This is a genomic window from Paenibacillus tengchongensis (assembly GCF_008973665.1).
Taxonomy (GTDB): domain Bacteria; phylum Bacillota; class Bacilli; order Paenibacillales; family Paenibacillaceae; genus Paenibacillus_AQ; species Paenibacillus_AQ tengchongensis.
In genome coordinates this window covers 173,015-230,175 of sequence record NZ_WACP01000005.1, presented here as the reverse complement: position 1 = coordinate 230,175, position 57,161 = coordinate 173,015, and the positions used below count along the sequence as shown (strand labels likewise).

The window sequence follows — 57,161 nt, the reverse complement described above, 5'->3', positions numbered from 1 at the left end:
CCAATACCTCGCTGGATCCTGCACCGAAGCTCGGCTGGATGATGGGCGATCTGGAGATCGACCCGTTCAACTCCGACCGGATGATGTACGGAACCGGGGCGACGATCTATGGCTCGGGTAATCTGACCGCCTGGGATAGCGACGGTACAGTCAACATCTCTGTCATGGCCAAGGGTGTGGAGGAGACGGCCGTGCTTGGATTAATCAGCCCGCCGGCAGGCCCGCATCTGATTACGGCGCTCGGCGACGTATCCGGCTTCCGGTATGACGACGTGTCGGCCGTGCCGACGAAGTACCAGACGCAGCCGTTCTGGTCATCCACGCAGGGCATCGATTACGCCGAATTGACACCGGCTTTCGTTGTGCGTGTAGGCACGCCGGACAAGACCAAATACCCGAATATGAAGGGAATTGGCTTCTCTAACGACGGCGGCAGCAACTGGTACATGCCGAATGCCGAGCCGTCCAGCAGTGGAAAGGCAACGGCCGGAGGCGGCCAGGTCGCCGTTTCTGCTAACGGCAATGCCGTGGTCTGGAGTACACCGGATGTCGGCGTATTCTACAGCAAGACTTCCGGCAATTCCTGGACGGCCAGCGCCGGACTTCCCGCCGGGGCCAAGATCGCTTCCGACCGGGTGAATCCGAATAAATTCTATGCTTTTAATAAAGGCGTGTTCTATCTCAGTACTGACGGCGGAGCAACCTTCACCGCGACTGCGGCTTCAGGCATTCCGTCCGCGAATACGCAGGTCAGCTTGAAGGCACTGCCGGGAGTTGAAGGCGATATCTGGTTCGCCGGAGGCAGCACAGAGGAAGGCAAGTATGGCCTGTGGCATTCCGTCAATTCCGGTGCAAGCTTCACCCGTCTCCCGGGTGTGGAGGAAGCCGACCTGATCGGCTTCGGCAAGGCCGCTCCAGGCCAGAGCTATATGGCGCTCTACACCGTGGCGCAGATCGATGGCATCCGCGGTGTCTTCCGCTCCGATGATGCGGGCGTAACCTGGGTGCGGATCAATGACGACGCCCACCAGTACGCCAAGATCAACGTAGCGATCACGGGCGATCCGCGAATCTACGGCCGGGTCTACCTGGGAACCAACGGCCGCGGCACGTTATATGCCGATCCGGTCAACCCGCCAGCCAATAGTGCATCCATCGCGCCGACGACGGCCAGCTTTGACAAGAAGACCGCCAACCAGGCGGATATTGCTGTGACACTGACGCTGAACGGCAATACGCTGACTTCTATCAAGAATGGCAGTGCAACCTTGACGGCAGGAACGGATTATACGGTCAGCGGAAGCACAGTAACGATTAAGAAGGCTTATCTTGCAGCACAGGCCGTAGGAACGGCCACGCTGACCTTTAATTTCAGCGCCGGTGCGGCGCAGCCGCTCACCGTTACAGTGGTGGACACGACGTCTGCGCCAGCGGAATCGGCCATTGCTCCGACTACAGCTTCTTTTGACAAGAAGACCGTGAACCAGGCGGATATTGCGGTGACGATGACCTTAAACGGCAATACGCTGGCCTCCATCAAGAATGGCAGCGCCACTTTGACTGCCGGCACAGACTATACGGTAAGCGGCAATACAGTAACGATCAAGAAGGAATATCTGGCTGCGCAGACCGTGGGCACAACGACTTTGACCTTTAATTTCAGCGCCGGCGCCGCCAAGACGCTCGCTATTGCCGTAGCGGATACGACAACCACCGTTCCGGGCGGTGCACTCAAGGTGCAAATGTACAATGGTACTACAGCCGCAGGCTCCAATTCACTGAGTCCGCGGATCAAGCTGGTCAATACGGGCACAGGCGCCGTTAATCTGGCGGATGTGAAGCTGCGGTATTACTACACCATTGATGGAGAGAAGGCACAGAGCTTCTTCGTTGACTGGTCGCATGTGGGCAGTGCAAATGTGACCGGTACCTTTGTGAAGCTGCCTGCCGCCAAGGAAGGGGCCGATTATTATCTGGAAATCGGGTTCACCTCTGCCGCAGGAACACTGGCTGCGGGGGCAAGCATCGATATCCAGACGCGGATCTCCAAGACGGATTGGAGCAATTATACACAGACCGGAGACTATTCGTTCAACAGCTCGGCCACAACCTTTGCCGATTGGACACACCTGCCGGCTTATATTGCCGGAAGTCTGGCCTGGGGAAGCGAACCCCAGTAAGAGCTGTTTCAGGGCTTAATGGGACGCCCGCATAAGTTATGCAGCAGTAAGCCGTTCGTCTCCCCTTTGCGGAGGAAATGAACGGCTTATTGCTTGTTTCGGGATTTTCAGGCAAGTGGTTGGAGGATTTTTCCTGGCGGCGTTGAATAAAGTATTTGACACCGATGCTTCTGCGAAATTGCAATTCACATATCCTGGGGGTTGGGGCTGGTGAGCGAGCAATGTATAGTATCATATTGGAAGCGATGGACGGGGAGCCGCTGGCCAAAGTGCACCCGCAGCAGCAGGAGCAACTGCTGTGCCAGCAGAGCCAGCATCTGGGGCCGCTGAGTGAGCTCGTAGCTGGACAGGACTGCGGATTCTCCAGCGGTGAAATGGAGCTTCTGCTGCGTGAGCTGGAACGGCTGCTGGGCATTATCTGTGATGTTATCGCCTGCAGACATTTGCGTGACCTGATGCTGCTGGCCTTGTGCTGCAAGGAGATGCAGAATGGCAGACTGATTTTCAATTGGTCCTGACGAAAGAGACCGTGAAGCCCCTAGCCCGGCCTGTGGCCGCCCGGCAGGGGCTTTTACCGTTGATCACGACGATCTCATCGGCTGATGTTTTCTTTGCTTCCGGCTTGGTTTCGCAGCCAGCTTGAGCGACCTTGCGATCTTCGGCGCATCGCCGTTGACCATCCGGGACATCAGCCGGATCGGCAAGGCGTATTTTACATCATCGTAGTCATTGCCCGTCTCGTCAAGAAATTCCTCCGGAAGCTCCCCGGGTGTGGTGTAGGCAAAGATCAGCCCGTCACGCGTAGCAAGCCGGACATAGGGGGAATCATCATAGCTTTCGTTAATCCACCGCTGCAGGGACATGCGGAAGACCAGCAGGCTGAAGACGTCGCCGTAGGTCTTGCCTTTGTATTTGAACAGGAAGAACACACCGTAATCTGCGTCGCCCGCAGACGGACTTCTTTCGATTACGGAGTATTTCTGCCACCAGCCCGGGATGATCATGCTGAATCCGAATTTCGGATCTCGATATACATATGCTTTGGGGGCCGGAAGGCTCCCGTCTGGCGCAAAAACCTTGGGGGAGAGGAACGGCTTAGCTGTGCGGATAATTCCTTTCAACTGCGCACACCTCCGGTGAAATTTGCTTTCAGCATAATGAATTATGATTAGAATATTCAGCATCCGGGTATCAGGTGTGTTACCGCAGACACACGAAAGCCTCCGCCATTGAACAGATCAATGACAGAGGCTTACGCGGCAAGCACTATATCCATACGGGGCCCAGACTCCTTTTTCCTATCTTGTCTCTTTCGCGGTGCAATTGTCCGAGGAGCAGCAGTTCGGCCCAACCGGTTCGTCGCTATGCTCCAGCAGCTCATCCTCCGGCAACGATAATCGGGTACATCGTCTTTAAGCTTTAAGAAGCTTCGGTCTCTATCGTTCCGGGGTCAGCCTGTAGCAGCAGAGCAGGCCGGTTCCAAGATATAGGTTCAAGCTCAGGGGCACAGACGGCGGAAGCCGAATCTATTGCAATGCAGACGCCGCATAGCGGCTTTGATTCAGGGTCCACGCAAAGTACCAGAATCGGCTTCTTACCAAAAGCCTCGCTTTGCGGGGGGCTTCTCCGGATCTGTTGCCAGCCTTGAGTTGATGTCTACAGTATACAGCGGAAGCAGCGGGACGTAAAAAGTCCTGTGGGCGGAAAATGGATAACTATAGCATATTTACCTTATGAAAGCGGAATCATTCTTGTGTTTACTTAAAATTTCGCTATTTAGAGATCGGGGGAAGGTTCATGCGGCCTGTAGGCAAAGCGATCATATGCTATTTCTCGGGGACGGGCAATACAGAGCTGATCGCCAAGGGATACGCGGAGGCTCTGCGCCGGCGTGGCATCGACACCGGACTGTGCCGGATGGAAGATGTTTTGAACGGCAAACGGGACGCGGATTTCAGCGATTATGGCCTGATCGGGATCGGCCATCCGGTGTACGGCTTCGGGGCGCCGCGGCTGGCGGAGACTTTTGCGTTACAGTTGCCTGCTGGCAATGACATGCCGGTATTTGTGTTCAAGACGGCTTCCTCGCCGCATCGCGTCAACTATAGCGCCTCCAATGTCTTAATCTGCCGCTTGTCAAACAACGGTTATCGTGTGTTTCATAACTCTCTGCTGGCTATGCCCTGCAATTTCTATGTAAAATATGATGACCGCTTAAACAAGCAGCTATACCGCTCAGCACTTGGTAAGCTGGAGCTGCTTGCAGATGAAATTGCCGCCGGTAGCGTAAGAGAGCTCAGGGTGCATCCGCTCTTGGAGCATGTGCTCAGAAGGCTGTATGTCTGGGAGGAGCGGGTGGCCGGCAAGACCTTTGCTAAAGGACTGCGTGTCGGAGAGGACTGCACCTTTTGCCTGAAATGTGTCCGCAATTGTCCGGTGGGCAACATTGCCTTGGAAGCGGGGAGCTTTACCTTTGGAGCGGATTGCCTGTTATGTATGCGCTGCGTATATGCCTGTCCGCGCCAAGCGGTAAAGGCAACCCGCCTGCGCGGTTCCGTAGTGAAGCCGTTCACAGGAGGCCTGCGCCTAAGTAAGCTGTTAGAAGACCCGGATAACGATGGCTGTTATGTTACGGGACGCTCCAAAGGGTACTATAAGCATTTTATCCGTTATTTACTGGATACGGAGCAGCAATGCGGGATCAGGAAGGAGTAACCTTATGAATCTGTACATCATACGTACTCTGCTTGGAGAGGAAGCAGCAGGCGAGTTTCTGGAAGAAAACTATGTTTCGCCCGGCATTCCCGGCCCCGGTGATCTGCAGCAGATGCCGCTGGAGAATATCCGCCGGATGCTGGAAGCTGAAGGCCGCTATAGCACGGAAGAAATGGAAGAGGTGCTGGAGATTCTCCATACCTTTGTACACCTTATGCAGGATGGTGATTATATCCTCATTGCCGACAAGGAGTGGGTATATCTTGGCGATCTGGGCGATTATTTCTATGCCGAACATCTGAAGGATGACGGCGGCCTGCGCTGCCACCGGCGCGGCGTAACCTGGCTGCGCAGCCTGCCGCGTGCCGGAGTGAATCCGCAGATTGCAGCACTACTGCAATCTGAAGGCCGGATTGTGCGGTACGAAGGGCAGCTGCCGGCGGCAAAGGCCGAACTGTGGCTTGCCGCCGGCAAAGCTGAGCCGGAGGGACAGCAGGCGCCCAAGGTGGATGCCGGGACGATCGCCGCCGCGCTTGAAGTGCTGAAGGAGGCGCTCCACAGCGGCGATCCGGAGCGCAGGGAACGGGCGGCGGCCGCCATCCTGCACTATGCCAAGTAACCGTGATATTGCATAATAGAGGGGATTTCCCCTCTATTTCTATCAATCTAAGGAGACTGGAAAAGAACCGCCCGGCACGTCCGGCTCACAGGAATTCAACAAATTCGTGGACCGGCTTGCGGTAGCCGCGCGGTCTGATTTTATGCTTGTTGTCTTGGCCGATGGTGATCATCAGCGCGGGTACGAGATGGTCCGGGAGTGCGAGGACTTCGGCGATGGCCGCCGGATCAAAACCGATCATCGGGCAGGTATCCCAGCCTTTATCCTTGGCAATCAGCATGAACTGCATGGCCGACAGGGAAGCATTGCGGATCGCTTCATCGCGCTGGAAAGCCTCCTTGCCTTCATAAGCGTCATTGATCGAAGTGATCGTCTCGTCATATTCCTCCTGGCTCATCGCACCGAGCAGCCGCAGGCCGCTGTAAATATCCGGCGCCTGCTTATAGGCATGCTTGTCACCAAGGACAAGAATGACCGCGGAGGCAGTATGCACCTTATATTGGCCATTGGCGGCCTTCCGGATTTGTTCCTTGAGTGCCGGATCACTGATGACCTTATAATGGGTATGCTGCAGATTGTTGCTGGACGGGGCCAGTCGGGCAAGCGAGAACATTTCCTCCAGCTCTCCCCGCGGAATCGTCACTCCCTCCACGAAATTCATTGCCGATCTTCTGGCCTGCACCAATTCTGTAAAAGCGCTCATTTAAGAACCCTCCAATGATCATATGTATTGGTTAATAAACCATAAATAATTAAAATTAACTAACTTACATTAAGTTACTTGCTCAAGATATCACAGTATCACCTCTTCGTCAATGATGAAAAGCAATCCGGGTCGAAAATAAATAAAAAACAGAGAAAAACGAATAAAATAAGTGATTGTTATCACAAAATAAGGCTAGAAAGCTGAAAAGATTGTGACATTTATAACATGATGAGTGATATAATAATCATATAGGGCAAGAGAGCTACTACAAAAACAGCAGTTAAGTCCAAGAAGAGGAGAGCCTGATATGTCGGAAACAACTACGCAAGCACAGCCTGAACAAGAAGGGGTCAACACCGCTTACTCTAAGGCGGATATGCTGGACCAGCTTCTGAAGCCGGAGGTTCAGGAATCGTTAACCAAGCTTATTGAGCAGTTGCCGCAAATCACCCAGCTTGTAGGCGCACTGACAAAGTCCTATGACTTCGTGCAATCGGTGGCGACTGATGAGGTACTTAAGAATGATACGGTGGGCGCAATCAAGGAGCTGGCCGATCCTGTGGTGGGCTCCGTCAAGAACATGGCGGCCACCGTTATTGAAGCCAAGGACCGGGCGAATGCCAGCACTGAAACAGTCAGCGTGTTCGGTCTGATGAAGATGCTTAAAGATCCGCAAGTACAGAAACTTCTCCGTTTCCTGAACGCGTATCTCCAGGTCAGCGGCGAACGCAGCCGACAACAATAATATCTAACTATTCAACACGCCAGGACGGAGGAAGAAAAGATGTCAAAACATATTGTTATTCTCGGAGCCGGATACGGCGGCTTGCTCAGCGCCGTTACCGCACGTAAATATTTATCCAAGAACGATGCCAGAATTACGGTAGTCAACCAGACTGCGACCCACCAGATTATTACCGAACTTCACCGCCTCGCGGCCGGAAGCATCTCCGAGCAGGCGGTCGCGATGCCGCTCAGCAAGCTGCTGGCCGGTAAGAATATTGATCTGAAGATCGCCAAGGTGACTTCTTTTGTCGTGGCCGATAAGCAAATTAAGCTTTCGAACGGCGAAACGCTGTCCTATGATGCGCTGGTCGTCGGCCTCGGAAGCGTAACGGCTTACTTCGGCATTCCGGGACTGGAAGAGCACAGCATGGTGCTGAAATCGGCGGCGGACGCCAACAAAATTCATGCGCATATCGAGGACCGCATCCGTGAATATGCCAGAACGAAAAATGCTGCAGACGCTGCGATTCTTATCGGCGGCGGCGGCCTGACAGGCGTGGAGCTGGTCGGTGAAATCGCCGACATTCTGCCGAAGCTGACCAAGCGCTACGGTGTTGACCGGAAGGAAATCAAGCTGATGCTGGTCGAAGCAGGACCGAAGATCCTGCCGGTGCTGCCTGACCACCTGATTGAGCGGGCGACAACCAGTCTGGAGCAACGCGGTGTGGAATTCCTGACCGGTCTTGCGGTTACTAATGTAGCCGGCAACACGATCGACCTGAAGGACGGACGGCAGATCGTGGCCAATACCTTTGTCTGGACCGGAGGCGTACAAGGCCATCCGCTGGTCGGAGAATCCGGACTTGAAGTGAACCGCGGCCGCGCCACAGTCAATGAATACCTCCAGTCTACTTCGCATCCAGATGTCTTTGTAGCAGGCGACAGTGCCGTGTTCTTCGGTCCGGACGGACGTCCCTATCCGCCAACGGCGCAGATTGCCTGGCAGATGGGCGAGCAGATCGGCTACAACCTGTATGCCCATCTGAACGGCAAGTCCATGGAAGGCTTCAGCCCGATTAACTCCGGTACCCTGGCCAGTCTCGGCCGTAAGGACGGCGTAGCGATTGTCGGCGGCAATTCAACCCCGCTGAAGGGCCTTCCGGCAACACTGATGAAGGAAGCGAGCAACATCCGCTATCTCTCCCATATTAAAGGCTTGTTCAGCCTGGCGTATTAATCGCCGCATTGAACATGCTGCATCCCCTCTGCCTTTGCTTCGGCAATCCGGCAGGGGGGATTTTTGGTTGACAAAATGACTTAAAAGTCACTATTCGCACGATCGATAAGAAGGTATATAATTAAAAGGTACCAACTGTAAAATACTCAGTGGCATTCCATTGATTACAGGCGGCATGGTGCATAGTTTGTTTAACAGATGTGGAGGAACGCTGAAATGAATAAGCCGAAGCTTTGGACCCGGGATTTCATTGTTGTCATTGTGACTACCTTTTTTACCTTCTTATCGTTCTATCTGCTCATGACCTCAATGACAGTATATACGATTGAACAGTTTAAGGCCTCGCAGGGCCAGGCCGGGCTGGCCTCCACCACTTTTATTCTGGGCGGTCTGATCTCCAGGGTATTGGCGGGAAGATATATGGACCGGATCGGGCGCAAGAAGCTGATGTACAGCACACTCGCCTTATATTTGCTGGCAACGCTGCTGTACTACTCGGTGAACGGCCTGGCCTTTCTGTACATGATCCGGTTTGTTCACGGCATCGCCTTCGGGGCGGCCACCACAGCCCTTACTACAGCGGCGATGGACCTGATCCCGCGCGAGCGCAGAGGAGAAGGGACAAGCTATTTTTCACTGAGCACTACCCTGGCTACGGCTGTCGGGCCGTTCCTCGGTCTATTTATTACACAGCATTATGATTACGATGTAATATTTACCGCATGCTCCGTATTCTCTGTCCTCAGCATTCTGGTTGCCCTGCTTGGCCGGATCCCGGAAGCTGAGGAAGTGCGCCCGGTAAACAGGGGCTTCAAATGGAATGATTTTTTTGAAGTGAAGGCTGTTCCGGTCTCGTCCATTATTTTTCTGCTCGGTATCGCGTATTCGGGGATTTTATCGTATTTGAATTCCTTTGCCATCCATATCGGGCTAACGGAAGCCGCCAGTTTTTTCTTTGTGGTCTACGCGGTGGTCGTGCTGCTCTCGCGGCCGTTCACCGGCCGCCTGCTGGACACTAGGGGAGACAATGTGATTATGTATCCCGCGCTGGTCTTGTTCAGCATCGGTCTCGTTCTGCTTGGCGAAAGCCGCCACGGCTTGATGCTGCTGCTTGCCGGGGTGATTATCGGGCTCGGTTACGGCACCGTAATGTCTTCCGCCCAAGCCATCACCGCCAAGGTGTCTCCGCCGCACCGGATCGGGCTGGCCACTTCAACGTTCTTCTTCTCGGTGGATCTCGGCATTGGCGTCGGCCCGCTGATTGTCGGAATTCTTGTGCCCTATACCGGCTACCGCGGTATGTATTTGACGATGGCAGCCCTGGTGCTTGGGACCGTCGCCATCTATCACAAGGTTCACGGCAGACGCGAGAAGCAGTCTCCGATGGGCAAGGGGCGATATGATTGGATTTAAACCGCGCTATGCGCGGTTTTTTGAATTTAAGATAGACTGCCGGATTTCACAGCATTGCCCCACCCGGAAGCCGCATTTCACACTGTCCGTGCTGTCCTGATTTGGTATAATGTAGTATTGTAACGGGTATTATCTTATTTTGAAACATCGGGAGGGACATCGTATGCCATTCCAAGAGAATGATATCATTCTATTTCAGGGTGACAGCATTACAGACTGCGGCCGAAATTACGCCGATCCGGCTTCACTTGGCTCAGGCTATGCACTGATGGTTGCTGCACAGCTGGGTTTAAGATATCCGGAGAAGAAGCTGACCTTCTATAACCGGGGCATCAACGGCAACCGCGCAGTTGATCTGCAGAACCGCTGGGAGCGGGATTGCCTTGCTTTGCAGCCGGATTGGGTGTCCATTTATATCGGCATCAACGATACCTGGCGCAGGTATGATTCCGGCTATGAGACAGCAGTTGAGCAGTTTGAAGCCTCTTACCGCGATTTGGCGGAGCGCACGCTGCAGTCGCTGGGTGCAAAGCTGATCTTCGTGGAGCCGTTTGTACTGTCGGTACCGGAAGACCGCAAGCATTGGCGCGCTGATTTGGATCCGAAGATTCATGTCGTGCGAAGTCTTGCACGAGAATATGGCGCCGCACTTGTTCCGCTGGATGGATTGTTCGCCCAGGCTTCGGTCAAGGCAGAGCCGGCATTCTGGGCGGGCGACGGTGTCCATCCTTCTGCGGCCGGACATGCCCTGATAGCCAAAGCCTGGCTGAAAGCGGCAGGCGTTTTGATATAATCCATGCTATACAGGAATCTCGGATACATACCTCTGCATTCTGTGCAAGGAACCGATTCGTGTGTTTGCGGCGAGTCGGTTGTTTTTTTTAACGTGGCGAATTTGAAAAGTAGAATATAAGGACAGGAGGCGGGAACATCCGGCGCTTTCTAAGAGTTATACCTATATTGTTGCTGGTGGTAATGCTATCCGGCTGCGGACGATCGCTGGGAACCGTCAATGCCCGCTGGCTGAAGCAGGCTGAGCTGGTCTATCAGATGGAGGAAGGGCAGAAGGACAAGGCACCGTTTGAACGGAAAACCTTTACGGACCCCGCATTCTTGAAATTGCTGGCGGACGCCATGAATTCCAGCCGGGAAATCGGCGGCGAACTGGATTACGGTGTGGAATTCCGCATGATGCTGACCTACGGGGACGGCTATACGGAGAACTATATCCTTAACCTGGGCCAGGAAACGGGATATCAGGGGCTGCTTGTCGCTGAATCGAGCAGCTCCAAAGGGTACAGTATTTCTGTGAAAAAAGCGGACAGGCTGCGGGCATATGTCTACTCCGGCAGCGAAGCCGAAGAGCCGTCATCTGTGACCACTGACGGGCCGTTGACGATATCCCGTACGGACCTTTATCCGCTTACGGGCGAACGGGCATTCCTGAATCTGCAGCTCTGGAGCGGCAGCTACAGCGAGGATTGGACCAACCTGTCGCCGCTGGGCGGCAGACAATGGAGCGGAAAATTCAGACTTACGGTGGCCGGTGATGCAGGCAACACGTTAAGCAGTTATACTCTTGAAGGAGAGTCGGCGAAGGAGGAACTGAGCTTCGGCAGACTGTTCGATATTCAGTTCGGCGATTATAACGGCGATGAGTCCCCCGATTTTACAATCGGCCAGTACGCGTCGGGCAATGGATATGTCTATAAGATATTCACACTCAAGAATAATAAGGTGGAGGAGCTGACTATCCGCCAGCATCCCTGGCTGTTCCTCAGCGGCGGGGAAGAGCCGTACTCTATTAAGCTCAACGAAGTGCCAGGCGGATTCCAGGCAAGCCATTACGATAACTCGCTGGGCGGGACGCTTACGGAATCTTACCGCTGGACCGGAGAGTTATTTGAAAAGGCTGAGCGGTAGCACAACCCGGCAGCATATATATTCATAGCAAAGACTATTAACTTATGAGGATGTGAGGGTATGACAAGTAATAACGCAGAGGATTTGCAAGGGCTGAAGGCAGTCGGCCGTGTGGTGGGCCAAACCATCGCCGAGATGAAGCGTCAGGTTAAGCCGGGAATGACGACCGCCGAACTGGACCAGATCGGGGAGAAGATTCTGAAGGCGCACGGCGCGAAGTCCGCTCCGAAGGTAACGTATAATTTCCCGGGCTATACCTGCATCAGCATCAATGAGGAAGTGGCGCACGGCATTCCGGGCAAGCGGGTGATTCAGCCGGGGGATCTGATTAACATCGATGTGTCCGCCGAGCTGAACGGTTACTTTGGCGACGCAGGCGTATCGTTTCAGCTGCCGCCGTACAATGAAAAGCTCGTGCAGCTGTGCCGCAGCACAGAAGAGACGATGATGAGTGTTATCAACCATCTGCGCTCCGGGATGAAGGTCAGCGAGATCGGCCGGGTCATGGAGCTGGAGGCGGGCCGGCGCGGCTACAAAGTGGTGCGCAATTTGTGCAGCCACGGAATCGGCCGGGCGCTGCATGAACGGCCGTTCGAGATTCTGCCGTTCTATCATCCCCGTTCGACCGAAGTGCTGCAGGAGGGTCAAGTGATTACGGTGGAGCCTTTTCTCTCCACCGGTACCTCCTTTGTGGAACAGCAGGCGGACGGGTGGACGCTCAGCGTGGAGGATAACAGCCGTGTGGCGCAGTATGAGCACACGATCATCGTGACTAGCGGGGAACCGATTATTCTGACCAGTGCGTAAGTCCGTCTGCATATCCGTCGACATATAGGGAGAGAGGAACATTGAAAATCGCGTTGGTGCTTTTTGACGGAGTAACCTTTCTGGATTTTGCCGGCTTTTATGATGTGATTTACCGGCTAGGACAATTTCCCGCTGGACGGGGGCTGGAATGGGAGGTCTGCGGCACTAAAGAACAGGTGACGGATGAAATGGGGCTTACGGTCTGTATTGGCCGGGTGAAGCCGGATTTATCCCGGTATGATCTGGTTTTTGTGCCCGGAGGAATGGGGACCCGTAAGCTCCGCTGCAATGATGATTTCATCTCATGGCTGCGCGGGGCGGAGACTGTCCGCTATATAGTGTCGGTATGCACCGGTTCACTGCTCCTGGGAGCGGCGGGCTTCCTGGCGGGCCATAGTGCGACTACTCATCCGTCGGCTTATGAATTGCTGGAGCCCTATTGCAATGAGGTGGTCCAGACACGGATTGTGCATGACAGGAACGTGATTACGGGCGGCGGAGTGTCCACTTCCATTGATATGGGACTATATATGATCCGGCTGCTTGCCGGAGAAGAGGCGCTGCAAACGGTAAAGCGGCAAATTGATTACCCGTACGAGATTCAGGGTGTCTACGTAAACCGTTGACAAACGGATGAAATGTAACTATCATGGTTGCATTAATATACAGTCTGTACGAAGCAGCATCGAAGGAGAAACGGCCATGAACATCAGCACCCGGTTTGCGGTGGCGATTCATATTTTGACTTTAATCGACAGCAACAAGGACGGCAAAAGCACCTCGGAATGGATTGCCGCCAGCGTCAACACCAATCCGGTCGTCATCCGGCGGCTGACCGGCATGCTTCATAAAGCAGGACTGGTGGACGTCCGGCCCGGCGTGGCGGGAGCCAGACTGACCCGCAGCAGCTCCGATATTACGCTGCTCGACATTTATAGGGCAGTTAACGCGGTCGGGGAAGGCTCGCTGTTTGCGGTGCATGAGCATCCCAATCCGGCTTGTCCGGTCGGACGGAATATTGCGGGGGCCATTGTTCCTGTATTCTCCGCTGCCCAAACGGCGATGGAGGATGTGCTGAAAGGTGTCACCCTGGAGCAGGTTGCAGACACGATTCCGGCCCTTGACCAGGCGCAGGGAGCGGATTTTAGGTAAACTTAAGCTTACATTTATGTAATTTTAAGGTTCATGCTGTATAGTGAAGGTCTCCACCCCCAGTGGATACGTTTTATGGGCTTTGCCGTCCCCTCGGCAGAGCCCTTTGTGTGACCGGTTATCAATATCCGTTTCAGCGAACTTTTAGCTTTGCTTCATCATGTTTTAAGCTTAGGGCGTTATAGTAATTCCATAACCCCCTTACAATAGAATGGGACCCTGCCGGCATCCGGCAGGGTCATTTTTTTGCATATTTGCATTCAGAAGGCAGACCTGGAACCCTTTCTTTACACCATATTCCAGTAAGCGTACACTGGCATTAATAATAAATACATAAGGAGCGGTTAGCTAATGTTAAAAAATAACCCATTCATCGTTTTGGCGGCAAGTCTGATCTTGGGGGCTTCATTCATTGCGGGCTGCCGGATGCTCGGTTCTATGCAGTTGAATACACAGCAGCAGGAACCGGCCCGGCTTACTGCAGACAGCCCTCTGCTCACCTTGACCGAAGCGGCGATCCTGCTGCGCATCACCGAGGATCAGGTGCTAAATATTATGAAGGCTGAGAGCGCGATTCTCAGCAATAACGGCATCTTCACCGGTGAGAGATTGCCGTTTATCAAAGTGGATGACCAATTTCTGATTAACCGCGAATTATTGTTGAGCTGGGTTAATACGGCAACACTCGAAAAGAGGGTTTATATGGACAACAAAATGATTCATAAATAAGTCTGTGTCGCTTACTATTTTGTCATTGACGAACTTATTATTTGTAGCTATACTAAAGTTAGTTAAATTGTAACAGTGATAGTTACAGCTATGCGTAGAACCTGGGGATTATGTCCACACTAAGCGGGATACCGGTTCTATGCCGAACAGTAGAGAATCAGGAGGGATTGAGATGGAGGCCACAGCCATTTTGCACCAGGATACTGGAATCGGGAAGGTGCAGATTCGAGTAAGTGATTTGGAACGTTCGCTGAAATTCTACCAGGAGGTTATAGGATTGCAGCTGCTGCGGCGGCAAGGAAGCGAGGCGGAACTGACCGCGGACGGCGAACATCCGCTGCTGGTCCTGCGCGAGATTCCGCAAGCGAAGACGCTGCGGTCGAATTCGGCAGCCGGTCTGTACCATTTTGCCATTCTGGTTCCTGACCGTCCGAGCCTGGGCCTTGTGCTGCGCAATCTGATCGGGTCCGGCATTGAGATTGGCCAAGGTGATCATCTGGTCAGCGAAGCGCTTTACATTCAGGATCCGGACAATAACGGCATTGAGCTGTACCGTGACCGCCCCCGCGAGGGCTGGGAACATGATGCCCAGGGAAATGTGATCATGACGACCGATCCGGTGGATGTGGAAGGGCTGCTCGCGGCATCGGAAGGCTTGGCCTGGAACGGCCTGCCTGCCGGGACGGTCATCGGGCATGTTCATTTCCATGTCGGCGACCTGGCCGAAGCGGCTGCCTTCTATGTGGACGCCCTCGGCTTCCAGCCGACGACCCGCTTCGGTAATTCCGCCTTGTTCATCTCTGCAGGCGGCTATCATCATCATATGGGACTGAATATTTGGGCGGGACATGGTGCTCCGGCCGCACCTGCCGATGCGCCCGGCATCGATTACTTTACGCTTGTGCTGCCGGACCGGACCGAGCTTGAGGCGGCGGCGGAACGTATCCGGAATGCAGGCTACCGGGTGGAACGGGCGGAAGATAATGTTACCCTGTATGACCCGTGGAATATTGGAATTAAGCTGTCCGTTAAGAAGGATTGAACATACCGGAATAACAGGGAGATTAAGCAGGTGCCGGCAGGAAAACTGCGTTAACTATTCACTTAGGAGGAGATACAATGAGAATTGCAGTTATTGGAGCGGGCGGCAAGGCAGGCAGCGAGATTACAGCGGAGGCGCTGAACCGCGGGCATGAGGTTACGGCGGTCGTCCGCGATGCGGCCAAAGTGCAAGACAGCCGGGCGGCGGTGCTCGTTAAGGATATATTCGCCCTGACTCCGGCAGATCTGCAGGGATTCGACGCCGTGGTCAACGCGTTCGGCGCGCCGTTCGGCCAAGAGCATCTGCATGTGGATGCCGGAAATGTGCTGATTGAAGCGCTGAAGGATGCCCCGGATATCCGGCTGATTGTGGTCGGTGGAGCGGGCAGTCTGTATACCGACGAGAGCCATACGCTGAAGGTAGCGGAAGCGCCCGGTTTTCCAGATTTCGTGAAGCCAACGGCCTTAAATCAGGCCAAGAATCTGGAGATTCTGCAAAGTGCGCAGGGGCTTAACTGGACCTTTATCAGTCCATCCGCGAACTTTGCCGTCGGTGAGCGTAAGGGAGCGTATGCCACGGGCAAGGACCAGTTGCTGTTCAACTCGCAGGGCGAGAGCTACGTCAGTTATGCGGATTATGCCATTGCTGTTGTGGACGAAATAGAGCGCCCGCAGCATATCGGTGAACGCTTCACGGTAGTTTCGGAATCATGAACCGGATTCAACAGAACAAACGGAAGGCAAGCCGGAAATCCGGCCGGGCCTTCCGTTTGCTGTTTATCGCAGGGGCAATGGGCATGCTGTTCAACAATAGAGCGGTGTCTGCATGCAACAGCGGGGATTCGCCGGCTGCTTTGCTACCCTGCAGAGAATTGAGTTATAATTTTATGTAAAATACATTCGGGAGCTGAGAGGATTGGAGACATTTTTGGCCGTGCTGCTTATGCTGGTGTTAATCGCGGTATCCAATATCGTGCACCGGTTCATCCCGTTTGTACCGATTCCGCTGATTCAGATCGGACTTGGAATCATTGCGGCGCTGGTTCCGACGGGAATACATATGGAATTTGAGCCAGAGCTGTTCTTCTTGCTATTTATTGCGCCGCTGCTTTACAATGACGGGAAAAGAACGCCGCGCGACGAGCTCTGGAACTTAAGGGCGCCGATTCTGCTGCTGGCGCTGGGGCTGGTATTCGTGACTGTGCTGGTCGCAGGATATGCCATCCACTGGATGATACCTTCGATTCCGCTTGCCGCCGCTTTTGCACTTGCCGCCATTCTGTCGCCGACCGATGCCGTCGCGGTCAGCTCGCTGGCCGGTCGTGTGCATCTGCCGGGCAGCATCCACCGGATTCTGGAGGGCGAATCGCTGATGAACGATGCCTCCGGTCTGGTTGCCTTCAAGTTCGCTATTGCCGCAATGGTGACGGGAGTGTTCTCGCTGCCGAAGGCGACGCTGAGCTTTATTCTGATTGCCGCGGGAGGGCTTCTGCTGGGAGCTGTGCTGTCCTTTCTTCTGATCCGGTTAAGCGTAGTTATCCGCAGGCTCGGCATGGAAGACGTTACGGTGCATGTACTGCTGCAGATTCTGACGCCCTTTATCATCTATCTCGTCAGCGAAGAGATCGGCGTATCCGGGATTCTGGCTGTCGTGGCCGGAGGGATTGTCTACGCTGTGGAGAAGGACCGCGCGGTATCGCCGCAGTATAAGCTCCAGCTGGTATCGGCCAGCACCTGGTCGGTCTTGCTGTTTATCCTGAATGGGCTTGTATTCCTCATTCTCGGCGTATCGGTGCCTGACGTGGTGGAGGTCATTTATTATGATGAATCGATCAGCAACGGTACGGTCTTCGGTTATGTGCTGGCCATTACGGCATTGCTGATTGCCATCCGCTTCCTGTGGGTGTATGCCTATTCCTTCTTTGAGAGCCGCAGGCGGAAGGAGGAGCGTGCGGCGCTGAAGTCGCAGCTGATCACCTCCATCTCGGGGGTGCGCGGCGCGGTGACCCTGGCCGGGGCGTTCTCAATTCCGCTGTTCCTCGGCGACGGCTCGCCGTTCCCCGAACGCGACCTTATCATCGCTTTGGCGGCCGGGGTAATTCTGATGTCGCTGGTGATCGCCAGCGTCTTTCTGCCGCTCCTGACGGATAAAGCGGAAATGGCGGAGCCGGAATCGCGGAGCCAGGAGCTTGCCGCCCGGTCCGTGGTGATCGATGCAGGTATGAATATGCTGCGCGGACTTGTTGCCGATGCGCCGGGAGGCGGGACGCAGCCGGCGCTGCTGGAATTCACCGATAAGATTGACCGGCTGTGCGCGCCGAAGACGGAGAACGATATCGCCGCAGAACGCTTCCGCAAGCTGGGCGTAGAAGCCCGGCTCAACGGTCTGGAGGCGGAACGCACAGAGCTGCGGCGGCTCCTGGAAGAAGGGCGGATCGAGGCGCCGGTCGCAGTCAAGCTGGAGGAAATGCTGGATCACACCGAGGCGGTGCTCTGCCGGAGATTTGATACGCAGGTGAAGTTCTCGCTGACAGAACTGCAGCGGCTGTTCTCCGGGCTCTTCACCATCCGTTCCGGCGGAGAGCTGAGCAGTGAAGCCGTTCAGGCGGCCGAAAGCGCCCGCAAGGCCAAAATTGCAATGTGCCAGGCTGCTGCCTCTGCGGTTGGTTCCGGGATCAGGGAAGAGAACCGTCTGGCTGCGCAGCGTGTCATCGACAAGTACGAACGCCTGGAAACCCGGCTGCAGCAGGGTGAAGGCTGGAGCAAGGACGGGGTGGTCGACGACCGGAAGCTGGAGATGAAGCTGCAGGCAATCCAGGAGCAGCGGGACAAGGTCCAGCAGATGTACCAGGATGGCATTATTAATATGCGCATCGCCGGAAGGCTGCGCCGGTTCGTAGATCAGCTGGAAACATCGATTTGGGAGGATTAGAATATGGGGGAGACCGGAGCTTTAACACTGTCGTTTGTTGAAATCGGCGAAGAACATCTGCAGGAAACTGTAGACATCTACAACTACTATGTTTTGAACACTACTGTCTCGTTCCATACAGAGCCGCTGGAGCCGGCGGAGATGCGCCTGTCCGTACTTAGCGGGGACCTGCGGTTCAAATCTTATGCCATTATGCAGGAGAGAACGATGCTGGGCTATGTCCTGATCGCCAGACATAAGAATAAACAGGCTTACGATACTTCCGGTGAAATCAGCATCTACCTAAAGCCGGGGAGCGGCGGACACGGCATCGGCGGACAAGCGCTGGATTTCATTGAGCGGCAGGCCACCGGACTGGGCTTTCATACGCTGGTAGCGACTGTCTGCGCGGACAATGAGCCCAGCCGGCGGCTGTTCCTGCGGCACGGGTATGAGCAGAGTGCCCTGTTCAAAGAAATCGGCTGCAAATTCGGCGTCTGGCTCGATATCGTCAGTTATCAAAAAATTCTGGCATAACGCTTCCGGCTCCTGCCAGTGCGGAATGTGAAAAGCCCGGCCGCAGAGAGGATTTATCCTCCGCGGCCGGGCTTTTGTTAGTGTACACGGGTGTTTCCTTCCCGTGTCCGTGTCCTGGATGCTACCGTGCTTTCCGCCGGAACATCTGCCCCAGAACTTCACTGAGCACGAGCCCGGTGGCGATCGCTCCTGACAGCAGGAGGGCCTCCACCGCATATTGAATCGCCTGGTTGTTGTCGTTCTCCACGAAATTGCGCATGGCATCGTAGGCCAGACCGCCCGGAACCAGCGGAATGATACCGCCGACACTGAAAATGATAACCGGCATCTTGAAGGAACGGGCGAAGATTTGGCTGATGACGCCGACGACAACGGTAGCGGCAAAAGTGGAGATCACAATGCCCCACTCGCCCTCAAGTTCCCAATACAGCACCCAGCCGATCATGCCGGCGATGCCGCATTGGAACAGCGCCTGCCGCGGTGCATTGAAGAGAATGCAGAAGGCCGCTGCAGCGAAAAAGCTGATGATGAGTTGCAGTATCATGAAGGGTTGACCTCTTTCACTTGATTATAAAATCGACAGCACAAGCCCGATGCCTGTCCCGATGGCAAAGGCGGTCAGAAAAGCGTCTGCGCCCTTGGACAGGCCGGATACGAGATGCCCGGCCATCAGATCGCGGACGGCGTTCGTGATGAGCAGTCCCGGAACGAGCGGCATGACCGATCCGATAATGATCTTGTCCATCTCGCGGCCGATCCCGAACTTGACGGCCAGAAATGCAGTAAGGCCGATCAGGAACGAAGCGCTGAACTCGGCGAAGAACCGGATCTGTACCAGCCGGTGCAGATAACCTGCGACCGCGAAGCCGAGGCCGGAGACGAAGAGCGCCGGCAAGCCATCCCATAGGCTGCCCTTGAACATCACGGTGAAGCAGGCGCCCGTCACGGCTGCTGCGAGGATCTGCAGCCATGCCGGGTAGGCATGGGCGGCATCGTCCACCCGGCCGAGGCGCTCCCGGGCATCGGCCATGCTGATCTGGCGTTCGCTCAGGCGGCGCGAAATGTCGTTCACCTCCGACACCTTCTGCAAATCGGTAGTCCGCTCGGCGATCCGGAACAGCTTCACCGGCTCGGTCCGGCTGGTCGTGAACATGATAACGGTCGGCGTCACATAGCTGTGCGCCCCCGGAAAACCGAGCGCCGCCGCCATACGTGACATCGTGTCCTCTACCCGGTACGTTTCCGCGCCGCTCTGCAGCATAATTTTGCCGGCCAGCAGGCAGAGATCCGTAATGTCATGCGCGGAAGTGTTGCTGTTGTTGCTTGGGCTATCCAACTTCGATTGATCCTCCCCTGGAATGTCATATATCCGATTGTCGCCGCAAAGCCGGAAAATTGCAAGGCCTGTACCCGCCGATTAGCTTACATTTCCAGCGTAAGACGCACATCATTCATTCAGCGTGAGCAGGCCGGTCGCCACCCCACCCGAAAAGATCGTCAGCAGCGAGTGCAGAAAGGTTTCTTTGGATATCAGCAAACCACCCGTCCCGATAATCACAGCGTCCGTCAGGAATATAATGAGGCCGACATTCAGCGGCACATACCGTTTGATGAGCTTGGCCAGCAGATCCGTTCCTCCCGTACTGGCTTTGAAGCGCAGCATCAGCCCGAGGCCGGTCCCCATGAGAAAACCGCCGATAATGGCACTGGAGACCGAACCCAGCTCGATGTAGTACAAAAAGTAAAATTGCAGGGGAGAGAGCAGCTCGATCAGAGCGGAGGAGGCGATAAGCCCCAGCACACTGCTGTAAAAAAGCCCGCGCTCTTTGTACCAGGCAATCAGGAACACCGGCAGGCTGCAGAGCAGAACGGCAAGCCCGATGCTTGTGCCGGATAAATAATTGATAATAAGGGCGATTCCGATGATTCCGCCGTCAAGGATTTTATAAGGCACCAGTAAAAAATTGGTCGCGGCCGCAATCAGCAGACTGCCTGCCAGAATAATGACCAGCTTCATTAATGAACGCAACATCGCCATCTCTCCACGTAAAAGGCATGTCTTATGTCTATGCGCGTGGGTGGGCGTAAATAGCCGCGAAGCAAAAAATTACCGTTTTCCCGTGACGCAAAGGTAGTTCGCCTTCTACCGTAAATACCGCTTGCGGAACCGCAGCGGAGAAAGCCCGACCTTGTGTGTGAAACGGCGCGAGAAATACGCTATGCTCTCAAAGCCGGTACGTTCAGCCACCGCAGCCACGGGAAGCTCTGTCTTAAGCAGCAGCAGCTTGGCCTGCTCCAGGCGGTAATCCGTCAAATATTCCATCGGCGTCAAGCCGTAGACGCGCTTCATACAGCGGGCCAGGTAGTTGTAGTGAAAATGCAACTCCTCCGCCAGAACAAGGTTCGTGAGCGGGTCTGCGTAATGCTCGCGGATATAGGCTTCAGTCCGCTCGGCGATTTCTGCAGCATGGTTGCTGCTCTCGTCCTGGCGGGCCAGATCCAGCATCTGCAGCATCTCCTCGAAGAGACGCTGCTGCCGCCAGACCGCGCTGGAGCGCAGCTCCCGGCTGAGCTCGGTAAGCTGCCGTGCCTGGCCACTGCCCGCAAGCAGACCAGGCAGCAGGCCATACTGCGGCATGCGGATGGTATAGGGATAGGTATGGAAGCTGCGCAGGTGGCGTTCCCGCTCGGCATACACGGGCCCGCCGGACGATTGTCCCCACTCGCCGACCGTCTGGAAGTGAATCCAGATGAAGGAGGTGGTTGCTTCGCAGGGCTTGACCGGGTAATGATGCCGGTCCGGCAGCAGCAGCAGCGTACTGCCGGCCGAAGCCGCCCAGCTCTGCTCATCCTCGCCGATGAACAGACAGCCCTCTTCAACGAGCAGAAGGTCAAAGATACCGAGCCGGCTGCGGCTCGGATGCTGTTCCCCCGGCTCGTATACCGTCCGTCCGGCCTCCAGAAAGTAAGGGAACGGTGGAACGGCAAAGTGGATATAGGTAGGATTTTGGGCCATAGTCGGCTCCTTTCAGGCAGCGGGATACAGCAATTCAGCCGGTCCTTCAGCAGTGTGAAATAATACAAAAATCGGGTTGCAGAACCATCTGTTTTTTACTTATTGTAGCTTCTATAATTGCAAATAGACAGGGTGAAATCAATACAGTCAGAGAGGATGTATACACAATGAGCATTAAGGGAGCACAAACTTCGGCCGCAGGCGGCAAGCACACGGCCGCTATCCGCGACGAATTCTGGGGGAGCTATATTAAGCTGGTGCAGGATGTAGTCATTCCCTATCAATATGAGGCGCTGCATGACCGGGTACCGGAAGCTGCGCCAAGCTATGCGATTGCCAATTTTGAAATCGCTGCCGGCAGAAAAAAGGGGCAATTCGGCGGTATGGTCTTCCAGGACAGCGACGTCGCCAAATGGCTGGAGGCTGTGGCCTATTCGCTTAAGCTTAAGCCGGATGCCGGCCTGGAGCAGCGGGCGGACGAAGTGATTGACCTGGTCGGGGAAGCGCAGCAGCCGGACGGATATCTGAATACGTATTTCACGATTAAAGAGCCGGGCAAACGCTGGACCAACCTGACCGATTGCCATGAATTGTACTGTGCCGGACATTTTATTGAAGCTGCAGTGGCTTATTACGAGGCAACGGGGAAGGACAAGCTGCTGAACATTATGCGCCGGATGGTCGATTATATTGATACTGTGTTCGGTCCGGAGGAAGGCAAGCTGAAGGGATATGACGGACATCAGGAAATCGAGCTGGCGCTGTTCAAGCTCTATAAGTTGACAGGTGAGGATAGATACTTAAAGCTGGGTGCATTCTTTATCAATCAGCGCGGCCAGAAACCGAATTTCCTGGTGGAAGAATGGAAACAGCGGGGCCAAGTCACCCATTGGACCGGACGGACAGAGCATATGGACCCGGCGTACAACCAGGCGCATGTACCGGTCCGCGAGCAAGAGGTCGCCGTCGGCCATTCGGTGCGCGCTGTCTATATGTATACGGCGATGGCTGACCTGGCGGCATTAACCGGGGATACAGCCTTACAAGAGGCCTGCGAGCGTCTGTGGAACAACATGACGGAGAAGCAGATGTATATTACAGGAGGGATCGGCTCCACCCACCATGGCGAAGCCTTCACCTTCGACTATGATCTCCCGAACGATACGGTCTATGCGGAGACCTGCGCATCGATCGGTCTGATTTTCTTCGCCCGGCGGATGCTGGAGCTGGCGCCTGAAGGGAGGTATGCCGATGTAATGGAGCGGGCGCTATTTAACAATGTGCTTGGTTCTATGGCTCAGGACGGCAAGCATTATTTCTACGTCAACCCGCTGGAAGTCTGGCCGCAGGCCTGCACTCATGATCCGGGCAAACATCATGTGAAGGCAGAGCGCCAGGGCTGGTTCGGCTGCGCCTGTTGTCCGCCGAATGTGGCTCGCCTGTTAACCTCGCTGGACGAGTATATCTATACCATCCATGGGGATACGCTCTATACCAACCTCTATATTGGCAGTGAGCTGCAAGCAACGCTGAGCGGGACGGATGTAGCCATCGAGCAGCACAGCAGCTTCCCTTGGGCAGGCAAAGTAACCCTACGGGTGAATCCGGAGCGGGCTGCGGAATTCGGCGTTGCCCTGCGCGTTCCTTCCTGGAGCGACGGTATACAGCTGCTGGTTAACGGGCAGCCGCTAAGGGATGAAGTGAGTGCCGGGCAGGGCTATCTGGTCATCCGCAGAACCTGGCAGCCCGGCGATGTGGTCGAAGTAGTCATCCCGATGCAGGCTCAGCGCATCTATGCACACCCGAATCTGCGCGAGGATGCGCAGAAGACAGCGATTCAGCGCGGTCCGCTGGTCTATTGCCTGGAGGAGGCAGACAACGGGGCGCCGCTGAGCTCCATTAGTCTGGCAGAGAACGGCGGTTTCACAGACCGCTTCGATGAAGGCCTGCTGGGAGGTACCGTAGTCCTGGAGGGCTCCGGCCTCTGCACTGATCCTCACAGCTGGGAAGGCGGGCTATACAGCCGCAAGAAGCCGCAGGCGCAGCCTGTTAAGATTACGGCCATTCCATACTACCTGTGGGGCAACCGCGGCGCCGGTGAAATGGCCGTTTGGGTGAAGGAAGGCCGGGCTTAATCCCAAGTAGAGTGTGAATATAAGAAAAGCAACCCGGAAGAACCGCCGCAGCGGACTTCCGGGTTGCTTTTTATTCAAGCGGATTAACCGAGTTCAACGACAACCTGATGCACGCCGCCGTCGCCTACCGGAGCGATGACATTGCCTTCTACGGCAGCGCCGTCGAGGGTCAGGCTGGCCACACCCTTGGAGACATGGTTCGGGTTCTTGATCTGGATGACATAAATGTCGCCGCGGAAGACGCGGGTGATCTCGAAGCCGTCCCATGCGGCAGGGATACAAGGATCAACCTTGAGGCCGCGGAAATCTGCCTGGATCCCCAGGATGGCTTGCGTAATGGCTACATAGTTCCAAGCCGCAGTGCCGGTCAGCCAGGAGTTCTTCGCTTCACCGTGACGTACGGCGTCTTTACCGGCGATCATCTGGGAGTAGACGTAAGGCTCCATGCGGTGCACTTCGCTGATGTCCTCCAGGTAAGCCGGAGCGATCTTCGAGTAGACTTCAAAGGCTCTGTCGCCATGGCCCAGAACGGTTTCGGCGATCATGATCCATGGGTTGTTGTGGCAGAAAATGCCGGCATTCTCTTTGTAACCCGGAGGGTACGTTGAGATTTCGCCCAGGTTCAGGTAGTACTTGGAGTAGGCAGGCTGCTGCAATACGATACCGTAATCCGTATCCAGATGCTCCTGAACAGAAGTCAGCGCCTTGGCGGCTTCTCCGCCTTCTACACCGATGCCGGCCATAACGCAGATGCCCTGCGGTTCGATGAAGATTTTGCCTTCTTCGTTTTCGTTACTGCCGATCTTGTCGCCATAGTGGTCGTAAGCACGCAGGAACCAGTCTCCGTCGAAGCCATGGGTCAGTGTAATTTCACGCATGTTGTCGATCTTCGCAACAGCGTCTGCAGCTACATCATCCAGCCCGCGCATGCGGCAGATTTCGGCATAGTCCGGTCCAACGAAGACGAACAAACCAGCGATGAACACGGATTCTGCTGTGCCACCTGCGATATTCTCAGTCGTCTGGAATGATTCACCCGGCACGGTGGAGAAGCAGTTCAGGTTGAGGCAGTCATTCCAGTCCGCGCGGCCGATCAGCGGCAGGCCGTGAGGTCCCAGATTGTTGGTGACATGCTCAAAGGAACGCTTCAGATGCTCGAACAGGGTTGCAGTATTGTCCGGATTGCTGTCGAACGGAACCTGCTCGTCAAGGATCGAAGTGTCTCCGGTTTCCTTAATGTAAGCAGCGGTACCAAGGATCAGCCAGAGCGGATCATCATTGAAGCCTGTGCCGACTTCGTTGTTGCCTTTTTTGGTGAGCGGCTGGTACTGGTGATATGCGCTGCCGTCTTCGAACTGGGTAGCGGCAATATCGAGAATACGCTCTCTGGCACGCTCAGGAATCTGGTGTACGAAACCGAGAAGGTCTTGGTTGGAATCGCGGAAGCCCATACCGCGGCCGATTCCGGATTCGAAGTAAGAAGCGGAACGGGACATGTTGAACGTAACCATACACTGATACGGGTTCCAGATGTTAACCATCCGGTTCAGCTTGTCGTCACCGCTCTGGATCTGGTATTTGGACAGCAGGTTATCCCAGTGTGCAGCCAGGACAGCCAGTGCAGCGTCAACTTGCTCGTCAGTTGCGAACTGTTCGATAACAGCCAGTGCCGGCTTTTTGTTGATGACGTTCAGGGCTTCCCATTTCTCTTCTTCCGGATTCTCGATATAGCCGAGAACGAAGATGAAGCTCTGTTCTTCGCCCGGTTCCAGTGTAATGTTCAGGGCATGGGAACCGATTGGCGACCAGCCGCTGGCCACAGAGTTACTTGCTTCGCCGGAAGCGACGACCTGCGGGTTATCCAGACCGTTGTACATACCTACGAAGGATTCGCGGTCGGTATCGAAGCCGTCAAGCGGCTTGTTTACAGAGTAGAAAGCGTAGTGGTTTCTGCGCTCGCGGTATTCTGTTTTGTGATAGATAACGGACTCCTTCACTTCAACCTCGCCGATGCTGAGATTGCGCTGGAAGTTGGTCATATCATCTTGTGCGTTCCACAGACAGAACTCGGCAAAAGAGAACAGCTTCACGGATTTCTTCACGTCTCCGGTGTTCTTGACCACCAGGCGGTGTACTTCGGCGTTGTGGCCCATAGGAACAAATGCCAGCTGGTTCACAGAGATTCCGTTCCGTTCACCGGTAATGGAAGTGTAGCCGAGGCCATGACGGCATTCATAGAAATCGAGATCACGCTTAACCGGCATCCAGCCCGGAGTCCAGAAATCGCCGTTGTCATACAGATAGTAGTAGCGTCCGCCTGTGTCCAGCGGAATATTGTTATACCGGTAACGGGTCAATCTTCTCATCCGGGCGTCCCGGTAGAAGGTATAACCGCCGGCAGTATTGGAAATAAGGCCGAAAAATTGCTCGTTGCCAAGGTAGTTGATCCACGGATAAGGTGTTTTTGGCGTGTTGATAACGTACTCTTTGCGAACGTCGTCAAAATGTCCGAATTTCATAAGAGAAAAGTCTCCTTTCAATTGTGAACGCGCGTTTATAGTGTTTAGCAAAATTCCCCCGGGGCCTGGGGGATTGCTTATTCGGGCTTGCTGTCCTGCGGCCTCGGCGGCCGGCAGGAATCCCGCTCAATAAGCCGGGCCGGAAAACTGATGGTGCTGAAGGTCGGCTGGCGTGAGTCGCACAGCTCGATCACTTTCTCCACGGCGGCCTTGGACATTTCGTAAATCGGCAGGCGTACGGAAGTCAGCTTCGGGTGAATGCGCGAGGCGAGCTGCACATCGTCGAAACCGGCGATGGAGATATCCTCCGGTACCGACACCCCATGCTCGGAGAACGCTTCCATGGCCGAAATAGCCATGTCGTCGTTGGCCGAGAAGAAGGCGGTCGGCAGTCGTTCGCCGGAAGAGAGCAGCCGTTTGACCTCTTCGTAAGCCGCTTCCTTAAGGAATTCGCCCTTCAGGATATAGCGTTCGTTCAGAGGCAAATGGTGCCGCTTCAGCGTATCTTCATATGCCGTATAGCGTTCCCTGCCGGAGTAAGTGTTCATCCGTCCGCAGATCATCCCGATCTCTTGGTGCCCCAAGCCAATCAGATACTCGATGGCCTCGACCGTACCGTCATAGTCCTTCGAGTTGACAATGGCCAGATGGTTGCGGTCCAGATGCTCGGCCATAATCTCTGCGATGTCATAATCGATCAGCACCAGCGGCGCATCGAGACCGACCATTTCGCGGACGATGTCGATATCCTTCTGGGTGCCGACAATAATGCCGCCGTCGATGCGTTTCTGCAGGAAGGCCTGCTTCACCTTCGGGAAATCGTCGGGAGAATAAACGGTATGAATCAGCACATAACAGCCGCGGGCGTTGGCCGTATCTACGACGGCGTCGACGAACGGGGCGAAGTAATTGTTCTGATAGATCCGAGTCGCATTCTCCTTCTCGTTCATGCTGACCGCAAACAGGCCGATGGTATCGGTCTTCTTGCCGGCCAGCGCCCGGGCGAAGCTGTTGGGCTCGTACTGGTGCTGTTCAATCACTTTAAGCACCTTCGTACGGGTCTCTTCCGGAACGTTCGGATAGTTATTGATCACACGGGATACCGTGCTGCGGGACACCCCGGCCAGTCTGGCGATATCTTCGCTGCGCATAAGGGCCCCCTTTCATAAACGCGCGTTTATGAGCCTATTGTAAAATAAAAATTCTCAGAAAGCAATTAGAATTTGGCTGAGAGACCATCTTAGCACCAAGCTGCTGCTAACCTTTGGAACGGACGAAAATAGGCAATGGGCGCGCTGTTTTTTCTCTTTTTACTGTACAAAATGTACGCTACAATGTGAACCAGGTTGTAATATGAAGGGAGAGCTGATTCGTGGGGTATATTGAAACGTTGCGTAAAGCTGTCGGCGATGCTCCGCTCATTCTGGTGAGGCCAAGTGTACTGTTATTCAATGATAAAGGCGAAGTGCTGCTGGTAAAACATTCAGACGGACAGTGGGGAATACCGGGCGGGCTGATGGAGTTGGGCGAATCGGCAGAAGCATGCGTGATCCGCGAGCTGGCCGAGGAAACAGGTATCACGGTCAGGAATCTCAAGCTTTACGGCGTGTATTCCGGCGAGGAGCTGCATGTAAAGCTGCGCAACGGGCACGAATACTATAACGTGGTCATTTGCTACGTTTCCACAGCATTTACCGGAGAGCCGGTCGCGGATGGCCGTGAAGTGCTGGAAGCCGGATTCTTTGGTCCAGAGCATCTGCCTGATCCTATAAATCCGTACATAAAGAGCAAAATGAAAGAATTCAACTTCAAGATAGCGGGGGACTGAACCTATGCTGTTTCAAAATATAGACCAGGACACACGGGATGCTGCGCTGTGCCTTTCAGGCACGCTGATCGTTTCCCGGGGCCGGAAGCATCTGCTGACCGCTCTGCCAGGATACTGCGCGGTGCTCCATAGCAGTGTGCAGGCGGCTATTTATTATAATATAGAAGGAGCGGAATGTGAGGTCGTCTCGCTCGACAGCCGTGCCGAGAATCTGGGTCTTGGCAGCAGCCTGATCCGGCTGGTACTGGAGGAAGCCGCCCGCTGCCATTGCTCCAGAGTGTGGCTTATCACCTCCAATGACAATAGCAGGGCGATCCGTTTCTACCAGAAGCGGGGCTTCGATATGGTGGCTGTCCACCGGAATGCAATTACGGAAGCCCGCGTGCTGAAGCCATCGATTCCGCTGCTCGGGTACGATGGGATACCGGTGAAGCATGAGGTGGAATTTGAATACAGGCTGCAGGGCCAATAGCCTTGCTGCCTGTTTTTTTTAATTTAAATATAAAAGTTTGTATAAGAATTCTCGCGAAGAAAGTGCATTGAAAGATCGGGCAGGCATGGTACTATGTTCATAGCTGATTATTGAGAATGATAATCAATTACAATGATGCATAGGAGTGAAGGCAACATGTTTAAACGGGGTCGTCAATGGATGATAGCAGCAGTACTGCTGCTGGCAATGGCTGCACTGGCAGCCTGCGGGACCGACGGGAATACGGCAAGCGAAGCGGATGCCGCGCAGACAGAGAATGCGGCGCAGCAGACAACGGGCAGCGGTAACGGCGCCGCAGAAGGAACGAATGAAGACCCTCCAGCTGAGGGAGCAATGCGCACTGTTACCGGTGAATTCGGCGAAGTGGAAATTCCTGCCCATCCGCAGCGGATTGCAGGTATCTATGTGGAAGACTATTTGAAGGCGCTTGAAGTGACACCCGTAGTGCAGTGGTATCATCCCAGCTGGGGTAAGCAGGATTATTTGGGCCTCGATGTTCCTGAGTTCGATATATCCGGAAGCATGGAGGCGCTCATTGCTGCGGACCCGGATCTGATTATCGTGGACGGTGGAGTCGATGCGGAGAAATATGAGCAATATGCGAAGGTTGCCCCGACCTACCGTCTGCCCGATAGCGTGCTTCAGGACTCGCGCCAGGTCCTTACGGCGATAGCTGATGCGCTTGGTATTCCTGAGAAGGCTGAATCGGTACTGGCTGATTACGATCAAAAGGTAGAAGAAGGCAAAGCCAAGCTGCAGGAGGCGGTTGGCCAGGAGAAGGTAGCTGTGATCCGGCTCAATGTAGCGGATAAATCCTTTGCACTCTTCGGTGTCAAGAACCGCTATACCGGTGTAATCTATGATCAATTTGGCTTGACCCCTGTGCCTATGGCTGCTGAGATGACTGAATATCAGCAGGTCATTTCGGAGGAGCTGATTCCCGAGCTGGAAGCGGACCGGATCATTATTTTCCCGGACAATGGCGCTTGGGAGACCGCGGAGAACCAGGAAGCGATCCGTATTCTGGATGACCCGCTATGGCAGAGCCTGCCGGCCGTGAAGAACGGGCATGTATACCGGATGGAGCGCTCCCACTGGCAATCCGGGGCAATTACAGCCAACTCGATGAAGCTGGACGATCTACTGGAAGCAATGGCTAAGTGAATATAGCGTTAAAAGGCAAAATGGAAGGCCCATCATATGGTTGATGGGCCTTCCATTTTGTTTTACACTATAACTAATGAAAATGATTCTCAATTGGGAGGCGGGAAGATGATCGAGTCTGCCGGAAACGGCGTTTCTCTTACAGATGCGCCATACTATAGCTTGAAGGAGGTTGAAGCCTTATCATGCCCGCCGGGTGAACGGATTCAATTGGCGGGTTCTGCCGGATTTACGCTGCTCATTCCTATGGAGGGGCAAGGCTGGGCTCAGACGGAACAGGAGCGGTGCGCCCTCGACAGGGGAAACGGCTGGCTGTTCGAGCCGGGGATGAGATACCGTATACAGGGGGGCACCGTTGGGCTTGTACTGTACCGACTCGAATTTACGGCAGTCCGCAGCGACTTTATGCAGAGCGGAGACTGGCCGGATATAGCGCCTCAGGAGGAACTGCTCCGGCCGGGACCGGTCTGCTGCCGTCCGGTCTCGCAGTGCCTGCTGATGCTGGAAGAGGTCGTCCAGAACCGTCAAGGCAGAGAGCCGGTCGAACGGTTTGCCGGCCAAGTCCGTTTTCAGGAGCTGCTGCTCCTGCTGATGCGCGCCAACCCTACCGCTGTGCCGGTCATTGATGAGCGGAAGGCGGTCCAGCATTCTATTCTCTATATGCAGGAGCATTATCCCGAGACGATTAGCGTTGAACTGCTTGCTGAGGTCGCGGGAATCGGACGAACCCGTTATTCTCAGCTGTTCAAAGAAGTTACCGGGCAGAACCCTTTGGAGTTTCTGAACCGTATGCGCATTGAAAGGGCACAGCAGCAGCTGCTGCTGACCGGGGACCGGCTGCATGAGATTGCGCTGTCTGTCGGATACAGCAACGAATACTATTTTAACCGGCGCTTTAAAGGAATGGTCGGTGTCACACCGGGACAATACCGGAGTATTCATCAGACAGGCACCAGGGTCTTTGCGCCCTTCCTGGAGGATTACCTGCTGGCGCTCGGCATCATACCGGTGGCACAGTATTGCCATCCTGACTGGGGGAAGCAGGACTATCTCCAGCTCCGGCAAGTGCCGACCATTGATATTTCGAGTGGCGATTGGCAGGAGCTGGCCCGGTATTCCCCTGAGCTGATTATGCTGGACGACGGGTTCCGGCGCTGGCATCTGGAGGAATGCAGCACTGTAGCCCCTCTGTTCAAGCTTCCGCACTATCAGGAAGATTGGCGGGCCACCCTTCGATCGGCGGCGGCAGTCTTCGGCCGGCCGGAGCGCGTCCGGGAGGTGATTGCGGAGTATGAGCATGAAGCCCGGCTGGCCAAGGGGCAGCTTAGCCGTTCTGTACGGCAGCAGACCGTGGCTTTCCTGCGGATATCCGCCGGCGGCATCGCCCTTTACGGCTGTGAACGGCTTGGATATACGGCCCCGGTGCTGCATCAGGATCTTGGGCTGACTCCGCATCCGCTCGTCCGCAGGCTGACGTCAGGCCAGAAGCGGGTTGCCCTGTCAGCAGAGGAATTATCCCAACTGCATGCCGACCATTTGTTTATTACCTTTGACAGGCTGGAGGGAGAGGGGCGGGAGCTGCTCGAGACCGAGCTCTGGCAAGCTCTGCCCGCCGTCCGGAGCGGCACCGTATATGAGGTGGATTTTATGGCCTGGATGAACTACGGTGTCCTCGCCCACCGGCGGAAGATAAGCGATGTGCTCCAGGTGCTGGCGTAGGTGACGGATATACATAGGACAATATATGTCCCAATCCGGGACTTGTTTTATGCGTTTAACTGTATTTTATGTATACTTGACTAGGCCAAAAGTTGTATAATAATTGCACGTTTACAACAAGAATAATAGCAGGCGGTGTTGTGTGTTGTCGTGGGAACCGGTAGGATTCATGTTTTTTTCTACCATTGAGACCTTCTCAATCTACTATTTAATTATGTGTTTATTCAGATTCAAGTGGCAGAGATATGCCTGGCATGCTCTATTTGTCATTCTGCTTAACAATCTGCAAAGCTATCTGCTCCGCAATGAGCTCGATATGGCCAATGTAGCCCCGCTGATTCTGATCATCATCTTCATCTTATTTTTTGCAGCGGTAGTGAGGATGCCGATATTACTTTCCGTAATCGCTACGATTTCCGGGTATGTCATTTTTGCCGTCATCCAGACGCTTATCCTTTTTGTGGTGTTCGGTTCACTTTCAGCCATCGAAACCAGCGCAGTGAAAGGGTATTTATTGCAGACTCTATCCGGAATTGTTGTGTATTCTGTATTCTGGTATGCTTACCGTAAAGGCAAAGGCTTCACCTTTGACATGGACAAGCTGAGGTTTCGGCTGGAGGATATTGTGCTGGCGGTATTGATAATCGGCTTCCTGCTGGGAATATCCATCCTGCTCTATTTCAAGGATATATGGCTTAATGCCGTATTCTTCCTGGCCATGTCCTCATTTATGCTCTATTATGCGACAAAGAAGGAAAAAGAAGATGCTTGAAGTCCTGGCGGGAAAGCTGGCGTCCAAAATTAAACAGACGGTTCCGGAGCATCCTGCCTCGCAGGCGGTGCTTCAGTTCGCAATCTCTGTACTTTTGAATGCGCTCCTGATTATACTGCTTACGTTAGCTATAACGGTATGGACCGGGAAGACGCCCGAAGCTGTTCAAATTTTGATTTCATTTGCGCTGCTGCGCCAGCTCTCCGGCGGGCTGCACCTAAAGTCCGGTATGGCCTGTGTTTTGTTTACAACGTCTTTATTTACGCTTCTGTCTCTGGTGCACGCGGGCCAGGCTTTAGTGCTGATGATGAATGGGATTAGTCTGCTGCTCGTTTTACTGCTTGCACCGGCGAATATTGAGCGGCAGACACGCATTCCCAAGCGGCATTACCCCAAACTAAAGCTGGCTGCCGCCATACTGGTTGCCCTGAATTTTGTCCTGGGTTCGCCAGTTGTTGCCGCCAGTTTTCTGGCACAATCCATTAGCCTGCTCTTGGTCAGGAAGGAGGGATGAACCGATGTTGAAGCTTATTCACCGTAAGGCTGTCAGCGGACTGGCAACCTTGTTGTCCGGGGTGGCTGTGCTTGTGGTTTCAGCTTCTGCCAGTGTACTCTACGTACATCAGCCGGAAGTTCCAGAGGAATTGCTTAAATAATACTGGAGTTGGTTAACATGAGCAGCATATCTGTCAGTAAAGACCCGGAAGGAACTACAGGGTTATTCACGCTGGATATTGCCGATATCAATTATATGGAGTTTGAAGGGTCCATGTACCGCATCCTTGTACAAACACGGGACGAGCTGTACTATACCGTTGGGACGCTGAAGTATTGGCTGACCGCTTTATCAGGCTCCGGACATAACTTTGTGCTTGCTGACCGCAATACATTAATTCATGTATCGAATATTGTGCAGATCGACAAGACGTTCAATGTTGCCTATTTCGGAGAGAATGCCGCCGGCGTCCAGCCGAAATGCTTTCTGTCGGAGAAGGGCTACAGACAGGTCAGCAAGACCATCAAATCCATTAATACGCCCACCAAGTTCATTGAACTCCCTCTGTGGTAATTCAATATCATTTATCGGGTAATCCTGTCATAACCGGCAGGGTTCTTTTTTTGCCTGATGATGGTAAGGTCTTCTTAACATGCACATAAGGAGCAACTTAACATGTTCAAAGAGAATCTGAAGAAGCTGCTGTTGGCGCTACGGCCGCTCATCTTTATATATACCGCAACCCTTGTTGTCCATGCGGTTACTTTTATTGTACAGGCTATGGAGTCTTTGGTGGTTAACTCGTATGATCTTGGATACGCAGTTGGTTCTTTTCTGGAAAAGGCCTTTTAAGAACCGGCGCCCGGCGTCGCCCAGGCACTAACTGAATTCATGCAGCAGCCCGAATCTGCCAGAGCGGCAAGTTCGGGCTGTTTCGTGTCAGAACGCTTTATTGTTTGGAAAAGGTGATTTTAAAGGAGACCTGGCTAACGCCGCTGGCCGGCTTCAAATCGACAACCAGCGAAGCACCAGGAGCGAGATAATTGTACAGTCCGCCAGAGAGGGTGGAACCGCTGATCGTACCAAGCGAGACGCTAGTCCCATTTGCATATCGCATCGAATAAGTGCCTTGCAGCTTGTTCTTGACCTGATCCGTGCCATTGTCGGTAGGGTTGACGTTGGTAATGCGGAAGATAGCAGTGCTTGTAACACCGGTTGTATTGGTGTACACAAAGGACGAGGAATCCCCGCTGTTCATACCATGCTGCAGAAAGTAATCGAGACGCGGAATCGTGAACGTTTGTGAAGCCGCAGAAGCAGAGGTAGCGATGCCAAAGGTGAACAGCAAGGCGAGAACCATAGCAATACCTTTTTTAATCATCATCCTTACACCTCCTGGATTGTAAGCGGTAACATCCGCTTCGTATCCACTATACTATCTCGTGTATAATGTGTAAATATATTACAATCAGAAAGAGAGAGTAAAGCAGAAGAAGCGAGATAAAGTTCACCTAATTTACTAAATTAGGCGTGAATTGAGTGTGTTAATCCAGAAGAAAGAAGGGTTCTGTATTAATGCAAGTTATTAATCCCGGATAAAGGAGTGTTCCCGTGGGCATTGCACTGGTGCTGGCAGTTTCTATATTATATCCGCTACTGATTACCTGGCTGTTCCGGTTCATTCAGCTCCACAAGCATCTCCGGTTGTACTGGATGCTGGTACCCCTGTGGATGGTTATAAGTGTCATCGGCCCGCTGTTGTATGCCTCTTTTCTAAGTCCGACGATGGAGCTGTCCCTGGAGACTATGCTTGATTACTCGGTCAAAACCGGGTGGTTTGGCTTCCTGGTGATCCCTTCACTGGTGACAAGTCTCGTCTGTACGGTGTACGGTTATATGGAATTAAGCCGGTTGTCTATCGGAATGATGTCCGCTGTGGTTATTCTGGGGCTGGCGGGGTTTCTGGGGTCAGGCAGCCTGATGAACCGGTGGATGTATGAGCCGGCTGCTAAGCGGGAGCCTATTGCAGCTGATGAGATTACCAGAGCAGGAATGTGGATTTACGGCAAAACGGCAGGCGGAGCGGACTGGTATGTTGAGTTAAATAATCAGGAGGCGGAGCAGGTCGTTTCAATGTTCAACTCAGTTCCGGAAAGCAGTATGACAGAGGTGGCCGATGTGGAGCACGAGCTGGCTGCTGAGATTAGCATAGACTTGTTATCAAGTAAGCATTTGTCCATCCAAATGCAAGTTGATCGCAGAAATCTTTATATTGAGATCGAGAACAAACGGAGCCAGCAGAAGTACACTGTGGTTTCTCCGGAGTTCGGGCGGTTCTTGGAGGACAAAATTGGGGCGTCACGGTGAAATGAGGCAGTGAAGTATGAGGTAACGGATAAAGCCAACCCGGGGGTTGGCTTTTGTCAAAATTTGAACTATGCAATGAGGGTGGAAAACGATAGAAACGGATAAGAAGTTATTCAATATTAAATGTTGCTTTTCACAAATACATCATATTGTGTAGAGACTCCATTATAAGATACGTTAATTACAGCCTGACCTGGCTTCATTCCTGTAACAACTGGAGATTTAACATGTATTATGTTATCGGCATTGTAAACTACTGTAACAATACTATTATTAAAGGCATAGTATTCGCCAACGCGCAGAGTTAAAGTTTGCCGTGCCTGTGGAGATATAGAGTCTGTAGTAACAGGTGATGGACTGTAAGATGATGCGGCTAATGCAGAAGAAGCTACAGAAAAAACAGCAAATACAGACAAAGCACAGACAAGGAATTTCTTTTTCATCGATAACATCCTTTCATATGGGATATTCCTATTATATTACATAATATGGAAGGTGTAAACAATTGCAGGGCAGATCAGGGGTGAAATAATGATGATAATAAAACACAAGAATATATTGCGGGGAGATGTCAAATTGTAAGAACAGACGATAAATACACGGCCAATTTATTCGGCCAATTGAATTATGGCAGACAAAAAGTCCGATATACGGATTATGATGCTTTAAGAAATGCACTAATTGAATTAAAGGAGTCAGCAAAAGAACAAAATAGATCAGTTGCTCTTCCCTGGATGATTGGCTGTGGATTGGCTAATGGGGATTGGGATATTGTCCACTTCATTATCAATGATGTTTTTAAGGAGTATGAGGTTAGTTTGTACAAATTGAGATGAGAAGAAATGGATATGTGCAACGTTGGGAGTGATGGTTGGTGAGAACAGGATTGGAACACATCTTTAACAACTTTAAACGCAATGCGGCTGTTATTGATTTTCGAATCTTAATAAAATTTCCTTATATGCGGCGCGCTGCTCAGTGCTCCATGCTCTCGGTAGTACATCAAAACTCTCAAGAGAGGGAACTGCACTGGAATTCTTTTATTACTGGGATAGTGAAGTTTTTAAAGACATGCCAGGATTGCGCGAGAAAATACTTTCTGGGCAGGTAGTTGCGCTTGATATCCATGATTTGGTCCGTGCCTTTAAAAAATCAATATGTAATTTTGAGAATGATACATTGCAAAGCCCTGACTTATATAAGAATGTGTACGATAGAGGTTTAAAGGTGTTCTATGGTCACAAAATATAAAATTCACTTTTAAATGTGGCTTAAAATAATATCCAGTAAAATTGAGAGCTGTGTCGCTGAAAAGCAGCAGTCATAGAATAAAAATGAATTCTTTGACCGCTGCTGTATTTTTTGCTTAAATTATCCTCCATAAGCTACGGCAGTGAACACAATGGGACCCGTTACCACAAATGAGGAATTACGGGTTGGATCAATGTTTTCTACAGCAAGCTGATAATTCTGGACACCAAGCGGCGCACCGTCCACCGTCAAAACATTGAGAACCTGAGTATCAGAAAGTACTTTCAAAAGAAATATTGCGCTGTATATTTCTGTCCCGGCTCTCAAAATTCGAACTTTAATTTGAGGCGAAGCGTTAATTCCTCCAGTTACGACAAATAGTCCAATGCTCCCTTTTATTTCTACTCTATTAGAGTAAGAGGCCGGGTTAGCTGGATCAATGTAAACAGATGTAGTAGCCAGCTCTGCTCCTCCGATAATGGGTAAACCTCCGCCCCCAGGCGGAATGGGGGAAATTACTGTTGAGCCATAATTAATAATTGTCGTCATTTCCTACCACCTTTCCTATTTATAACACATACTATGAGTGTTTTTTAAAAAGAGAGTGGTTTATTTCATTAGTAGATGAGTACAATTTGAATATCCGGCAGATGCGGTCTTTTTTAATGCGAAAGATTTCCGTCCCCAAACTATATTGATCAGAGTTGTAAGTTGGATTTAAAGAAGCGCAGAAAAAAGAAAACCCCCTTATAAAATAAGGGGGTTTTCGGGGTGTTACTGTATAGGACGGATGGGGTTCGAACCCATGACCCCTACCCTGTCAAGATAGTGCTCTCCCGCTGAGCTACCGTCCTGCAACAAAAAATATAATATCACAGAAGTTTAGATCATGGCAAGCACTTTTTTTCATCATCTAGCGGACTGGTTCTTAAGGGAGAAATATCATTTCCATAAACAACCATTACATTTATTCTGGAATCAATCTGCAGGTTGATGGGGGAGTGTAGTATAATGCCGGTGATCTTTAATGAAGAGAATGTATCTTTTAAAGTGAGACAATCGCCAGTTCCCGAGTTTTCCTGGCACACGACAGAGAAGCTGTCGGAGTTGTACGGATCGCAGCATCTGATCTTCCACATCCGTTCGCTGGACCCGGGGAAGTATTCGTATCCTTACCATTTTCACCGTAATGCCGAAGAGATGTTTGTTATCCTATCCGGGAAAGCCTTGCTGCGGACACCGGAGGGGCTCCAGGAGGTGAAGGCGGGCGATACGGTTTTCTTTGAGACGGGGCCGGGCGGAGCGCATCAGTTGTTCAACCATACGGAGCTGCCTTGCACCTACCTGGACTTGCGGACGAACAACGGGCTTGATGTTGCCGAGTATCCCGACTCCGGTAAAATTAACATTTTGCCCTATGAAGAGGTATACCAGGCGGAGGGCAGGGTCGATTATTATTTAGGCGAAACAGAGACGGCAGAGATTTGGAGACGGCTGTTAGAGGAGGAATAAGGGAATGGAAGTGCAAACTTATAAATCCGGCTGACACGCTAACCTACCCTTTGATTTATCCGGTGCTGCTGTCCCGGGTGGCCGGGTTTATGGCGGAGAAGCGGCAAGAAGTCATGACGGGCAAAAAATAAGAGCTTAGAGCGGAGTGCCGCAGGCCCCGAAAGCTATAGGACGGGCTTAGCGGCGCTGTATTTTTCCGGCCCAGGATTTCAGACTCTCCAAGAAAGAAACACCATGACGAATCATCTCCAAGGCACTGTCTGTAGAGGTTTGGCTTGGATAGTAACGCAAGGCCTCTTCGTAAAAATAGACGGCGTGCTGCTTGATCTCCTTGTTCGGCAGTAATTCGATAACCTCCTGTTTCGGCAGGCGCCAGATTTGCAAGGCGTCTGCATGCATCACCGTCACTGCATGATACATAAGCGGTGATATTTCTGTACATAAAAGACGGATGATCCGGGTCAGCCGTTCTCTTCCGTGATCCAGCAGGGTGTTAAGATATTTCGGGACAGCGGCGACGCTGCCGAGTGCTTCATGTGCTTGCCGGTGCAGCTGCTCGTTTGTCGCTTCGGCGACAGGCAGCCTGCCGGCAAGCAGCCGGTACGCGCCGGGGACCGGGCCGACACGAAGCTTGGGCTGAAGCACGCTCAGCGAATCGCATTGAATGTAACCGAACGGTTCAATGCTGATGCCTGCAAGGTCACGCTGCAGGGCCAGAACCATTTCAAGCGGGAGCATGCCGTCCTTGTTGAAGATCTCATCCTGCAGATAAAGCTTGAAATCGATGTCGCTGCAGCCAGGAATGATCCCGCCTTTCAGGGCAGAGCCGTGGACGATCAGCCCCGCAAAATGATCAGCCGCATGCTTAATATAGATCTTCGCGGCTGCTTCGATGATACGGCTGGCTGCCTGCGGTACGGGAAGCAAATCCATGGCTGCGCTCACCTTCCTTTCAATAGTAGCTTTTCAATACAGCATTAGAGATCGTTTATATGATCTGCTCCTGCAGTCTATCCGTCTCTTCTGCAATCTGCTGCGGGTCGATACGCTCAAACAGCCGTTTAGGCTCTCCGACATAGACTCCGGCAGGGACGGAAACGGGATGCCATACCGGTTCGCCAAGGGCAAGGAATGAGCGGATATCCGCACAGGAGAACGGAATAAAGGGATTTAGCAGCTGGGCAAGATTGGCGATGATCTGCACACAGTTATACAAGGTATTGCCGCAAGCCGCGCGGTCTTCCTTGATTTGCAGCCAGGGCTTGCGCTCATCGAAATATTTATTGCTCTTGCGGATATAGTTAAAGACGTAATCCAGCGCCTCTTTGAAGCGCCCGGCTTCAATTCTCCGGCCCGTCTCCGTGTACAGAGCCGTGATGGATTCGCTCCATTCTGCTTCAAGCATACCATCCGGCACGGACTCTTCATAGGCTTTGTGGATGAACACCAGTGTACGGTTCACAAAATTGCCGAATGCGCCCAGCAGCTCCCCGTTATGACTGTGGATGAACTCACGCCAGGAGAAATCGGTGTCCCGTTTCTCAGGTCCGTTGGCAATGAGGAAATAACGGATGGAGTCCGGCTGATAACGGCTGAGAATGTCCGGCAGCCATACCGCCCAGTTGCGGCTGGTGGAGAATTTGCGGCCTTCCAGTGTCATGTATTCACAAGACAGCAGCCGGTCGGGAAGATGCAATCCGCCAGCGCCCAGCAGAATGCCCGGCCAGATCAGACTGTGGAACGGCACATTGTCTTTGCCATGCACATAATAGGCGGTGATTTCATCCGCATGTTCCTGCGGCGCGCCCGGGTCCAGCCAGAAATCCTCCCAGCATCCGCCGGTCAAGGCCGCCCACTCCTTGCTGGCCGATAAATAGCCGCTGACGGCTTCAATCCAGACGTAGATAATTTTGTCTTCAAAGCCCGGAGCCGGCACGGCAACGCCCCAATCCAGGTCACGGGTTGCCGCCCGGTCCTGCAGCCCTTCTTCCAGATAGCGGCGGGTTAACTGCAAGGCATTCTCCCGCCAGCCGTACGCACCATCCACATAATCCGTCAGTCGTTCCTGAAAGCCGGACAACGCGAAATACAGATGCTTCGCCGGGCGCAGCGCCGGCTCTCTGCCGCATAGCTTACAGGTGCGCTCAAGCAGATCGGACGGGTCAAGCAGCGCAGAACAGGCATCGCATTGATCGCCGCGGGCCTGGGCACCGCAGACCGGACAGATTCCTTCCACATAGCGGTCCGGCAGAAAACGGCGGTCCTGTTCGCAATAACACTGCAGTACCGTTCGCTCGTACAGGTGCCCGTTGTCCAGCAACTGCAGGAACAGCTCCCGCACGGCAGAATGATGCTGCGGCTGATCAGTCCGGGTGTACAGATCAAAGGTGAAGCCCAGGCGGGTGAAATTATCCTTGAATTCGCGGTGATAACGTCCGGCGAAGTCGCCGGGCGCAACGCCTTCATTGGCGGCCTGTACGGCGACGGGAGTCCCATGGCAGTCGCTCCCGGATACGTACAGCACCCGGTCCCCCTTGGCCCGGTGATAACGGGCGAGAATGTCGCCAGGCAGGATACTGGCCACCCGCCCCAGATGCAGGGAGCCGTTGGCATAAGGCCAGGCTCCGCCGATAAAAATGTTAGCCATACTTGTTCTCCTCCTCGAAATGGATAAATATTAAGCTGCAAACCAAAAAGGCCCCCGTCCCCTAAGGGACGAGAGCCTTCAGCCCGCGTGTTACCACCCAACTTCATCCATGCCTTGCGGCCTGGACCTCTTCAGGTACGCCGGAGAATCCGGTTATACCCTAGCACGATAACGGGTGCGTTCCGGCGCAGCCTACGGCCCAATAAGGGTTCGGTGCGCGGCTCGGAGACCATATTCCCGTGGATTCTCTTTGCTCCTTCTCAGCTGCCGGAGCTCTCTGTGTAAGATTGGCCAAGGTACTCTTTCTCTTCATAGCATTTCGGGTTATTAGTTACAGGTATCTTACTGGAATAAACAGGAACTAGTCAAGCGGAATTTATGCACTTCCGGAAACAGTTTCAGTGCACATGGTTATCCTCTGCGTAAACCGTCAAAGCTGTTGGAGTATGGACAGAATCAGTTGAAACAGGAGGGATGACGATGCGCAGCAAGTGGGCTGCCGGAATTGCCGGCATGCTGCTGCTGGCCACAGCGGGATGCACGGAGCGGGATATGACGCCGGAAGAAATCGAAGCTTACCGCGTGCGGCCGATGCAGAGCTGGCCTGGCGGTTCGGAGGGGGATTTGGCCCCGGTTATGCGTGACGTATATGACCGCTCCATTCCGGCGGAGGTCTATTCGGCGGAATAGCGCAGGCTCCGGGCGGCTTAGACGCCCTATACAGAGCAGTTTTTTTTCTGTATAATAGGTCAACTATCGCATAGATGGCAGACAGAGAGGAGTCCGGAGACTATGGCCGCAGAAATTGTACATGTAACTTCAGAGGAGCAGCTTGGACAGGCGCTGAAGATCCGCAAGGAAGTATTTGTTGAAGAACAGAAGGTGCCGGCGGAAGAAGAAATCGACGAGTATGACGTTGTAGGCGCCAATGCGCATCATATTCTGATTCTCGATGAAGGGCAGGCTGTCGCCACGGGCAGGCTGATCTATTATAAAGCAGGAACTGCCAAGATGCAGCGGATAGCTGTACTGAAGGCATACCGCAGCAAGGGCTATGGCCGCATTCTGCTGCTGGCGATGGAAGAACTGGCCCGCGAGCTGGGGCTTGCCTCATCGATTCTGGACGCCCAGTGCCAGGCCGAGGACTTCTACGCGAAGCTGGGCTATGATGTCATATCCAGCGAACCTTTCTATGACGCAGGCATCCTGCATGTCCGGATGGAGAAGGCGCTGTCGTAGCCGGTTACATATCCTTTTTACTCGGGGACACACTAACATTTGGCCGTTAGACGGCCAAACCCCGAGTGAAGGAGCGGAACCAGCGATGAACGATGAGCGGGAACGGTTTACAGCCGTGCAGCGCAATGGCGACGGAGACCTTGAACGGTTTCAGACCTCCGGCGGACGCGTGCTGGACTATCAGCAGGCACTGGAGGAGGTTAAGTCGGGTATAATTGCCGGAGTGAACGTTTTTAAAGGCAAAGACGGAGAAATGTATATCCGCAGCGATGCCGACGGTGACCCGAGCAACAATCTCTCACAGCTGCCGACATTTTAATCTTGAATGGCCCAGAGCCGGACAGGCGTACCTTACGCTGTTGTCCGGTTTTTTTTGATACGCTGGCGGCTATTTTTCCTGCTATAACTAACAGGTTGGCCGCAAGGTGAAATTATAGTAGCCTTTTCGTAACCAAAATGAAATTTATGCCGGCAGTCAGCGCAACTTGTTCGGAGATCGGCAGTATATATTAACAGCATGAATTATCTGGAGGGTCAACGGTATGCGGTGGAGAAAAGTTGCTCTGTGTGTAGTAGCATTTTCCCTGATGGGAAGCTCTTTTATGTTCGCGGATGCAGTCAGTCAAAAAATCAGGGTATGGAGCAACGGGAAGGAAATCGCCGACGGCGGGTATGTGATTGATGGTAAGACATATATTCCGGCCCGGGAAGCGGGGGGGATCGTCAGCTGGGACGGTTCCGGCAAAGTGACGATTACGAAGCCCAATGTGCACATGGTTCTATTCAAAGGCGATAATGTTTTTGGCAATGTGAATGTCGGCAAGCTGAAGATTAAGGTGCTGGCCCAAGTAGACAGTCTGAATGATGAGGTTGCAGCTGTGAAGATCGCGATTGCGGATCCATCCGGCAATGTGAAGGACATCCAATCCCAGGAACTCGGCAGCTCCAAGAAGGAGGACTTCTGGTTCTCCACGTCAGAATTTACCTACGATTTCAAGGATACGGGGAAATACCGGGTCGGATTCTATATCAAGGCCACAAAGAATTCGGATTATGTACTTGTGTCAGAGAAGGTAATCACCGCGCTGTAACAAGCTGTCCGCACCAGACGTAAATTGACCTGCCTTGTCTTACGTGTTACCATACCAAATGTAGGATAATTCACTTTAAAGCGAGGTATTTCAATGAGCGATCACAAACATGAGCATGGACATGACCATGATGCATGCGGCTGCGGACATGATCACGACCATGAGCACGAGGAGTTTGTGCTGACCTTGACGAACGAGCAGGGCGAAGATGTAGAAATGGTGCTGGTGGAAACGTTCGATGTAGGCGAGAAATTGTACGCCCTGCTGCTGGAACGGGACAACCCTGAAGCAGACGGCATCATTCTGCGCATGGAAGAAGAAGACGAAGAAATGGTGCTGTACAATATCGAAGATGAAGCTGAATGGAAGGCTGTAGAAGAAGCTTACAACGAGCTGCTTGCCCAGCAGGAATAGATTTCAGTATGGAGCGGCCCCTGCTTTGCTTAGGCGAAGTACGGGGCCGTTTTGTTGTGCAGACTTTCGGGATCAAAAAAAGCCAAGCCGTTTGGACACAAACGCGCTTAGCTTTAGATGAAACGGATGAATCAGTAAATAGGCTCTGCTTCCACTACAACCTTGATAAAATCGATGCTGCGGTCCTCTGGACCTTTCACGGGCAGACCGATCTCCACATGGTCTCTGATATAATCGATGTTATCCTGGGTAATAACTTCTCCGGGGAGCAGAATCGGAATCCCCGGCGGGTAGACGTAGATGAATTCCGCAATGATATAGCCGGCGGACTCACGGAACGGAACCACCTGCGTGTCGGCATAGAATGCGTCGCGCGGAGTAAGGGCCAGCTGCGGAATTTCCGGAACCTGCACCTTCAACTCGTAAATTTCGCCTTTGCTGTAGTGAATGGCCGACAGCACCCGCAGGGCGTTAATCAGCTTATCTACGGATTCGCGGGTATCTCCCGGCGTAATCAGGCAAAGAATGTTATACATATCGCTGAGTTCAACTTCGATGTTATACTTTTGACGCAGCCAGTTCTCGGTTTCGTAGCCGGTAATACCCAGATGCCGGACATGAATGTTCAGCTTGGTCGGGTCCAGGTTAAAGGTGGCCTCGGTGCCGAGAATTTCTTTGCCGAAGCTGTACAGGCCGTCGATGTTGTTGATCGCCTCGCGTGCATAATTGGACAGGGCGATGGTCCGCTCCGCCATTTCATGGCCGTTCAAGGCCAGATTGCGTCTGGAGGTGTCAAGTGACGCCAGCAGAATATATGATGTGGATGTTGTGGTCAGCATACTGAGCATCGTCTGAACCCGCTGCGGGTTAACCAGACCGGTCTTTGCGTTGACATTGAGCACCGAGCTTTGGGTCATGGAGCCGCCCAGCTTGTGAACGCTGGTTGCCGCCATATCCGCGCCGGCCTGCATCGCCGAAACCGGAAGATCCTCGTGAAAATGAATCAATACACCATGTGCCTCGTCCACCAGTACCGGGACTCCGTAGCTATGGGCCAGATCTACAATCGCGCGCAGGTCGGCGCATACGCCGAAATACGTCGGATTGATCACCAGTACACCCTTAGCATCCGGATGGCGCCTCAGCGCCTTCTCCAGCGAGCTGGTGGTAATGCCGTGGTCTATCCCAAGATTCTCGTCCTGTACAGGAGAGACAAATATAGGCTTGGCTCCGGAGAAAATGATCGCCGACATCACCGATTTGTGAATGTTGCGCGGCACGATGATTTTATCTCCTTCCGAGCAGACAGAGAGGATCATAGTCATGATGGCATTGCTCGTGCCCTGTACGCTGAAGAACGTATAGTCGGCACCGAAAGCCTTCGCGGCCAGCTGCTGAGACTCCTTGATGACACCTGTAGGCTGATGGAGATCGTCAAGCGGCGCGATGTTGATCAAATCTATGGATAGAGCGTTATCGCCGATAAACTCACGGAATTCGGCATCGGTTCCTAACCCCTTCTTATGCCCGGGAATGTGAAATTGCACAGGGTTACCTGCGGCATGCTGCTTGAGCGCGGTGAAGAGGGGGGTGCAGTTTTGATCCATTTAATGCTGTCACAACCTTTCGTGAATAGTTATTTTTCAAGCAAGCATCAGTATAACAAATCAAACGACAGAATACTAGGATGTGATAAAAGATGTCCCGGAATGAGCAGCAGCAGTCAAATATCAGTGTAACCTCGCCGTTTATTGTCAAAATGTGTGTCATTATTTTTCTGGTTACGTTCGTCAAAGGCTCACTGCTGGTCGCACTTTTGCCTGTTTACATGGAGAATATTCTTGGATTGTCGGTAACGACGGTGGGCGTGGCCTTTGCGCTGCAATACCTAGGCGATAATCTGTTCCGAAGTCCGTTCGGCTTACTGATGGGCAAAATCGGCTACCGCTGGACGATGACCGGCGCGCTGCTGCTGATCATCGCTGCTGTCACTATGATTATTTATGCTGAAGATGCTATTTCGTTAACATTTGCCTGCCTGATTCTCGGCATAGGTACATCCCCGCTCTGGCCGGTGACCATGACCGGCATTTCCGAGCTGGCGGGAGCAACGGCGAACGGCGGCAGCGGGGCGGCGATGGGGGCGGTTGAAATGGCTTCCCTGGCGGGAATGGGCATCGGTCCGATTGCCGTCAATTTCCTCATGGACCATGGCGGCTACAGCTACCGGAGCTCCTTCTTTGTCCTGGTCGGCTGCGCCGCAGCCGTTGCGGTGCTTGCCCTGCTGCTGCCGTCGCGGATCGGCAGCAGCGCACCTCATGCCGTACGGACACCTGGCGGTGAAGCTTCATCTGCGCCGGGAGGGGCTTCCCGAAATCCGCTTCGCAGCCTGCAGCGGACGCTAAAGGGTGTCAGAAGCTCCATTAAGGTCAGCCGCCTGCTATTTCCCGCATTGTTCCTGCAGGCCTTTGCCATCGGGCTGATGACGCCTGTGGTCACGCTATTCGCCCATGCCGAGCTGCATGTGACGCCGAACCAGTACAGCCTGCTGCTGATTGCCGGAGGCGGGATTACCGTTGCCGCCCTGATCCCGGCCGGGCGTCTGGTGGACCGGATAGGGACCTCCATCTTCCTCAGCGCCGGATTTCTGCTGGCAGCCTGCTCGCTGGCCTTTTTCTCCACGGTGCGCTGGCTGCCGCTGGCCTTTATAGCTGTTGCCTTGGTGGGCATCAGTTATGCACTGATTTTGCCGGCCTGGAACGCTTTTGTCGCGCAACAGGTACCGAAGGAGGAACGGGGCGCCGTCTGGGGGCTGTTTCTTACCCTGCAGGGCTTCGGTATGGTTGCCGGCCCGGTGATATCCGGCCGCCTCTGGGATGAGGCCGGCCACAGCGCCCCCTTCCTGGCCAGTGCTTGCGTGATGTTGCTGCTCTTCGGGCTGCATCTGCTGATCGTCCGCCGGACGAAGCTGAGGCTGGGCCGGGAGCTGCAGCGCTGAAACCACACAAATTTGAAGAAACCCGCAGGCCGCCGATGAATCCGGCGGTCTGCGGGTTTCTTGATTTCCGGGCATTTTCGGCGGGCCGCCTCACAATGTTTCTCCACTAACGGACCCGGTCTTAGATGCTACCCCTTGCATGGGGTTCCGAAAAGTGCGCGGGGGAGCAGCGGGCCAGCATTACTCTGTGAGAGTGCCTTGCGGAGAAGGGAAGCCCATCCGGTACAGCGGCAGCAGCGTCTCGAAGGTCCCTTCGATTACTTCCAGCAGCCTGGCGCCGTCCTGCAGCAGCGGGTTGCCGCTGTCGATGCGCAGGCCGCAGGTAACCTCGGCCTTCTTCACTTCCTTCAGCTTGCGTGCGAGCTCGTCCAGCTTGTCCGCATCCATCTCCGATTGGGGGATGCCGCGCGGGTCCAGATGGTCAGTGGACCAGAAGTAATCGCCGGGCAGGGTGCCGCGAAGCTCTTCATACCGCCCTTTCAGAGCCTCAGCGAAGATGGTTTTGTTCGAGCTTTCATAGATGATGGCAAAGACGATGAACAGATGGCTCTGGAACATGCCGACCTGGAAATGCGGCAGCGCTTTGTAGCCGCGTTTGTTCGGTCCCCAGGCGACCCAGGTATCGTTCGGTGCGTGAACGGTGCGGCGCGCATGCTTGGCAACGTGGGGATACATCTCCTCTCCACACAAGGCGGACAGGTAAGGGACGAGCTCGTCGCCAAGCTCGTCCAGCTTCGGACGGACGCGGGCAATCAGCGCCTCCATGCGCGGCTCAAGGCCGTCAATGGCAAAAACAGCAAAATCATTAGGGTCAAATCCTTGGAAGGTCATGGCTAAATCTCCTTATACTATTAAATAGTTTGGCTGAAATGCATTGAAAACCGCCCGGGCGTTTGGAAGCGGCAGGAAGCGGGTAAAAATAGTCAATAAACCAAGTTACCGCTACATAAAATGAAGTATAAAATAGGAGTAAGAAGAACGCAAAGTTTTTACCCGGCAAGCGGTGGAGGTCCGCAGTCTGTTCTACTCTGTAAGAAGCCTATGAAGCCCTAACCGCCGCGTAAAGGCAATAGGGCAAAAGGGGGGAGCGCCGTGAACAAAAACGACGAAGTGGAGTATTGCAATCTGGAGCTGCGGTTTGAAAGGCAGCATATCCAGGATCTGATCAAGGATCTGATTAAGGAAGGCTATTCCTTATACTGGAGCGAGAACGAGAACGTCTTTTTAATCTCGGTGCGCACCGGGCGCAAGCTGGTGAAGCTGCGTTTTCAGCGGATCAAGGACGGTTACAAGCTGGTTGGCGATTACATGATCCGTGATGCCCGTCTGGCTGAGTGGATGGAGAAGCTGATCGGCGATATGCGGGGGCATGCCGTAGTCAAACGGTTCCGCGACCGGCAGATCATTATTGAGAATATTTTATTCGGCGAAGTGATCCGCCTCGTGGAAATCTCCGGTTACCAGCAGCGCGTGCTCTACCAGAAGGGACCGCTTCTGTCCGATCAGGAGCTGACGAAGCTGTTCTATTCGGTGGAAGGCGAGGAACGCATCCGCCAGCGCCGGGTGGAAGTCGACGAGCAGCTTGATCTGATGAATAAGGCGATCCGTTCCGGCGATACCGCTTCTGTGGAAGCTTGCCATGCAAAGCTGCAGTTTCTGCGCAATGAACTCAATATGCTGGAGTGGTGATTTTGACAACTTCCGGGTAGCAAGGCATCCCAGTTCCGGGATGCCTTCTGTTTTGCGTTTGCAGCTTGTGGACAAGGGGTAAAACCGTTAAAATAGTCATTGTGAGCAAATTCCTGGTACTAGAGGATTTTGTCAATGAATTTGATCGCTTTTTCGCAGGTATGTACTTTGCCGTAAGTGACAAAGGATGTTATTCTAAGACTGCGAGAAATAGAATGCACACAAATACAGGATGCAAAGGGTGGAGGACCAGATGGCAAAACAACAAATCGGCGTTATTGGCTTGGCGGTTATGGGCAAGAATTTGGCTCTAAACATCGAGAGCAGAGGCTTTACCGTATCGGTATTCAACCGTTCCCCGGAGAAGACACATGATCTGATTGCCGAAGCGCAGGGTAAGAATCTGGTGGGTACTTTTTCCGTGGAGGAGTTCGTACAATCCCTGGAAGTGCCGCGTAAAATTCTGATCATGGTGCAGGCGGGCAAAGCAACTGACGCAACCATTGAATCGCTGCTGCCGCATTTGGATCAGGGCGACATTATCATCGACGGCGGCAACGCATACTTCCCTGACACTGTCCGCAGAAGCAAAGAGCTGGAGGAAAAAGGCTTCCGCTTCATCGGCACCGGCGTATCCGGCGGCGAAGAGGGCGCTTTGAAGGGACCTTCCATCATGCCCGGCGGCCAGGAAAGTGCCTATAAGCTGGTTGAACCGATCCTCACGGCCATTTCGGCTAAAGTGAACGATGAACCTTGCTGTACATATATCGGACCGGACGGCGCCGGACACTATGTCAAAATGGTGCATAACGGCATCGAATACGGCGACATGCAGCTGATCTGCGAAGCTTACCAGCTCCTTAAGGATGTTGTCGGTCTGGATGAGAAAGAGCTGCACGCGACGTTCTCCGATTGGAACCAGGGCGAACTCGACAGCTACCTGATCGAAATTACCAAAGATATCTTCGCCCAATATGACGAAGAAACCGGAAAACCGATGGTGGACGTGATCCTTGACGCTGCAGGCCAGAAGGGTACCGGCAAATGGACGAGCCAAAGCTCGCTGGACCTCGGCGTGCCGCTGTCCATGATCACTGAGTCTGTCTTCTCCCGCTTCCTGTCGGCAATGAAAGAAGAGCGTGTGGCAGCCAGCAAGGTGCTGAGCGGTCCGGCAGCCGAGCCGTTCCAGGGCGACAAGGCGGAATTCATCGAGAACGTGCGCAAGGCGCTGTTCGCCAGCAAGATCGTTTCCTATGCACAAGGCTTCGCGCAGCTGCGTGTGGCTTCCGAGGAATACAACTGGAACCTGCAGTATGGCGAGTTGGCCAAAATCTGGCGCGGCGGCTGCATCATCCGTTCCCGCTTCTTACAGAACATCACGGATGCTTACACCAGCAATCCGGACCTGAAGAACCTGCTGCTCGATCCGTTCTTCAAGGATATCATGACATCCTACCAGGATGCTTGGCGCAAGGTCGTTGCCGCAGCGGTAACCCGCGGCATTCCGGTACCGGGCTTCTCCAGCGCGCTGGCCTACTATGACAGCTACCGCACAGAACGTCTGCCGGCGAACCTGCTGCAGGCACAGCGTGACTACTTCGGCGCCCACACCTTTAAGCGTGTGGACAAAGAAGGCGTGTTCCACCACAACTGGCTGGCTGAGTAAGTTCGCCCATAGTCAATGACAACGGCCCGAAAGGCTTCCGCTACCGGCGGGGCTTTCGGGCCGCTTTTTTACAGTGTCTGGAAGTGGATGACAGGGCCATAAAGCACCGGGATCAGCTCCATGCTAAGCCTCGCTTTGCGGGGGCGTTTTGCCGGGGGAGAAGTGCATTGTCTAACCTTTTGCCCCTGTGTTATGATATGACAAATGTTGCGCCCAGGAGGTAGACATGGCAGGAAATCTGGAAGAACCGCTGCAGCCTGGCAGGCGGCTGCGGAAACGCAATATCATTCTCGTCGGAATGATGGCTACGGGAAAGTCGACGGTGGGCGCTATGCTTGCGGAAGAATTGGGTTATGAGCTGGTGGATCTTGATCATTGGATCGTGCAGGAAGAGGGGCGGAGCATCGCGGAAATTTTTGCTGCAGAGGGCGAAAGTTACTTCCGCAGCGCCGAATCAGCTGCGCTGAAGCGGGTGCTGGAAGGCGAGGGCAAGGTGGTCTCGACAGGCGGAGGCGCTGCGCTGGCTCCAGGCAACGCGGAGCTGATGCTGGCACAGGGACTGGTCGTGGCGCTGACGGCCACGGAGGATGTCATTGTGGCAAGGACAAGCGGCGACGAAGGCCGGCCGCTGCTGGCCGGCAATGCACGGGAACGGGTGCGCGCCATTATGGAAGCACGGCGTGATGCCTACCGTTTCGCGCATTGCACGGTGGATACCTCGGAGCTGAGTGCGGCCGAAGTCTTGCAGCATATTTTAATGCATTACCGCGGTTGAGCTTTTAAGCGGATTTGTAATTGGGCGGTATACGATTCGCTTTATTCTTCGGCGCTCTCGTTCCAGGCAATCATGCCCCCGCTCAGATTGGAGGCCTTAAGGCCGAACTGCTGCAGATATTCGCAGACACGCTGGCTGCGTGCGCCGGAGCGGCAAATGAAGACCAGCTCGGCATCGGCCGGAAGCTCGTCCGCATGTGCGGGGATTTCCCCCATCGGGATATGCTCTGCGCCGTCGATCATACCGAATGCCACTTCATCGTCCTCGCGCACATCGATCAGGACAAGCTTCTCGCCTGCGGCCAGGCGTGCCCGCAGCTCTTGCGGGGTCATTTGCGGGATATCGTTCATCGTTGCTGCTCCTCTTTTCTGTGTAAAGAATGTTATTATGATACCATAATTGTGGAATGGCCTGTCAAACGGCGCACTTATACTTAACACTAACCCTACTATAAGGAGAACTGAATCATGGATGTAATTGTTAGGCCTACACCTGTTCTGCAAGGGGAAATCGGAGCATTGTCCTCCAAAAACTATACTACCCGCTACCTGCTCGTCGCGGCTTTGTCCGAAGGCGTCAGCACGATTTATCATCCGGCGCACAGCGAGGACAGCGACGCCATCCGCCGTTGTATCGCGGACTTAGGGGCGGTCCTTACGGAAGATGAGGAGAAAATCGTCATTAAGGGCTTTGGCCGCAATCCCAGCCATGTGAAGGAACTGAATGTGGGGAACGCCGGCGCCGTGCTGCGGTTTCTGATGGCGGTGGCCGCCCTCAGTCCGGAGGTTACTTTTGTAAATACGTATCCCGATTCCCTGGGGAAACGGCCGCATGATGATTTGATTACCGCGCTGGGCCAAATCGGCGTAGAGGTCGAGCATAATAACGGCAGACTGCCGATCACCATCCGGGGCGGAGCGCCGAAAGGCGGGCGGATTACGGTTTCGGGTGCGGTCAGCTCCCAGTATCTCAGCGCGCTGCTGTTCCTGACTCCGCTGCTTGCAGAGGACAGCGAAATTGTTGTGCTGGATGACCTGAAGTCGAAGGTTGTCGTCGGACAGACGCTGGAGGTGCTGGAGCAGGCGGGCATCGTGGTGCATGCCACAGACGATTACATGTCCTTCAAAGTGCCGGGCGGACAATCCTATGCTGCTAAGACCTACACGGTGCAGGGGGATTATCCAGGCTCAGCGGCGGTGCTTGCAGCTGCGGCGGTGACGAAGTCAGACGTGAAGATTGAACGATTGGTCGAGCACAGCAAGCAGGGCGAACGGGCGATCATCGATGTGCTGCGGATGATGGAGGTGCCGCTGACTCACGAGAAGGATACTGTGCATGTTAAGGGCAACGGTATGCTGAAGGCGGTGGAATTTGACGGCGATGCGGCAACCGACGCCGTGCTGGCCATGGTAGCGGCTGCTGTATTCGCCGAAGGGACTTCGCGCTTCTATAATGTAGAGAACCTGCGCTACAAGGAATGCGACCGGATCACCGACTATCTGGCCGAGCTCACCCGGGCCGGTGCCAAGGTAGAGGAACGACGCGACGAGATTATCGTGCACGGCCGGCCGGAAGGTGTTGAAGGCGGTGTTACCATTAACGCCCATTATGATCACCGGGTCATTATGGCGCTGACGGTAGTAGGCTTACGGGCCAGCCAGCCGCTGCTGATTAAGGATGCGCATCATGTTGCCAAATCCTATCCGCAGTACTTCGATCATCTGCGCGCGCTTGGCGCGGACGTGGAGTGGGTACAATAACAATGTAGCACAGGCGCTCGCATTAGAAGAGAGGAGGCCGCTCCTGTTCGGAGGAGTGAGGGGCCTTTGATCTATCCCGCGCCGCATGATTACCGTTAATCGAGAGAGGGGTAATTGTTATGGCATTTGAGAACCCGAGCCGGGAACAAATCGGCGATATTCTGGCCTCGGCAGGCAATATTGCCGTTGTAGGTCTATCCGACAAAAGCGACCGCACTTCCTATATGGTAGCCTACGCTATGCAAAGCCGCGGCTACCGCATTATCCCCGTCAATCCAACCGTTGACGGGGAGATTCTGGGCGAGAAATGCTATCATAGTCTCGCCGAAATCCCCGAGCCGGTCGATATCGTCAATGTGTTCCGCCGCAGAGAGTACTGTGCCGGGGTGGCACAGGAGGCGGCCGACATCGGTGCTAATGTGCTTTGGCTGCAGCAGGGCATCGTCAGCCAGGAGGCGGCCGACATCGCCGCCCGCCACGGCATGGTCGCCATCATGGACCGCTGCATCAAGGTCGAAGAAGCGATTACGATGCACGGCCGCAGCCGGGGCTAGGGGCAGCATACCGATGCTGGAGCAGGCCCCGCCCATAGGTGCGGCAGCTCGCTGCGGGCGCAGTGGCCGCCCGGTATTCACTGCATAGGCATAACCGGGCCGGTGCGGCCAGTTTTGCCGTATATTTCAGCCAAAGAGTCTGCTATACTTTGGCTAGACGAAGAATGTCCTTTACCGCTGTTACAGCGGGCGAGGGCGTTCTTTTACTTTTTTCGGGAGGGATACATATGGGCTTTGAGGAATCACATCATTTATTCATCGAACGGCACTCTGGCTGGAGAACGGGGGAGCGGAAAGGAGATTGCTGCGGGCATCAGTATGCGGAAAAACTCTTTTTACAAAATGTATGGTGGCCGTTGTTCGAGTCTCTGGACCATTTGCATCCGGAGTATGAAGTGTATGATTGGAACCGTAAATCGCAGTTTCTGGACTTCGCCTTCCTTCCGCCGAACGGTGTGCGCTTTGGTATGGAATGCGATGGATACCAGAGTCATATTAAGGATATGGACCGGGAAAAATTCAGTTATGCGCTGAACCGGGACACCTTCCTCACGGGTATGGGCTGGCGGATGCTGCATTTCTCGTGCGACGATATCCAGCAGCGGCCTGAGGTTTGCACAATGCTTCTGCAGCTGGCTCTAGCGCCTTATCTTGCCGGTAAGCCGGCCGTGAATGAACTAAGCGCCGAAGAGAAGGATGTGCTCCGCCTCGCCTGGCAGCTCGGCAAGCCCATCCGCCCGAAGGATGTGACCGACCATTTCCGCATTAATTTCAGGACTGCACGGAAAGTGCTGAATTCATTGTGCTTTTAAAAAGTCTAATGCAGCCAGTGGGCGATGGAGAAAGGACGCGCTATTATGAAGTGAAAGCAATGCGGCAAGGACAAATGTGGTGATGTTTGACTGGTGAACATTGGAGAGTGAGATCATCAGATCAGTTTTGGAACAGTTGATTCTTGGAGTGTCTAAGCTGGATCATAGATGTATTTTGTACAACTATTTCAGTTGAAAGGGATTAACTTTACGGAATAGAGGTAGTTCATACAGTTAAACCAAGTGGATAATGTTCGAAATGCCAAATTGTATGAAAATAGATGCACAAAATACAATTAAATCTGCTAATTTGCGCGTTTTGATGGAAATAGTTGTACAAACTACAATTACCTCAGTTAAGGTGCTCATTGGAGAGCTGGATGGCACTGTTAGGTATAGACGGGAGTATAGACGAGTAGAAAGAAACAAGTTAGGAATCATCGGAGGTGCAGATTTCCCGATACAAAGGATAATAAACTGGACCATGTCAAGCAAATAAAGTTCACATCCCCCCGCCAAACGTGGTATTCTAATTGTTGCGTAATCTTTTGACAAACGCCTCAGTAGCGCTTACGATTCAGTATAGAAGAAAGGAGAGGGTCATCTTGAATTGGCTCGGATCGTTGCAGCAGTTGGGCAGAGCGATCATGCTTCCCACCATGGTGCTGCCGGCGGCGGCCATATTGCTGAGTTTGGGCAGTCTGCCGTGGTCGGCTTGGGGACTTTCTTCGGTAGCGGAAGTAGCTACATACGCGGGGCAGGGAATATTCTATTTCATGCCTTATTTGTTTGCGGTCGGCGTGGCGTGGGGACTGTCGAATCAGGCCGGACCGGCCGGGCTGGCGGCGCTGGCGGGAATGTTCACGTATGACCGGATTGTCTCCAATATGGGGACGGGAGAGCTGCAGCCCGCGACAATGATCGGTGTGATCCTCGGCATCATTGCCGGTGTTGCGCATAACCGTTTCAAAAATATCAAGCTGCCGGAGGCGATTCAGTTTTTTGGCGGGTCGCGTTTTGTGCTGCTGTTTATGGGTTTATTCTCGGCGCTGTTCGCCTGGGTGATGCTTGGCATCGCACCTTACCTGCAGCAGGGGCTGGAGTCGCTGTTCCACGGGATTGAAAGGACCGGAGGCTACGGTGTGTTTTTGTTCGGGGTGCTTAACCGGGTACTTACCGCCTTTGGGCTTCATCATATCCTCAACAACGTCGTCTGGTTTCAGCTCGGCAATTATTCTACACCCGACGGCAGCGCCGTGATTCAGGGGGATCTGCCGCGGTTCTTCAGCGGTGACCCGACGGCAGGAGTGTTCATGGCCGGGTTATACCCGGTAATGATGTTTGCACTGCCGGCCATCGCACTGGCCATTATCCAGGAAGCGCGCGAGGATCTGAAGCCGCAAATCCGCAAAACCTTTCTGCGTGCTGCCACGGTCTGCTTTCTGACCGGGGTGTCGGAGCAGATTGAGTTTGCGTTTCTGTTCGCTTCGCCGTATCTTTTCGCGCTGCATGTGGTCATGTCCGGTCTGGGAATGCTGCTGACCTACTCGCTGGGGATTCATCACGGCTTCTCGTATTCGGCCGGAGCCATTGATTTTATTCTTAATTTGCATCTTTCCCAGCGGGCCTGGCTGCTGATTCCAATCGGCATCGGCTATTTCGTACTGTATTACAATGTGTTCCGCTGGGCGATCCGCCGCTTCCAGATTCCGACCCCGGGACGCGAGGAAGGCTCGGAGCTGGGCGACTGGGCGGGCAATATCCCATACCAGGCACCGCTGATTCTGGAGGCGCTTGGCGGCAAGGAGAATATCGTGCAGGTACAGGCCTGCATCACGCGGTTAAGATTAACGGTGCATAATGACCGATATATAGATACAGGTGCGTTGAAGAGCCTGGGCTCCGCCGGCATCATCAAGCTGGGCGGCGGCAATGTGCAGGTCGTCTTCGGCACTTACTCCGAGCTGATCCGCGAGGAGATCAACAAGCTGCTGCTGCGTGACCTGCCGCAGGTGCTGTTCAGTGCGCCGATGCAGGGCCGGATGATGCCGATTGAAGAGGTGCCGGATCATATCTTTGCCGCGAAACTGGTTGGAGACGGTGTGGCCTTCTTTCCGGAGAAGGGCGAGCTTGTCTCACCGGTGTTCGGCAAGGTAATGCATGTGTATCCTACAATGCACGCTGTAGGCATTTCGACGCCGGAAGGGTTGGAGGTGCTGATGCATATCGGCATCGATACCTCCCAGCTCAAGGGGCCGTTCGAGGCGCTGGTGCAGGAGGGCGACAGCGTAGAGCCCGGCCAGCTGCTGGTGCGGTTTGATATCGGGTATTTGCGCGAGCATGCGGCTTCGCTGGCGACTCCGATGGTAATCACCAACCCGGACCGGGTAAAATCCTGGAGTTACGGGCCGTTTAAAAATGTGAAAAAGGGGCAGTCGTCGGTTATGTCCGTGGTTCTACACGAAAGCAATGTTGGAGGGATTGAAGCATGATACAAGGCATAGGCGCTGCAGCGGGTGTTGCCATCGGGAAGGCCTTTGTCCTGCCAAACTGGGAATGGAGCATGCCGGATACACAGGTGAATCCGGTTGATCTGGCCAAGGAATTCGAGCGGCTGTACGAGGGGGTCCGCACCTCCAAGGATGAGATTGAGTTTATCAAGCGTGAATTCCGTGAAGTGGTCGGCCCGGAGGAATCCAGTATATTTGACGCCCATCTGGCGATTTTGGATGATCCCGTATTCATGAGTGAGATCCGCGGCATTATTGAACGCCAATATAAGGCGGCCGAGGTGGCCGTTAAGGAAGCTATCGACCATTTTGTCGCCATGTTCGACCTCTTGGACGATGAATATATGAAAGAACGGGCGGCCGATATCAAGGATGTCGGCAACCGTCTGCTGAAGCATCTGCTCGGTGCGCCGGAGGTGACGCTGCCTTCGGATACGAAGCCCTACATTCTGGTGGCCAAGGAATTGTCGCCTTCGCAGCTGGCCCATCTTAACCCGGTGTATGTGCTGGGAATTGTGACCATGATGGGCGGCAAAACCTCGCATTCTTCGATTATGGCCCGGGCGCTGGGCATTCCGCTGGTTGCGGGGCTGGAGAACAAGCTGCCGGCGCCGATTCAAACCGGCGATTTTCTGGTGATCGACGGGGACAGCGGTGTGATTCAGCTTCATCCCGACGAAGCCACTGTGCAGGAGTATGCGGCCATCCGCGACAAGCAGCAGCGCAAGAAAGAACAGCTGGAGCTGCTTGCGACCGTGGAGGCTATCACGAAAGACGGCGTACCGCTGCGGCTGGCCAGCAACATCAGCTCGGTGAAGGAGCTTGATTTGGCTTTAAAATACGGCGCAGAAGGCGTTGGACTGTTCCGCACAGAGTTCCTGTATATGGACCGCCATTCGTTTCCGACAGAAGAAGAGCAGTTCGAGGTCTATAAGCTGGTGGCGGAGCGGGTTCAGCAGAACACGGTCGTGATCCGGACGCTGGATATCGGCGGAGACAAGCATCTCGACTATTTCCAGCTTCCCGAAGAGCAGAATC

At 53.7% G+C, this 57,161-nt stretch carries 59 protein-coding genes and 1 tRNA gene (2 of these 60 running past the window's edge); 43 read left to right on the top strand and 17 right to left on the bottom strand.

Features of this window, described 5'->3' with window-relative positions; translation table 11 throughout:
* A protein-coding gene (locus F1381_RS10770; protein ID WP_187355289.1) for a X2-like carbohydrate binding domain-containing protein crosses the window boundary here: on the top strand, positions 1-2,180 show its 3' portion. Its footprint begins 1,180 nt before the window's first position; the window shows 2,180 of its 3,360 coding nt (coding positions 1,181-3,360); its start codon lies off the left edge, out of view; its stop codon occupies positions 2,178-2,180.
* A 221-nt stretch (positions 2,181-2,401) separates the two neighbouring features.
* Positions 2,402-2,698 (top strand): hypothetical protein, encoded by a 297-nt coding sequence (locus F1381_RS10765; RefSeq protein WP_151734848.1) that lies wholly within the window; start codon positions 2,402-2,404, stop codon positions 2,696-2,698.
* 63 nt (positions 2,699-2,761) lie between these two features.
* Here the strand turns inward: F1381_RS10765 and F1381_RS10760 are convergent, their stop codons facing one another.
* Positions 2,762-3,301, bottom strand: coding sequence for a hypothetical protein (locus F1381_RS10760; protein ID WP_151734847.1), 540 nt, complete (start codon positions 3,299-3,301; stop codon positions 2,762-2,764).
* A 676-nt stretch (positions 3,302-3,977) separates the two neighbouring features.
* Between F1381_RS10760 and F1381_RS10755 the strand changes: the two genes are divergently transcribed.
* Positions 3,978-4,895: an EFR1 family ferrodoxin gene (locus tag F1381_RS10755; RefSeq protein ID WP_151734846.1), complete on the top strand. Its 918-nt coding sequence runs from the start codon at positions 3,978-3,980 to the stop codon at positions 4,893-4,895.
* 4 nt (positions 4,896-4,899) lie between these two features.
* On the top strand, positions 4,900-5,514 hold the full coding sequence (locus tag F1381_RS10750) for a hypothetical protein (RefSeq protein ID WP_151734845.1): 615 nt from the start codon (positions 4,900-4,902) through the stop codon (positions 5,512-5,514).
* Between the two features lie 85 nt (positions 5,515-5,599).
* Here F1381_RS10750 and F1381_RS10745 read toward each other — a convergent pair whose 3' ends face one another.
* Positions 5,600-6,217 carry a nitroreductase family protein gene (locus F1381_RS10745; protein ID WP_151734844.1) on the bottom strand — a complete coding sequence of 206 codons (618 nt, stop codon included), beginning with the start codon at positions 6,215-6,217 and terminating at the stop codon, positions 5,600-5,602.
* A 310-nt stretch (positions 6,218-6,527) separates the two neighbouring features.
* Here F1381_RS10745 and F1381_RS10740 point away from each other — a divergent pair, with 310 nt between their 5' ends.
* From F1381_RS10740 to F1381_RS10680, 13 genes are all read left to right on the top strand, one after another.
* Positions 6,528-6,965: a DUF1641 domain-containing protein gene (locus F1381_RS10740; RefSeq protein ID WP_151734843.1), complete on the top strand. Its 438-nt coding sequence runs from the start codon at positions 6,528-6,530 to the stop codon at positions 6,963-6,965.
* Between the two features lie 39 nt (positions 6,966-7,004).
* A complete protein-coding gene (locus F1381_RS10735; protein WP_151734842.1) occupies positions 7,005-8,183 on the top strand; it encodes an NAD(P)/FAD-dependent oxidoreductase in 1,179 nt (392 codons plus the stop codon).
* 216 nt (positions 8,184-8,399) lie between these two features.
* Positions 8,400-9,596 (top strand): MFS transporter, encoded by a 1,197-nt coding sequence (locus F1381_RS10730; protein ID WP_151734841.1) that lies wholly within the window; start codon positions 8,400-8,402, stop codon positions 9,594-9,596.
* Positions 9,597-9,759: 163 nt separating this feature from the next.
* Complete coding sequence (locus F1381_RS10725; RefSeq protein WP_151734840.1) at positions 9,760-10,389, top strand: SGNH/GDSL hydrolase family protein; 630 nt, start codon at positions 9,760-9,762, stop codon at positions 10,387-10,389.
* A gap of 167 nt (positions 10,390-10,556) precedes the next feature.
* On the top strand, positions 10,557-11,519 hold the full coding sequence (locus F1381_RS10720; RefSeq protein ID WP_151734839.1) for a hypothetical protein: 963 nt from the start codon (positions 10,557-10,559) through the stop codon (positions 11,517-11,519).
* Positions 11,520-11,579: 60 nt separating this feature from the next.
* On the top strand, positions 11,580-12,326 hold the full coding sequence (map, locus tag F1381_RS10715) for a type I methionyl aminopeptidase (RefSeq protein ID WP_151734838.1): 747 nt from the start codon (positions 11,580-11,582) through the stop codon (positions 12,324-12,326).
* Positions 12,327-12,367: 41 nt separating this feature from the next.
* On the top strand, positions 12,368-12,952 hold the full coding sequence (locus tag F1381_RS10710; protein ID WP_151734837.1) for a DJ-1/PfpI family protein: 585 nt from the start codon (positions 12,368-12,370) through the stop codon (positions 12,950-12,952).
* Positions 12,953-13,028: 76 nt separating this feature from the next.
* Positions 13,029-13,478, top strand: a complete 450-nt coding sequence (locus F1381_RS10705; protein ID WP_151734836.1) for an Rrf2 family transcriptional regulator — start codon at positions 13,029-13,031, stop codon at positions 13,476-13,478.
* A gap of 351 nt (positions 13,479-13,829) precedes the next feature.
* Positions 13,830-14,207, top strand: coding sequence for a hypothetical protein (locus tag F1381_RS10700; protein ID WP_151734835.1), 378 nt, complete (start codon positions 13,830-13,832; stop codon positions 14,205-14,207).
* A 172-nt stretch (positions 14,208-14,379) separates the two neighbouring features.
* Positions 14,380-15,249, top strand: coding sequence for a VOC family protein (locus F1381_RS10695; RefSeq protein WP_151734834.1), 870 nt, complete (start codon positions 14,380-14,382; stop codon positions 15,247-15,249).
* A gap of 77 nt (positions 15,250-15,326) precedes the next feature.
* Complete coding sequence (locus F1381_RS10690) at positions 15,327-15,962, top strand: NAD(P)-dependent oxidoreductase (RefSeq protein ID WP_151734833.1); 636 nt, start codon at positions 15,327-15,329, stop codon at positions 15,960-15,962.
* Positions 15,963-16,164: 202 nt separating this feature from the next.
* Positions 16,165-18,180, top strand: a complete 2,016-nt coding sequence (locus F1381_RS10685) for a Na+/H+ antiporter (protein WP_151734832.1) — start codon at positions 16,165-16,167, stop codon at positions 18,178-18,180.
* A gap of 3 nt (positions 18,181-18,183) precedes the next feature.
* Positions 18,184-18,696 (top strand): GNAT family N-acetyltransferase, encoded by a 513-nt coding sequence (locus tag F1381_RS10680; protein ID WP_151734831.1) that lies wholly within the window; start codon positions 18,184-18,186, stop codon positions 18,694-18,696.
* Positions 18,697-18,817: 121 nt separating this feature from the next.
* On the opposite strand, the gene F1381_RS10675 is transcribed toward F1381_RS10680, so the two are convergent.
* The 4 genes from F1381_RS10675 to F1381_RS10660 all read right to left on the bottom strand — a co-directional run bounded on the left by F1381_RS10675 (position 18,818) and on the right by F1381_RS10660 (position 21,712).
* Positions 18,818-19,240 carry a threonine/serine exporter family protein gene (locus tag F1381_RS10675; RefSeq protein ID WP_151734830.1) on the bottom strand — a complete coding sequence of 141 codons (423 nt, stop codon included), beginning with the start codon at positions 19,238-19,240 and terminating at the stop codon, positions 18,818-18,820.
* Positions 19,241-19,264: 24 nt separating this feature from the next.
* Positions 19,265-20,032 carry a threonine/serine exporter family protein gene (locus tag F1381_RS10670; RefSeq protein ID WP_151734829.1) on the bottom strand — a complete coding sequence of 256 codons (768 nt, stop codon included), beginning with the start codon at positions 20,030-20,032 and terminating at the stop codon, positions 19,265-19,267.
* Positions 20,033-20,143: 111 nt separating this feature from the next.
* Positions 20,144-20,728 (bottom strand): YitT family protein, encoded by a 585-nt coding sequence (locus F1381_RS10665; protein ID WP_343043398.1) that lies wholly within the window; start codon positions 20,726-20,728, stop codon positions 20,144-20,146.
* Positions 20,729-20,839: 111 nt separating this feature from the next.
* Positions 20,840-21,712, bottom strand: coding sequence for a helix-turn-helix transcriptional regulator (locus F1381_RS10660; protein ID WP_151734828.1), 873 nt, complete (start codon positions 21,710-21,712; stop codon positions 20,840-20,842).
* A gap of 167 nt (positions 21,713-21,879) precedes the next feature.
* Between F1381_RS10660 and F1381_RS10655 the strand changes: the two genes are divergently transcribed.
* Positions 21,880-23,847: a glycoside hydrolase family 127 protein gene (locus F1381_RS10655; protein WP_151734827.1), complete on the top strand. Its 1,968-nt coding sequence runs from the start codon at positions 21,880-21,882 to the stop codon at positions 23,845-23,847.
* 83 nt (positions 23,848-23,930) lie between these two features.
* On the opposite strand, the gene F1381_RS10650 is transcribed toward F1381_RS10655, so the two are convergent.
* A complete protein-coding gene (locus F1381_RS10650; RefSeq protein WP_151734826.1) occupies positions 23,931-26,366 on the bottom strand; it encodes a glycoside hydrolase family 94 protein in 2,436 nt (811 codons plus the stop codon).
* Between the two features lie 77 nt (positions 26,367-26,443).
* Positions 26,444-27,517 carry a LacI family DNA-binding transcriptional regulator gene (locus F1381_RS10645; RefSeq protein WP_151734825.1) on the bottom strand — a complete coding sequence of 358 codons (1,074 nt, stop codon included), beginning with the start codon at positions 27,515-27,517 and terminating at the stop codon, positions 26,444-26,446.
* Positions 27,518-27,738: 221 nt separating this feature from the next.
* Here F1381_RS10645 and F1381_RS10640 point away from each other — a divergent pair, with 221 nt between their 5' ends.
* The 9 genes from F1381_RS10640 (at position 27,739) to F1381_RS28220 (ending at position 33,690) form a co-directional block, all read left to right on the top strand.
* Positions 27,739-28,194: an NUDIX hydrolase gene (locus tag F1381_RS10640; protein ID WP_151734824.1), complete on the top strand. Its 456-nt coding sequence runs from the start codon at positions 27,739-27,741 to the stop codon at positions 28,192-28,194.
* Positions 28,195-28,198: 4 nt separating this feature from the next.
* Positions 28,199-28,666 carry a GNAT family N-acetyltransferase gene (locus tag F1381_RS10635; RefSeq protein ID WP_151734823.1) on the top strand — a complete coding sequence of 156 codons (468 nt, stop codon included), beginning with the start codon at positions 28,199-28,201 and terminating at the stop codon, positions 28,664-28,666.
* Between the two features lie 156 nt (positions 28,667-28,822).
* Positions 28,823-29,851, top strand: a complete 1,029-nt coding sequence (locus F1381_RS10630; RefSeq protein WP_151734822.1) for an ABC transporter substrate-binding protein — start codon at positions 28,823-28,825, stop codon at positions 29,849-29,851.
* A 108-nt stretch (positions 29,852-29,959) separates the two neighbouring features.
* A complete protein-coding gene (locus F1381_RS10625; protein ID WP_151734821.1) occupies positions 29,960-31,570 on the top strand; it encodes an AraC family transcriptional regulator in 1,611 nt (536 codons plus the stop codon).
* A 214-nt stretch (positions 31,571-31,784) separates the two neighbouring features.
* Positions 31,785-32,342 (top strand): hypothetical protein, encoded by a 558-nt coding sequence (locus tag F1381_RS10620; protein ID WP_187355287.1) that lies wholly within the window; start codon positions 31,785-31,787, stop codon positions 32,340-32,342.
* Positions 32,335-32,856 carry an accessory gene regulator B family protein gene (locus F1381_RS10615; protein ID WP_151734819.1) on the top strand — a complete coding sequence of 174 codons (522 nt, stop codon included), beginning with the start codon at positions 32,335-32,337 and terminating at the stop codon, positions 32,854-32,856. Before F1381_RS10620 ends, F1381_RS10615 begins: the two co-directional genes overlap by 8 nt.
* A 4-nt stretch (positions 32,857-32,860) precedes the next feature.
* Entirely contained in the window at positions 32,861-32,998 is a 138-nt protein-coding gene (locus tag F1381_RS10610) for a cyclic lactone autoinducer peptide (RefSeq protein ID WP_151734818.1), read from the top strand.
* Between the two features lie 17 nt (positions 32,999-33,015).
* A complete protein-coding gene (locus tag F1381_RS10605) occupies positions 33,016-33,411 on the top strand; it encodes a LytTR family transcriptional regulator DNA-binding domain-containing protein (RefSeq protein WP_151734817.1) in 396 nt (131 codons plus the stop codon).
* Between the two features lie 102 nt (positions 33,412-33,513).
* Entirely contained in the window at positions 33,514-33,690 is a 177-nt protein-coding gene (locus F1381_RS28220) for a hypothetical protein (protein WP_187355286.1), read from the top strand.
* Between the two features lie 97 nt (positions 33,691-33,787).
* Here F1381_RS28220 and F1381_RS10600 read toward each other — a convergent pair whose 3' ends face one another.
* Entirely contained in the window at positions 33,788-34,222 is a 435-nt protein-coding gene (locus F1381_RS10600) for a hypothetical protein (RefSeq protein ID WP_151734816.1), read from the bottom strand.
* 227 nt (positions 34,223-34,449) lie between these two features.
* On the opposite strand from F1381_RS10600, the gene F1381_RS10595 reads away from it, so the two are divergent.
* Positions 34,450-35,205 carry a hypothetical protein gene (locus tag F1381_RS10595; RefSeq protein WP_151734815.1) on the top strand — a complete coding sequence of 252 codons (756 nt, stop codon included), beginning with the start codon at positions 34,450-34,452 and terminating at the stop codon, positions 35,203-35,205.
* 119 nt (positions 35,206-35,324) lie between these two features.
* On the opposite strand, the gene F1381_RS10590 is transcribed toward F1381_RS10595, so the two are convergent.
* From F1381_RS10590 to F1381_RS10580, 3 genes are all read right to left on the bottom strand, one after another.
* Positions 35,325-35,648 (bottom strand): hypothetical protein, encoded by a 324-nt coding sequence (locus tag F1381_RS10590; RefSeq protein WP_151734814.1) that lies wholly within the window; start codon positions 35,646-35,648, stop codon positions 35,325-35,327.
* Positions 35,649-36,576: 928 nt separating this feature from the next.
* Positions 36,577-37,005, bottom strand: coding sequence for a hypothetical protein (locus F1381_RS10585; RefSeq protein ID WP_151734813.1), 429 nt, complete (start codon positions 37,003-37,005; stop codon positions 36,577-36,579).
* Between the two features lie 233 nt (positions 37,006-37,238).
* Positions 37,239-37,310 (bottom strand) — tRNA-Val (locus F1381_RS10580).
* Between the two features lie 157 nt (positions 37,311-37,467).
* On the opposite strand from F1381_RS10580, the gene F1381_RS10575 reads away from it, so the two are divergent.
* On the top strand, positions 37,468-37,968 hold the full coding sequence (locus tag F1381_RS10575) for a cupin domain-containing protein (protein ID WP_187355285.1): 501 nt from the start codon (positions 37,468-37,470) through the stop codon (positions 37,966-37,968).
* 177 nt (positions 37,969-38,145) lie between these two features.
* Here the strand turns inward: F1381_RS10575 and F1381_RS10570 are convergent, their stop codons facing one another.
* Positions 38,146-38,901: a hypothetical protein gene (locus tag F1381_RS10570; RefSeq protein ID WP_151734811.1), complete on the bottom strand. Its 756-nt coding sequence runs from the start codon at positions 38,899-38,901 to the stop codon at positions 38,146-38,148.
* 55 nt (positions 38,902-38,956) lie between these two features.
* Positions 38,957-40,615, bottom strand: coding sequence for a methionine--tRNA ligase (metG, locus tag F1381_RS10565; protein ID WP_151734810.1), 1,659 nt, complete (start codon positions 40,613-40,615; stop codon positions 38,957-38,959).
* A 480-nt stretch (positions 40,616-41,095) separates the two neighbouring features.
* Here metG and F1381_RS10560 point away from each other — a divergent pair, with 480 nt between their 5' ends.
* From F1381_RS10560 to F1381_RS10540, 5 genes are all read left to right on the top strand, one after another.
* Positions 41,096-41,305 (top strand): hypothetical protein, encoded by a 210-nt coding sequence (locus tag F1381_RS10560; RefSeq protein WP_151734809.1) that lies wholly within the window; start codon positions 41,096-41,098, stop codon positions 41,303-41,305.
* 102 nt (positions 41,306-41,407) lie between these two features.
* Complete coding sequence (locus tag F1381_RS10555; RefSeq protein WP_151734808.1) at positions 41,408-41,854, top strand: GNAT family N-acetyltransferase; 447 nt, start codon at positions 41,408-41,410, stop codon at positions 41,852-41,854.
* Positions 41,855-41,939: 85 nt separating this feature from the next.
* Positions 41,940-42,173: a DUF3892 domain-containing protein gene (locus tag F1381_RS10550; protein ID WP_151734807.1), complete on the top strand. Its 234-nt coding sequence runs from the start codon at positions 41,940-41,942 to the stop codon at positions 42,171-42,173.
* 223 nt (positions 42,174-42,396) lie between these two features.
* Positions 42,397-42,945 (top strand): stalk domain-containing protein, encoded by a 549-nt coding sequence (locus F1381_RS10545; RefSeq protein WP_151734806.1) that lies wholly within the window; start codon positions 42,397-42,399, stop codon positions 42,943-42,945.
* Between the two features lie 93 nt (positions 42,946-43,038).
* The gene (locus F1381_RS10540; RefSeq protein WP_150268661.1) at positions 43,039-43,359 is read left to right on the top strand and encodes a DUF1292 domain-containing protein; all 321 of its coding nucleotides are present in this window, start codon (positions 43,039-43,041) and stop codon (positions 43,357-43,359) included.
* Between the two features lie 131 nt (positions 43,360-43,490).
* Here F1381_RS10540 and F1381_RS10535 read toward each other — a convergent pair whose 3' ends face one another.
* The gene (locus F1381_RS10535; protein ID WP_151734805.1) at positions 43,491-44,966 is read right to left on the bottom strand and encodes an aminotransferase class I/II-fold pyridoxal phosphate-dependent enzyme; all 1,476 of its coding nucleotides are present in this window, start codon (positions 44,964-44,966) and stop codon (positions 43,491-43,493) included.
* 92 nt (positions 44,967-45,058) lie between these two features.
* On the opposite strand from F1381_RS10535, the gene F1381_RS10530 reads away from it, so the two are divergent.
* A complete protein-coding gene (locus tag F1381_RS10530; protein ID WP_151734804.1) occupies positions 45,059-46,357 on the top strand; it encodes an MFS transporter in 1,299 nt (432 codons plus the stop codon).
* A 180-nt stretch (positions 46,358-46,537) separates the two neighbouring features.
* Here F1381_RS10530 and F1381_RS10525 read toward each other — a convergent pair whose 3' ends face one another.
* Positions 46,538-47,188, bottom strand: a complete 651-nt coding sequence (locus F1381_RS10525) for a DUF1054 domain-containing protein (protein ID WP_151734803.1) — start codon at positions 47,186-47,188, stop codon at positions 46,538-46,540.
* 261 nt (positions 47,189-47,449) lie between these two features.
* Here F1381_RS10525 and F1381_RS10520 point away from each other — a divergent pair, with 261 nt between their 5' ends.
* The 3 genes from F1381_RS10520 (at position 47,450) to F1381_RS10510 (ending at position 50,487) form a co-directional block, all read left to right on the top strand.
* Positions 47,450-48,046, top strand: coding sequence for a hypothetical protein (locus tag F1381_RS10520; protein WP_151734802.1), 597 nt, complete (start codon positions 47,450-47,452; stop codon positions 48,044-48,046).
* Between the two features lie 253 nt (positions 48,047-48,299).
* Complete coding sequence (gene gndA, locus F1381_RS10515; RefSeq protein WP_151734801.1) at positions 48,300-49,712, top strand: NADP-dependent phosphogluconate dehydrogenase; 1,413 nt, start codon at positions 48,300-48,302, stop codon at positions 49,710-49,712.
* Positions 49,713-49,938: 226 nt separating this feature from the next.
* Positions 49,939-50,487, top strand: coding sequence for a shikimate kinase (locus tag F1381_RS10510; RefSeq protein ID WP_151734800.1), 549 nt, complete (start codon positions 49,939-49,941; stop codon positions 50,485-50,487).
* Between the two features lie 41 nt (positions 50,488-50,528).
* On the opposite strand, the gene F1381_RS10505 is transcribed toward F1381_RS10510, so the two are convergent.
* Entirely contained in the window at positions 50,529-50,837 is a 309-nt protein-coding gene (locus F1381_RS10505; protein ID WP_151734799.1) for a rhodanese-like domain-containing protein, read from the bottom strand.
* A gap of 117 nt (positions 50,838-50,954) precedes the next feature.
* On the opposite strand from F1381_RS10505, the gene aroA reads away from it, so the two are divergent.
* From aroA to ptsP, 5 genes are all read left to right on the top strand, one after another.
* Positions 50,955-52,247, top strand: a complete 1,293-nt coding sequence (gene aroA, locus F1381_RS10500) for a 3-phosphoshikimate 1-carboxyvinyltransferase (protein WP_151734798.1) — start codon at positions 50,955-50,957, stop codon at positions 52,245-52,247.
* Between the two features lie 119 nt (positions 52,248-52,366).
* Complete coding sequence (locus tag F1381_RS10495) at positions 52,367-52,801, top strand: CoA-binding protein (protein ID WP_151734797.1); 435 nt, start codon at positions 52,367-52,369, stop codon at positions 52,799-52,801.
* Positions 52,802-53,157: 356 nt separating this feature from the next.
* The gene (locus F1381_RS10490) at positions 53,158-53,613 is read left to right on the top strand and encodes a PDDEXK family nuclease (RefSeq protein ID WP_343043397.1); all 456 of its coding nucleotides are present in this window, start codon (positions 53,158-53,160) and stop codon (positions 53,611-53,613) included.
* Positions 53,614-54,218: 605 nt separating this feature from the next.
* Positions 54,219-56,105 (top strand): glucose PTS transporter subunit IIA, encoded by a 1,887-nt coding sequence (locus F1381_RS10485; protein WP_151734796.1) that lies wholly within the window; start codon positions 54,219-54,221, stop codon positions 56,103-56,105.
* Positions 56,102-57,161, top strand: the 5' portion of a protein-coding gene (gene ptsP / locus F1381_RS10480; RefSeq protein WP_151734795.1) for a phosphoenolpyruvate--protein phosphotransferase. It continues 728 nt past the right edge of the window; 1,060 of the gene's 1,788 nt are visible here — the first part of the coding sequence; the start codon lies at positions 56,102-56,104; its stop codon lies beyond the right edge, outside the window. The genes F1381_RS10485 and ptsP overlap by 4 nt, the downstream gene beginning before the upstream one ends.

Coding starts and splice junctions, on each gene's coding strand:
- F1381_RS10590 (WP_151734814.1), bottom strand. CDS start 35,648: ATGAAAAAGAAATTCCTTGTCTGTGCTTTGTCTGTATTTGCTGTTTTT.
- metG (WP_151734810.1), bottom strand. CDS start 40,615: ATGGCTAACATTTTTATCGGCGGAGCCTGGCCTTATGCCAACGGCTCC.
- F1381_RS10605 (WP_151734817.1), top strand. CDS start 33,016: ATGAGCAGCATATCTGTCAGTAAAGACCCGGAAGGAACTACAGGGTTA.
- F1381_RS10700 (WP_151734835.1), top strand. CDS start 13,830: ATGTTAAAAAATAACCCATTCATCGTTTTGGCGGCAAGTCTGATCTTG.
- F1381_RS10585 (WP_151734813.1), bottom strand. CDS start 37,005: ATGACGACAATTATTAATTATGGCTCAACAGTAATTTCCCCCATTCCG.
- F1381_RS10705 (WP_151734836.1), top strand. CDS start 13,029: ATGAACATCAGCACCCGGTTTGCGGTGGCGATTCATATTTTGACTTTA.
- F1381_RS10665 (WP_343043398.1), bottom strand. CDS start 20,728: ATGTTGCGTTCATTAATGAAGCTGGTCATTATTCTGGCAGGCAGTCTG.
- F1381_RS10695 (WP_151734834.1), top strand. CDS start 14,380: ATGGAGGCCACAGCCATTTTGCACCAGGATACTGGAATCGGGAAGGTG.
- F1381_RS10680 (WP_151734831.1), top strand. CDS start 18,184: ATGGGGGAGACCGGAGCTTTAACACTGTCGTTTGTTGAAATCGGCGAA.
- F1381_RS10765 (WP_151734848.1), top strand. CDS start 2,402: ATGTATAGTATCATATTGGAAGCGATGGACGGGGAGCCGCTGGCCAAA.
- F1381_RS10725 (WP_151734840.1), top strand. CDS start 9,760: ATGCCATTCCAAGAGAATGATATCATTCTATTTCAGGGTGACAGCATT.
- F1381_RS10610 (WP_151734818.1), top strand. CDS start 32,861: ATGTTGAAGCTTATTCACCGTAAGGCTGTCAGCGGACTGGCAACCTTG.
- F1381_RS10495 (WP_151734797.1), top strand. CDS start 52,367: ATGGCATTTGAGAACCCGAGCCGGGAACAAATCGGCGATATTCTGGCC.
- F1381_RS10535 (WP_151734805.1), bottom strand. CDS start 44,966: ATGGATCAAAACTGCACCCCCCTCTTCACCGCGCTCAAGCAGCATGCC.
- F1381_RS10560 (WP_151734809.1), top strand. CDS start 41,096: ATGCGCAGCAAGTGGGCTGCCGGAATTGCCGGCATGCTGCTGCTGGCC.
- F1381_RS10570 (WP_151734811.1), bottom strand. CDS start 38,901: ATGGATTTGCTTCCCGTACCGCAGGCAGCCAGCCGTATCATCGAAGCA.
- F1381_RS10675 (WP_151734830.1), bottom strand. CDS start 19,240: ATGATACTGCAACTCATCATCAGCTTTTTCGCTGCAGCGGCCTTCTGC.
- F1381_RS10510 (WP_151734800.1), top strand. CDS start 49,939: ATGGCAGGAAATCTGGAAGAACCGCTGCAGCCTGGCAGGCGGCTGCGG.
- F1381_RS10660 (WP_151734828.1), bottom strand. CDS start 21,712: ATGGCCCAAAATCCTACCTATATCCACTTTGCCGTTCCACCGTTCCCT.
- F1381_RS10620 (WP_187355287.1), top strand. CDS start 31,785: ATGTGTTTATTCAGATTCAAGTGGCAGAGATATGCCTGGCATGCTCTA.
- F1381_RS10690 (WP_151734833.1), top strand. CDS start 15,327: ATGAGAATTGCAGTTATTGGAGCGGGCGGCAAGGCAGGCAGCGAGATT.
- aroA (WP_151734798.1), top strand. CDS start 50,955: ATGGATGTAATTGTTAGGCCTACACCTGTTCTGCAAGGGGAAATCGGA.
- F1381_RS10635 (WP_151734823.1), top strand. CDS start 28,199: ATGCTGTTTCAAAATATAGACCAGGACACACGGGATGCTGCGCTGTGC.
- F1381_RS28220 (WP_187355286.1), top strand. CDS start 33,514: ATGTTCAAAGAGAATCTGAAGAAGCTGCTGTTGGCGCTACGGCCGCTC.
- F1381_RS10555 (WP_151734808.1), top strand. CDS start 41,408: ATGGCCGCAGAAATTGTACATGTAACTTCAGAGGAGCAGCTTGGACAG.
- F1381_RS10655 (WP_151734827.1), top strand. CDS start 21,880: ATGAGCATTAAGGGAGCACAAACTTCGGCCGCAGGCGGCAAGCACACG.
- F1381_RS10505 (WP_151734799.1), bottom strand. CDS start 50,837: ATGAACGATATCCCGCAAATGACCCCGCAAGAGCTGCGGGCACGCCTG.
- F1381_RS10630 (WP_151734822.1), top strand. CDS start 28,823: ATGTTTAAACGGGGTCGTCAATGGATGATAGCAGCAGTACTGCTGCTG.
- map (WP_151734838.1), top strand. CDS start 11,580: ATGACAAGTAATAACGCAGAGGATTTGCAAGGGCTGAAGGCAGTCGGC.
- F1381_RS10600 (WP_151734816.1), bottom strand. CDS start 34,222: ATGATGATTAAAAAAGGTATTGCTATGGTTCTCGCCTTGCTGTTCACC.
- F1381_RS10735 (WP_151734842.1), top strand. CDS start 7,005: ATGTCAAAACATATTGTTATTCTCGGAGCCGGATACGGCGGCTTGCTC.
- F1381_RS10650 (WP_151734826.1), bottom strand. CDS start 26,366: ATGAAATTCGGACATTTTGACGACGTTCGCAAAGAGTACGTTATCAAC.
- F1381_RS10545 (WP_151734806.1), top strand. CDS start 42,397: ATGCGGTGGAGAAAAGTTGCTCTGTGTGTAGTAGCATTTTCCCTGATG.
- F1381_RS10625 (WP_151734821.1), top strand. CDS start 29,960: ATGATCGAGTCTGCCGGAAACGGCGTTTCTCTTACAGATGCGCCATAC.
- F1381_RS10575 (WP_187355285.1), top strand. CDS start 37,468: ATGCCGGTGATCTTTAATGAAGAGAATGTATCTTTTAAAGTGAGACAA.
- F1381_RS10750 (WP_151734845.1), top strand. CDS start 4,900: ATGAATCTGTACATCATACGTACTCTGCTTGGAGAGGAAGCAGCAGGC.
- F1381_RS10615 (WP_151734819.1), top strand. CDS start 32,335: ATGCTTGAAGTCCTGGCGGGAAAGCTGGCGTCCAAAATTAAACAGACG.
- F1381_RS10530 (WP_151734804.1), top strand. CDS start 45,059: ATGTCCCGGAATGAGCAGCAGCAGTCAAATATCAGTGTAACCTCGCCG.
- F1381_RS10540 (WP_150268661.1), top strand. CDS start 43,039: ATGAGCGATCACAAACATGAGCATGGACATGACCATGATGCATGCGGC.
- F1381_RS10730 (WP_151734841.1), top strand. CDS start 8,400: ATGAATAAGCCGAAGCTTTGGACCCGGGATTTCATTGTTGTCATTGTG.
- F1381_RS10755 (WP_151734846.1), top strand. CDS start 3,978: ATGCGGCCTGTAGGCAAAGCGATCATATGCTATTTCTCGGGGACGGGC.
- F1381_RS10550 (WP_151734807.1), top strand. CDS start 41,940: ATGAACGATGAGCGGGAACGGTTTACAGCCGTGCAGCGCAATGGCGAC.
- F1381_RS10525 (WP_151734803.1), bottom strand. CDS start 47,188: ATGACCTTCCAAGGATTTGACCCTAATGATTTTGCTGTTTTTGCCATT.
- F1381_RS10745 (WP_151734844.1), bottom strand. CDS start 6,217: ATGAGCGCTTTTACAGAATTGGTGCAGGCCAGAAGATCGGCAATGAAT.
- gndA (WP_151734801.1), top strand. CDS start 48,300: ATGGCAAAACAACAAATCGGCGTTATTGGCTTGGCGGTTATGGGCAAG.
- F1381_RS10740 (WP_151734843.1), top strand. CDS start 6,528: ATGTCGGAAACAACTACGCAAGCACAGCCTGAACAAGAAGGGGTCAAC.
- F1381_RS10645 (WP_151734825.1), bottom strand. CDS start 27,517: ATGCGCAGCGAAGATATCGCCAGACTGGCCGGGGTGTCCCGCAGCACG.